Raw genomic sequence first — 57,047 nt, 5'->3', positions numbered from 1 at the left:
CCGTTCCCCGCCGGGCGGTCAGCCGATCCGGGTCAGCTTGTCGCCGAAGGCCGGTTCGGTCATGTCGCTCTGCAGCGCGACGGCCACCTTCACCTGGCTGGTGCCCTCACCCACGGTGAGCGTGCCCACGTGGGTGCCGGCCGTCGCCGAGTGCGGGATCGTCTTCCCGTCGTCGGTCAGCTCGATCTTCACGGTGAGGCCGGCCCAGCCGACCGCCGAGACGTCCTTGGTCGCGATCACGGGGACGCTGCCGCCGAGGCCGTCCGAGACGGTGCCGACGACGTCGCCCTTCTTCACGACCTTGGCGCCCTCCAGCAGGTCCTGCGTCGCGAGCATCACTTCCTTGCTCACCGCGTTCACCGTGTCGATGATGGCCGGCTTGTGCTGGCCCAGGACGGCGCCGACGATCAGCTGGTCGGTGTCGCCGACCATCTTGTGGGCGGCGAAGAGCAGGTTCCCGCCGGCCTTGCTGGTGGAGCCGGTCTTGATGCCGAGCGCACCGTTGTAAGGCACGAGGGTGTTGTAGTTCCGCCAGTTCTTGCCCGACGGGTCGGTCCACGACGGCAGCTTGGTGATCTCCATCAGCGCCGGGATCTCCACCAGCTTCTGCCCCAGCTTCACCTGGTCCTCGGCCGAGCTCACCGTGGTCGCGTTGAGTCCGGACGGGTCGGTGTAGGTGGTGTTCTTCATGCCGAGCGACTTGGCGGTCTCGTTCATCTTCTTGACGAACGCTGCCTCGGACCCCGCGTCCCAGCGCGCCAGCAGCCTCGCGATGTTGTTCGCGGACGGGATCATTATGGCCGAGAGGGCCTCCTGCTCGGTGAGCTTGTCACCGGCCTTCACGGTGTTGAGGGTCGACTCGCCCTCCGCGTCCAGCCGGCCGTCCGACTCCGCCTTGGCGTCGATCTCGATGGAAGGACCCTTCTCGCCCTTCTTCAGCGGGTGGTCCTTGAGCACGATGTACGCGGTCATCGCCTTGGCCACACTGCCGATCGGCACGGCCTTCTGCTCACCGAACGAACCCACCGGGCCCAGACCGGTCGCCGCCATGTAGCCCTGGCCCTCGTCGGGCCACGGCAGGGTCGGCTTGCTGCCCTTGAAGGTGTACGTGTCCTTCGCCGACATCTGGAGCTCGGGCTCCGGGAGCGGGCGCACCATCTGCACGATCGCAAAGACGATCAGCAGGAGCAGCACCAGCGGGGTCCAGATCTTGACCCTGCGGACGGCAGTGCGGACCGGTGTCTCCGGTGGCGGAGGCGTGTTCGTCAGCTCGGCCAGCAGGTCGAGCGGCGGCTTCGGCGGCATCGGCTGCTGCGTGGTCCGCTCGGCGGTGGACAGCGCGGCGGGAGCCGGCGCGGCGGAGGCGGCGGGCGCCTCCGGCCTACGGGGCGCGGGCGTCGAAGCCGGCCGTACGTCGTCCCCGCGCAGGGGTACGAACTTGCTGGTCCGCTCGGCGGCGGACTCGGACTTCGGCTCGGGCGGCGGGATCTTCAGCGCGGTCGTCGGCTGGTCGACCTTGGGTGCGGCGGGCGCCCTGAAGATGGCCGTCGGCTGGTCGATTCCGCCCTTGTCCTCGGCGGAGTCGTCGGCGTCCTTCTCCGCACCTTCGGCGTCTTCGTCGGCCTCGGTGCTGTCGTCGGCCTCGGTGTCGGCCTTCTTCTCCTCGGCGGAGGAAGCCTCGTCGTCGCCGGACGAGTCACCGGACTTCTCGTCGCCGTCCGCGTCGGCGGCGTCATCCGCGTCGGCGGTGGCGGCAGCGGTGTCCGCCTCGGCTTCGTCGCCATCGGCATCGGCATCGGCATCGGCATCGGCATCGGCATCGGCATCGGCCGACGCGGTCGCCGCGTCCGGAGTTACGTCGTCCCCAGCCGCGTCCTCCGACGTGGTGGCCTTCGCGTCGCTGTGGCCGTCTGCGCCCTCCGCGTCCTCCACGTCCTCGTCGCCGTCCTTCGACACCCAGGCGGCGACAGCCGCACGCAGCCGCGCGTCACCCTCCCCGGAGCCCTCAGCGGTCCTCACCGCGTCGGACTCGTCGTCGTCCGCGTCGCCGGACTCGCCACCGCCGTCACCGCCGTCACCGCCGGACTTGTCAGCGGCCCCGGCCGCGTCCGCGTTCTCCGGGGCATCCGCCGCCTCGGCCTCAGCGGCATCCACGTCCTCAGGCGCCCCAGGCGCCTCCTCCGGGCCGTCGGCGCGCTTCGCGCTCTCCTCTGCCTCTTCGGCTTTCTCGGCGCTCACAGCGCCGTCGGCGTCGTCGGAGGCCGCAGCCGCGTCCTCGTCCACGCGCTCCGCCCGCGAACCGTCACCGGCCTCGCCGCTCCCGCCGTCCTCGGACTGCATCGCGCGGAAGACGGCCGTGGCCGTGTCCGACTTGGCGTCCTCGCCGGCCCCGGCAACCGCGTCCGTACGGAAGACGGCCGTGGCCGTTTCCGTCTCTCCGGACTCTCCGCTTCCGGCGGCCGCGTCATCGGCGGGCGGTTCGCGGAAGACGGCAAGCCGCGGATCGCTTTCGCTCCGAGTCGTACCCGACGACTTCTGCTGCTTCGACTTGTCGGGGGACTCGCCCGCCACCGATGCCTCCTCCATGCGGCACGGGGGACACCCCCGCGCTGTCCGAACCATCTACCAGTGTCCCGTGTGAACCACCGGCCCGGCTGCTAGACGAGAACGACATACCTACTGGTTCCCATACAAAGCACCCAGGCGCTCTCGACAGACCAATGTGAGAGGGGTCACCCTGTCATTCATCCACGCGGGGAGGCATGGATGGGCAGGAGCCGCAGAACAATTCCGGAGGAGCTTCTGCTGCTCGCTCTGGACCCGACCACGGGTACCACAGCGCAGCCGCAGTCGCTCGACCTCGGCCTCGCCGGGGCTCAGCTAGTGGAGCTGGCTCTGGCAGGACGGATAGCCCCTGACGGGGATCGTATCGCCGTGGTGATGCCACGGCCGACAGGAGATCCGACTCTGGACTCCGCACTGGAACTGCTGCGGCGACGCGGCAGCCCGGTTCGGGCGGTCCACTGGATCGGCGGGCCCCGGCTGGGGCTGCGTCAGATCTACCTCGCTCACCTGGAGCGGTGCGGCATGGTGCATGCCGTGGCGGGCCAGATGTGCGGAGTGCTGCCGACGACTCGCTACCAGGCGACGGAGACGGCAATCAGCCGGGACATCAGAGCCAGGCTGGACAGTGCGATCCGCACCGGCGTACCGCCGGACCCGCGGACCGCGGCGCTCGCCGCGCTGGCCCACGCGGTCGGACTCGGCAAGCACCTGTATCCCGGGAACGAGGGGCGTTCATCACGCTCCAGGCTCCGGGACCTGATCAGACACGACCCCATGGGCGGACTCGTGGCGCATGCCGTGATGGACGTCCAGAACGGGGCGGTCGCACAGCCGCGCCGCAATCAGGCGGCCGTAGTTCCGTTGCAACCGCAAGTGCAGTCGCAGTCGCGCCGCGGCAGCATGGCGCACACTGCGGCCCACTAGGCGCACCACGCCCCGGGCCGCACCCTGCACCGCACGCACCGCATGCACAACACCGCATACACAGCACAGCACCGCCACACCGCCACGCGACCGCACGGCGAGCACGGCAGCACCAACCGAATACCGCCGCACCGTCGTCCCCAAGACCCGGTTCGGGAGCCGCACCAAGCGCGGGGCAGCCGGAACACCGGCTGCCCCGCGCGCTTGCGTGTGGCCATTTCCCAGCGCGGCCAGGGCCGAGGGTGGCAATCTGCTGAGCAGTAGATACGCACAGCTACATAGCCGGAGGTGCCGTTTCCGTGCCGTCCAACGTCAATCCCACCGTCAGACGACGCCGGTTGGGCCAGGAATTGCGCCGCCTGCGCGAACTCAAGGGCATGACGGCCGAGGAGGTGGCGGAGCGGCTGCTGGTCTCGCAGTCGAAGATCAGCCGCCTGGAGAACGGCCGCCGTTCCATCAGCCAGCGCGACGTCCGCGACCTCTGCGGGGTGTACGACGTCGAGGATCTCCGGATCGTCGACTCGCTCATGCAGATGGCCAAGGATTCGCGCCAGCAGGGCTGGTGGCACGCGTTCGGGGACATCCCGTACAGCGTCTACATCGGCCTGGAGACGGACGCCGAATCACTGCGGGTGTACGAACCCCAGGTGGTCCCGGGCCTGTTGCAGACGCGCAGTTACGCCGAGGCGCTGATCAACGGAGCGCTGCCGGAGGCCCCGCCGTCCGACATCGAGAAGCGCGTCAACGTCCGGGCCCGCCGCCAGGACCGGATCACCGACCGCGAGCATCCGCTGCGGCTGTGGGCGGTCATCGACGAGTCCGCGCTGCGCCGGATGGTCGGCAGCAAGCAGGTGATGATCGAGCAGTTGGAGCAACTGATCGAGCTGTCCCAACTGCCGCATGTGACCGTGCAGGTACTCCCGTTCGAGATGGGTGCGCACCCCGGGATCAACGGGCAGTACGCCATTCTGGAATTCCCGGACGCCGCCGATTCCAGCGTCGTCTACATCGAGGGCGTCACCAGCGATCTCTATCTGGAGAAAGCCAATGATGTGCAGCGGTACAGCGTCATGTACGAACACCTGCGGGCGCAGGCGCTGAATGTGGAACAGACCCGGCACTTCATCACCGAGATCGTGAAGGATTACACCGGGCACAGCATCGGCTGAGCTCCGGACATCGGACGGCCCGCAAAGTCCGGAATGCGGAAAATGAAGTGATGCCATGGGGTGGGCGGCGGCAAAGTACACCGCAACCCACCCCGGGCGGAAGATCTACCTGGTATATACCACTCGGTCGAGTGAACGCACCCTTCGGGCAAGGAGCTTGGCGAGTAGCGTCGATCACACCAACCAGAACACTGTTGGTGTCATTCACGCGACTCTTTGAACCGGAGTGAACATGGCCATTCGTCAGGGTGCTACGGACAAGTGGACGAAGTCCTCGTATTCCGGGGGCAACGGCGCCTGCGTCGAAGTCAAGTCCCCGCTCACACGGGCAATTGCCGTACGCGACTCGAAGGCCCCCGAGGGCCCCTCGATCACGTTCGTCCCCGCTGCGTGGAACGCATTCGTGCGTGATGTCGGACAGGGTGCGGTCGACGCCTGACCGATGATTTCCCGCTCGCATCGCGGCGCCGGATCCGGTGCTGCCGTCAGCCCTCTCGACTGGTCCGCCGTCCTGGCCGAGGGGGCTCGATGCCCGACCCGAGGGGAAACCCCGGTGAAGTCGCTCAGCGCAACTGATCCACGTACAGATCGGTCCCCGGCACCGTCGGAATGAACGGCGCCACCAGCTCCACCCGCCCCAGGCCGGACTCCGCGACCGCCGCGTCGAGCCCGGTGAAGTGCTCGGCCCAGCACTCCCGCGGGTCCTCCTGGAGGAACCACAGCAGGGTCAGCCGGGTGTCTACGCCCTCGACCTGCTTCACATAGCTCATCCGGTCACCGGGCAGCGGCGTGGGCCGGAAAACGGTCACCATCGCCGCGGGCGAGCCGGCCAGCCGCTTCGGCAGATGCCGCGAGCGCAACCACTCCAGCAGTTCACCCCGCGCCCCGCCCCGCACTTCATCACCCGCCCCGCGACCGCCCCCGCCCTCGCGCCCGTTCGCGTCGATCACTTCGAGGACGAGCCCCCGGTAGGGGTGGTCCAGGGCGTGGAAGTCCCGGGGCCCCGCGGCACCGTCCCGGTAGACCGTCGCCTCGTGGTCCTGGAACGCGGTGAACACATGGGTCCGGGCCTGGTGGACCCGGCCGTCCCGGTTGAGCCTCTTGTTGATGCCGACGGTCCACCTCATGTGGTCGTCGTAGCGCCCGTCCGTCACCCAGTACGTCGACAGGTAGCAGCCGGCCGTAACGGGCCGGGCGACCGCTGATGCCTCCGGGTAGCGCAGTTCCTGGAGCTCCCGGGTGGCCACCCAGCGCCGCCCGGCGAACATCCAGGGCATCGCCATGGCGCCCGCGTAGTAGTGATCGTCCTCGTACCAGCGGTTGTACGCGTACTCATGGCCCGGGTGCGGTTCCACCATGGTGATCAGCGCATGGCCGGGATGGACGCCGTACGGCCCCAGCGCGGCCAGTTCGGCGTAGGTGTCGCTCCGCGTCTCGTCACTCATGCCGTTCCCCTTCCGTACTCCGCAGCGGCGTCCTACTCTGACGCCCCGTCAGGAGATCTGCCAGAGCCGGGAGGCCGCCGATGTTGCTCGCGGGGAAGACCGTCATTGTTTCCGGGGTGGGCGCCGGGCTCGGACACCGGGTCGCGGCGGCGGTCGTGCGGGACGGCGGCGACGCGGTGCTCGGGGCGCGCACCGCCGCGAATCTCGCCAAGTCGGCCGCGGAAATCGACCCGGACGGCCTGCACACCGCCCAGCTGGCCACCGACATCACCGACGAGGCGCAGTGCGAGGCACTTGCCGCACTGGCCCTGGAACGGTTCGGGCGGATCGACGCGGTGGTCCATGTCGCCGCCTGGGACAGCTACTTCGGCGGGGTCGAGGACGCCGACTTCGCCACCTGGCAGTCGGTGATCGACGTCAATCTGCTCGGCACGCTGCGGATGACCCGCGCCTGCCTGCCCGCCCTCAAGGAGCGCGGCGGCTCGGTGGTGATCATCGGTACGCAGTCCTCGGTGGCCGCGCCGACACAGGTCCAGCAGGCGGCGTACGCGGCCTCGAAGGGGGCGCTCACCTCGGCCATGTACTCCATGGCGCAGGAGCTGGGCCCGCACCGGATCAGAGTGAACACGGTACTGCCGGGCTGGATGTGGGGACCGCCGGTGCAGGCATACGTACGGTTCACGGCGCACAGCGAGGGGGTGCCCGAGGCCGAGGTGCTGGGCAGGCTCACCGACCGCATGGCGCTCCCGGAGCCGGCCACCGACGGCGATGTCGCCGAGGCCGTCACGTTCCTGGCCTCGGACCGGGCGCGGGCGATCACCGGGCAGTCGCTCCTGGTCAACGCGGGCGAGCTGATGCGGTAGCACCGATGCCGCAGTACCGACGCAGCAGCACTGACGAGGCAGCGCCAGCACCACAACACTGACGCGACGGGCCCGACTCGGTGGGGCCGACTCGGTGGGGCCGACTCGGCGGGGCCTGATGCGATGGGCCTCCCCTTCTCCGCCGCACGGGACCCGCATCCCGTGCGGCGTTCCTCGTTGCTCTCTGCACAGCCTGACGAAGTGCCCGCCCATCGTGTGGCCGCCGTCACGTCGGCGACAACGACCGCGTAAGCCAAGAGCGAGCAAAATCGTTCGAATTGCTGATCTGTGTTCACATCCCTGACCGCGAACCTTGACCGCGGTACCGGACAGACGGTTCAATCCCCGATGTCCCCGCTCCCGCACGGGGCCCCGCTGAACGGTCGTACTGGCGAAGTGCGCACCCCGTTCACAAGGCGGACCCCAGGAGGGGGCACATGAACAGTCTCGACTGGGTCGTGCTCATCGGCTACTTCGGTGTGATGGTCGCGATCGGGCTCTGGTCCCACAAGCGCGTGGACAACGTCAGTGACTTCTTCACCGCGGGCGGCAGGATGCCGTGGTGGCTGTCCGGCATCTCCCACCACATGTCCGGCTACAGCGCGGTGATGTTCACCGGATATGCCGGCATCGCCTACCAGTACGGCGTCACGTCCTTCGTCACCTGGTCGCTGCCGATCGCCATCGGAATCGGCATCGGCGCCCAGCTCTTCGCTCCCCGGCTCAACCGGCTGCGCTCGCGGCTGCACGTCGCGTCGCCGCTCGAGTACCTGAAGAACCGCTACAACATCCCGACGCAGCAGGCGCTCGCCTGGTCCGGGCTGCTGCTGAAGATCGTGGACGTCGGCGCCAAGTGGGCGGCCATCGCCACCCTGCTCTCCGTCTTCACCGGCATCTCGATCACCCAGGGCATCTTCGTCACCGGCTGCATCACCGCCGTCTACTGCACGGTCGGCGGTCTGTGGGCGGATGCGCTCACCGAGCTGGGACAGTTCGTCATCCAGCTCCTCGCCGGCGTCGCGATGCTGGTCACCGCCATGAGCGAGCTCGACGGCGTCAGCACCCTGTGGACGGTCTGGGACAAGCTGCCCGAGGGCCATACGGACCCGACGGCCGGCCCGTACACCGTGACCTTCCTGCTGGCGTATCTCTTCATCAAGACCTTCGAGTACAACGGCGGCATGTGGAACCAGGCGCAGCGCTACATGGCCACGGAGTCCGCCGCGGCCGCGAAGCGTTCGGCCCGGCTCTCCGCCGTGCTGTGGCTGGTCTGGCCCACGGTCCTGTTCTTCCCGATGTGGTGCGCCCCGCTGCTGGTGCACGCGCAGAAGCCGGACGCCTCGGACAGCTACGCCCTCATGACCGAACAGCTGCTGCCGCACGGCCTGTTGGGGCTGGTCGTCGTCGGCTTCTTCTCCCACACGATGGCCATGTGTTCCTCGGACGCCAACGCCATCTCGGCGGTCTTCACCCGGGACATCGCCCCGGTCCTGTCCAAGTCCGCGCGCAACTGGGACACCCGGGCGGGCCTGTTGGCGGCCCGGCTGTCGACGCTCGGCTTCCTCGCCCTGTCGATGGCGCTCGCCACCCAGATCGACTCGCCGACGTTCAAGGACATCATCTCGGTCGTCATCAAGTGGGTCGCCGGTCTGATGGGCCCGATCGCGATTCCGTTCATGCTCGGCCTGTTGCGCGGCTTCCGCAGGTCCGGGCCGACGGCGGCGCTCACCAGCTGGGCGGCCGGGCTGCTGGCGTTCTACTTCACCAACTACGACTTCGACGGTTCGGTGAAGACGGATGTCGCGCTCCAGTACCAGGTGGCCCTGCCGCTGGCGATCTCGCTGGTCCTCTACATCGTGGTCGGCTTCATCAAGCCGGAGGACACCCCCGAGCGCGACGCGATCATCGAGCAGATCAACTCGGACGGCGACGGCGCGGCGGCCGGGCCGACGCTTCCGGCACAGGCCGGTCCGGGGGATGCGGCGGTGACGGAGAACGTGAAGGACTGACGCCCGCCGCGAGGGCGGCCGCATGGGCTGCGCGTGTCAGCCGCGCGGGTAGCGGGCCAGCCAGCCCGGTGCGGCGGCCGACGGGCTGTGCAGGGCCGGGCCCTGCGTCATCTCCATGGCGAAGTCGTCCGCGAGCTCCAGCACCGTCGGCCTGCCCTCCAGTTCGGCGAGCCAGGCCGGCGGCAGCGCGGTCTCGCCGTGCAGCGCGCCGAGCAGCGCCCCGCACAGGGCCCCGGTGGCCGCGGAGGGCCCGCCGTGGTTGACGGCCAGCCGCAGCCCGTGGCGTATGTCCTCGCCGACCAGCGCGCAGTACACGGCGATGGCGAGGACTTCCTCCGCCGCGTCCGTGTCCCCCAGCGACTCGATCAGGGCGGGCCCCGGGATGCCCTGGCGCACGGTGCCCAGGGCCTGCTTCAGCGCCTCGGTGACGGGTTCGTGCCCCGGGCGCTCCGCGAGCAGGGCCAGCGCGTGCTGGACGGAGCCGTCCAGGGTCTCGCCCCGGGCCAGGCCGTGCACCATGACGGCGAGGGCGCCCGCGGAGAGCAGGGCGGCGGGGTGGCCATGGGTCTGGGCGGCGCACTCGACGGCGAGCTGGAGGACGAGCTGGGGCTCCCAGCCGACGAGCAGCCCGAACGGTACGGACCGGGTGAGGGCGGCCGAGTCCCGCGCCTGGGGGTTCTTGGGCTGGTCGAGGGTGCCCATGGTGGTGTCGCCGAGCCCCGTCAGGCATTCCCGGGTCGGGCCGCGGCGGGCGTACAGCCACTCCTCCAGGGCCAGCCAGCCGTTGTCCTCTCGGCGCTCGTCGGGCCCCCAGTCGTGCTGGGTGGCCGCCCACCGCAGATGGGCCCGGTGCACATCGGTGGGCGGGTGCCAGGCCCCGGTGTCGCGGCGGACCTGGGCGCGGATCAGCCCGTCGACGGTGAAGAGGGTGAGCTGGGTGACTGCGGTGACGGTGCCGCGTCCGCCGTACGCGGGTACGAGGTCGGTGACCCCGTCGGCACCGTGCGCCGCCCGGATCTCTTCGAGCGTGAGCCCGTCGGCCCCTGCCCCGAGCGCGTCCCCGATGGCCCCGCCCAGCAGCGCGCCGCGCACCCGGCTCCGGAAGTCCTGCTGCTCGGCACGGCCCCACACAGCCGTGGTCCCTGTGCTCACCGTGCCCCTCCCCCGTCGGCCGGCAGGCCGCCCGTCTGCGACTGCGCAGCACTGTAATCGAACGGAGACGGTCGGTAGAGCGCACAAAATGAGTACGAGCCGGTATGTGAACGGACGTCCCGCAGGTCGTTTATGACCGGACGAAGACGCCTCGGGCAACAAGGCAGACCCTCTCGCCATGACAGCCCTATAGTGACTCTATGGCAACTACGACGATCCAGGTCCCCAAAGAGACGCGCGACCACCTCGCCCAGGTGGCCAAGGAGCGCGGCCTGAGCCTGGGCCAGCTGGTCGATCAGCTGGCTTCGCAGCAGCCCACCGCTGCCCAGATCGCCGAGCGCGTGGCCACCACGCGACGGGTGCTCCGGGAGCGCATGGGCTGCACCCTGACCGACGAGGAATTCGAGGGCGGTCCGGACGTGCTGGCCAATGTCTACGCCATGGCGGCCGAGAAGATGCGTGCCGGCCGAAACAGGGCAGCGTGATCATCCTCGACACGAGCGCGGTGACGGCGCTCACCCAAGGGCATCGCGCCCTGCACCTTCTCGCCGACAACGTTGCCCACACGCCGGGAGACTGGCTGCACGTCCCCGCGCTGTGCCTCATGCACGGAGAGGCGGCATCGGAGAACCTGGCGCGTGAGGCGCTGGCGCTCCCCGGGGTTCTGGTCGACCCGCTCGACCAGACGGCAGCGGCCACCGTCGGAGCCATGGTGCGCGACGGCTGGGGAGGGCCCGACACCTGCCACGCGCTGTACGTGGCGACACCCCACCAGGAGAGCGGCGGCATGTCGATCATCCTGACCGGGCGCGAGGACGACTACCCGCCCGGCATCCTCACGGTCGATATCGACTCGCCCGGGATGCTCGGCTTCCACTGAGCTGCGGCGTACCCGCCCCGCGCCGGAGCCGACCGGGCACCGATAACGTCACATCCACACCGATGAGTTTGCCCGGCGTGGGGAGTCCCACTGCTGCGGGGAGTCCCACTGTTACCGACAAGCGCAGAAGGAACACATGACTCAGTTACTGCGGGTCCAGAATTTCAACGTGTCGAGCGACGGATTCGGCGCCGGTGAGAACCAGAGCCTGGAACGGCCGTTCGGCGACGCCGATCCCGGGACGATGTTCTCCTGGGCCGGGGCCACCGCGAGCTGGCCGATGCGCACCGACCCCGGCGGCAGCCGCGGCCTGGACGACTACCTCACGCGGGACTACGCCCGCAACATCGGCGCCGAGATCATGGGCCGCGGCAAGTTCGGCCCCCAGCGCGGGCCCTGGGAGAACCTCGACTGGCGCGGCTGGTGGGGCGACAAGCCCCCGTTCCGCACCCCGGTGTTCGTGATGACCCACCACGTGCGCCCTTCGTTCACGCTCTCCGACACCACGTTCCACTTCGTCGACGCCGACCCGGCCACGGTCCTCGAACAGGCGCGGGAGGCGGCGCAGGGCAAGGACGTCCGGCTCGGCGGCGGGGCCACCACCATCCGGGAGTTCCTCGACGCCGACCTCGTCGACACCCTGCATGTGGCGGTCTCGCCGGTGGAGATCGGATCCGGGTCACGGCTGTGGAAGTCGCCCGACGAGCTGCTCGACCGGTTCCACGTGGATGTCGTGCCCAGCGCGAGCGGTGTGACGCACCACCTGTTCTGGCGGAAGTGACACGAGGGTGAGCGCCGCGGACAGCCCTTGGTGTCTGTCCGCGGACGCCGGGCCGTCCGGTCGGTCGTGTCTCCCGGACCGGACGCCCCGCCTCCTGAGCCGCCTCAGTCCGGGAGTACGGGAAGCAGCTCCGGAAGGTGTCCGTCGGACGCCGCCGCAGCCGACACCCGCTCCTGAGGGACCTCTCCGTACAGCGTCGTGCGCGGCTTCGCCGGGCGTCCCGCGAGCTCCGCGATGGCGATCAGGTCCTGGATGGAGCGGTACGAGCCGTAACTCGACCCGGCCATCCGGGAGATGGTCTCCTCCATCAGCGTGCCGCCCAGGTCGTTGGCGCCCGAGCGGAGCATCTCGGCGGCGCCCTCCGTGCCGAGCTTGACCCAGCTGGTCTGGATATTGGTGATGTGCGGGTGCAGGAGCAGCCGGGCCATGGCGGTGACGGCCCGGTTGTCGCGGTCGGTCGGGCCGGGGCGGGCGATGCCCGCCAGGTAGACCGGTGCGTTGGTGTGGATGAACGGCAGCGTCACGAACTCCGTGAAGCCCCCGGTCTCCTGCTGGAGACGGGCCAGCGTCCGCAGGTGGCCGAGCCAGTGGCGCGGCTGGTCGACGTGCCCGTACATCATCGTCGAGGACGAGCGCAGGCCCACCTCGTGGGCGGTCCTGATGACCTCCAGCCAGGTCGCGGTGGGCAGCTTGCCCTTGGTGAGGACCCAGCGGACCTCGTCGTCCAGGATCTCGGCCGCCGTGCCGGGGATCGAGCCGAGCCCGGCCTCCTTCGCCGCGATCAGCCAGTCGCGGATGGACATCCCGGTGCGGGTGGCGCCGTTGACGACCTCCATCGGCGAGAAGGCGTGCACATGCATGCCGGGCACGCGTTCCCGTACCGCCCGCGCGATGTCGAAGTACGCAGTACCCGGCAGGTCCGGGTGGATGCCGCCCTGCATGCAGACCTCGACCGCGCCGACGTCCCACGCCTGCGCGGCCCGGTCCGCGACCTGGTCCAGGGAGAGGGTGTACGCGTCGGCGTCGGTGCGCCGCTGGGCGAAGGCGCAGAACCGGCAGCCGGTGTAGCAGACGTTGGTGAAGTTGATGTTCCTGGTGACGATGTAGGTGACGTCGTCACCGACCACGTCGCGCCGCAGGGCGTCCGCGATTCGGCAGAGTTCGTCGAGCGCCGGGCCGTCCGCGTGGAGCAGGGCGAGCGCCTGCTCGTCGGTGAGCTTCGTCGGGTCGTCGGCCGCCTGGCTCAGCGCCTCGCGCACATCGCCGTCGATCCGGGACGGCACCATGCCGGGCGCGGCGGCCTCGCGCAGCGCCTCCCAGTCCCCGTACACCTCGTCGAAGTCCTCGCGGCGGTCGCCGGTGCGGCCCTCGGTGTCGATGGTGCGGTGCAGGTCGGTGCGGCCGGTGGCGCCGAACTCCTGGTCGGGCTCCTGCCAGGGCAGCCCGGCGGGGATCGCGCCCTCCCTCGCGAGCCCCGTCTCCGGGTCGGCGAGGGCGCGGACGTGCGGGAGGAGCCGGGGGTCGAGCCACGGCTCGCCGCGCCGGACGAACTCCGGGTAGATGGTGAGCCGTTCCCGGAGCGTGAAGCCCGACTCGGCGGTCTTCACGGCGAGTTCGTCGATGTGCGGCCAGGGGCGTTCGGGGTTCACATGGTCGGGCGTGAGCGGCGAGACGCCGCCCCAGTCGTCGATCCCGGCGCCGATGAGCAGCGCGTACTCCGCGTCGACGAGGTTCGGCGGGGCCTGGATGCGGGCCGACGGGCCGAGGATGTGCCGGGCCACGGCGATGGCGGCGGCCAGCTCCTCCAGCTCGGCGTCCGGCATGCCGCGCATCGCGGTGTCCGGCTTGGCGCGGAAGTTCTGGACGATGACTTCCTGGATGCCGTGGTAGGCGCGGGCGGTCTTGCGCAGCTCGAAGAGGGAGTCGGCGCGCTCCTCGTACGACTCCCCGATGCCGATCAGGATGCCGGTGGTGAACGGGACGTTGGACCGCCCCGCGTCCTCCAGCACCCGCAGCCGCACGGCCGGCTCCTTGTCCGGGGACCCGTGGTGCGGGCCGCCGTGCTCGGACCACAGGCGGGTGGCCGTCGTCTCCAGCATCATCCCCATGGACGGCGCGACGGGCTTGAGCCGCTGAAGATCGGTCCAGCTCAGCACGCCCGGGTTGAGGTGCGGCAGCAGCCCGGTCTCCTCCAGCACCCGGATCGCCATGGCGCGTACGTAGGCGAGGGTGTCGTCGTACCCCTCGGCCTCCAGCCACTCCCGCGCCTCGGGCCACCGGTCCTCGGGCCGGTCGCCGAGCGTGAACAGCGCTTCCTTGCACCCCATGGCCGCGCCCTCGCGGGCGATGTCCAGCACCTCGTCGGGCGAGAGGAACATCCCGTGTCCCTCGCGCCGCAGCTTGCCGGGCACGGTGACGAAGGTGCAGTAGTGGCACTTGTCGCGGCAGAGCCGGGTCAGCGGGATGAAGACCTTCCGGGAGTACGTGATCACCCCCGGCCGCCCTGCGGCTTCGAGGCCGGCATCGCGCACCCTGGCGGCCGAAGCGGCCAGGTCGGTCAGGTCGTCGCCCCGCGCCTGGAGCAGAACGGCTGCCTCGGCCACATCGAGAGCGACACCGTCACGGGCCCGCTTGAGGGCACGCCGCATGGAATTGGTGGTCGGACGTCCGCGCTGAGGATCGGTCATGAACCCGAGCATACGAGCGAGGCCCGCGCCCCGGACCAGGGCATCTGGCCCCGGACCTTGGGCGACTCCGGCCGACCCGAGCCGTGCGCGCGTTCCTTCAGTCCGTCGCCGCCCGGGCAAGTGCGCGCACCAGCGGGGTCGCACGGTCCGTGCGCCAGATCAGCCCCCACTGGACGGGCGGGGCATCGTGGAGTGGGAGGTAGACGACGTCGGTCTGCGCGTTGTAACGCCGTCCTTCATCGGGGACGACGCAGACCGCGTCGCCTGCCGCGACGAGGGCAAGGACCTCGTAGAAGGTGGTGACGGCCGAGCCGCGGCGGACGGGGCGTCCGGCCGGAGTGCGGGCCGGCAGGACGGCGGCCTCCCAGTAGGCGGGTATGGGGCCGTTCAGGCGCGGCACGATGTGATCGCCGAGCACCTCCATGCTCACCGACTCCTGCCGGGCGAGCGGGTGGTCCGCGGCCATCATCAGATGGAGGGGTTCCTCGCGCAGCAGCGCCCCGACGGTCAGGTCCGGCTCGCGGACCGGCAGCCAAGTGGTCACCGCGTCGACCTCGCCGGCCCGCAAGGCTCCGAACGGATCGCTGAAGAACACTTCCCGGAACCGGAGTTCGACGGACGGGTGCCGGGCCCGGAAGCGGGTCAGGACCGGGGCCATGTCGTGCATCTGCGCGCCCATGACCCCCAGCGTCAGCGTGCCGGCCGATTGGCGGGCGACGTTGATCACCTCCGCCAGGGCGTCCTGGATGCCCTCGTACGCCGGCCTCAGCCGCTGGAGCAGCAACGCCTCTCCGACGGGGGTCAGCCGCACCTGGCGACTTGTGCGCTCGAAGAGCTGGGCGCCGATGGCGCGTTCCTGCTTCTTGATCGCCTGGCTGACACGGGCCGGGGAAACACGCAGGCGCTCGGCGCTGCGGCCGAAGTGGAGCTCCTCCGCGAGCGTCAGGAAGATCTCTATGTCCCGCAGTTCCACCCTGTCCCCGATACCATTCCGGTCCCCGGAGACGTAAACTTCTGGGTTAACGACCATAACAAAATCAGCCATTGTTCCTGGGCTGCCCCGGTGTGCATGCTGGGGGGGGGCCGGGCCGGGAGGCTTCCCCCGGGTGACACGAGCCGGAGCGAGGCGGCAGGAATCGCCCGCTCAAGTCGGCCGACGGTCCGGAAGGCGCGTACGTCATCGGGCGCGATACCTCGCCGCCCTGTGCTCCGCCCGCCGCGTACGAACCGCCCCCACGGAGAGATTGCCGCGTGACACCTGATCCGAGCACCGTCCACCCCCTGCCCGCCCACGAGCGGGTCGTCTTCCTCAAGCCACTGGTCGACGGGACGAACGTCGTGGCGGGTGACTTCACCTACTACGACGACCCTGGCGGCGCGACCGACTTCGTACAGCGCAACGTGCTGTACGCGTACGGTCCGGAACGGCTGATCATCGGCAAGTACTGCGCGATCGCGACGGGCACCCGGTTCCTGATGGCGGGCGCCGCCCACCCGTCGATGGGGGTGTCCACCTTCCCTTTCACCATGTTCGGCGGGGAGTGGACCGAGCGGACGCTCGACCTCGTCACCGGCATGCCCAGCCGGGGCGACACGGTGGTCGGCAACGACGTGTGGTTCGGATACGGAGCCACCGTGATGCCGGGGGTACGGATCGGCGACGGTGCGGTGATCGCGGCCGGAGCGGTGGTCACCGCCAACGTGCCGCCGTACACCGTCGTGGGCGGCAGTCCGGCCCGGACGATCAGACAGCGCTTCGACGACGGCGACATCGAGCGGCTCGTCCGGGCCGCCTGGTGGGACTGGCCCGTCGAGCTGGTGACCGAGCACGCCCGGACCATCATGGCCGGATCCCCCGAGGACATCGCGCGCATCGCCGCCGCCGAAGGTCTGGAGCAGCAGCAGTGACACCCCGAACCGTCGAGGAGTACGCGGTGTCCGACCGCGAGAGCGGCCCGTACGCGCTCACCACCGGACCGGACGACGCGCTGTGGTTCACCCTGGTACACAGCGGCAGGATCGGCCGGCTGGTCCCGGGACAGGAGCCGACCAGTCATCGACTCGCCCCGGACAGCGGTCCGACGGTCATCTGCAACGGGCCGGACGGCGCCCTGTGGTTCACGCAGTACCGGGGGCACCGGATCGGGCGGATCACGCCCGCCGGCCAGGTGACGGAGTTCGCGCTGCCGACCGCGGAGTGCGGGCCCTTCGGCATCGCGGCGGGGCCGGACGGCGCGCTGTGGTTCACCGAGACCGCCGCCGACCGCGTCGGCCGCATCACCACCGACGGCATGGTCACCGAGTATCCACTGCCCCGCACCGGCGCGTTCCCCTCCGCGATCGCCGCGGCCGGGGACTCGATGTGGTTCACCATGAACCAGGCCAACGCCATCGGCCGGATCGGCATGGACGGCCGCATCACGGTCCACGAGCTGCCCACCGAGGCGGCCGCACCGGTGGGGATCGCCGTGGGCCCGGACGGAAGTATCTGGTTCACCGAGATCGCGGCCGGTCAGATCGGCCGGCTGACACCCGACGGCCGCATCACCGAGTACCCGCTGCCCGACCGTTCCGCCAAGCCGCACGCCGTCACGACCGACGCGGACGGAACGGCCTGGTTCACCGAATGGGGCGCGAACCGGGTCGGCTCGCTCACCTCCGACGGCACGGTCACCGTCCATGACCTGCCGACCCCGGCCTCCGAGCCGCACGGCATCACGGTGGGCCCGGACGGCGCCCTGTGGACGGCCCTGGAGACGGGCGCGCTGGCCCGCATCGACCCGGCCACCACCTGAACCACCCTCACCACCAGAACCCTCACCACCAAGAACACCGAAGAGAGGAACACCCCATGAAATACGCCCTCGTGATCTTCGAGACGGATGCGTCCCGCGCCCTGATCCAGGCCGACCGCGCCGCCTACCGAAAGGCGTACGAGACCTGGATCGGCGAGCTCGCGGCAGCGGGCAAGCTGGCGGGCGGCGACGCCCTCGAAACCGAGCACCAGGGCCCCGTCACCGTGCGCAAGACGGCGGACGGGTCCGCGGCGGTGACCGAGGGGCCCGTGCACAGCGGCGAGGAAACCCTCGGCGGCTGGTTCGTGCTGGAGGTGGCCGACCACGCCGAGGCCATCGAACTGGCCCGCGGCTTCCCCACCCCGGAGGCGCTCGAAATCCGCCCGATCCTCGAATCGGCCTGAGCGGCATGCGGCCCTCGACACCCACGGCACGGACACCCGGCCTACCCGACCAGCACGACATACCGGGCCCGGAGCGCGGTATCCCTTCACAGGAGTTGACTTGAAACCGACATCGGTGAGCTACCGGCCGCTGACCGGCCCCGAGGAGATCGATCTCTTCTGCCGGCTCTCCTACGTCCTCGACCACGAACTGACCGAGGACTTCGCCAACGGCTGCCGCCGCCCCGAGTGGGCATGGGTGGCGCTGGACGGCGACCGCCTCCTCGCCCGGCTCGCCTGGTGGACGACCCCGGGCGGTGACGTCCCGCTGCAGTTCGACTTCTTCGACATCGACGACACGCTGCCCCGGGCCGACCGCGACGAGATCGGCCTGCGGCTGTTCGAGACGGCGACGGCGGCCGTCTTCCCGGCGGGCGCGAAGCTGCCGGAGTACGGCCGCTTCGTCCCGCCCGACTGGCACGAGGACCCCGCGGCCCGCGAAGTGGTCGAATCCCGCACACGCGTGCTGGAGAGCACCGGAGCACGGCTGCTGGTCGAGCGCCTGCGGCTGCAGTGGACCCCGTCGTCCCCGCTCCCGGAGCCCAGGGGACGTCTCGTCTTCCGCCCGGTGGCCGACCGTGAGGACCTCCTCGCCCTGATGACCCCGGTCATGGAGGGCACCCTCGACGCCCACGGCCAGGCGGACCTGGCATCCGGACTGAGCCCGCGCGAAGCGGCGGAACGGCACTACGACGGAGAGTTCGCCGGGTTCAAGAGCCCGCACGAGTGGTGGCGCATCGCCGAACTCCCCGACGGGGGAGGTCCGGTGGGCTTCGTGATCCCGGCCCGCAACAGCTACCACCCGATCATCGCGTACATCGGTGTCCTGCCCGTACACCGCGGCAACGGCTACATCGACGAGATCCTCGCCGAGGGCACCCGCATCCTGGCCGCCGAGGGCGTCGACCGGATCAGGGCGTCGACGGACCTCGGCAACGTCCCCATGGCGAAGTCCTTCGCCCGCGCCGGATACGTCAACTTCGAACGCTCCCTCAACCTGGTCTGGGACTGACCCTGCCGCGGGCCTGACCCGCGATGCGGATCAGGCCCCTGCCCGAAGGCCGTCACGGACTCAGCGGCTGACCGTGGTCTCCCGCTCGATGCCACGACAGCTTCTTGGGATTGCTTGCGCCGTGGAGCCCGGTTATAAGGCCGACGTCGATGCGCATCGCCACGATCGTGGCGATCGCACCGCGATCCACCCCGTCATCGTCGGAAAGGGCAAACGCCCGTTCCCCGAAGGCATCCGCTCCACTTCGTGGACCCCCGCCAGCACCACCACCTTCAGGAGGTCGTCGGTGCGGGTGCTGTGCCCCCGGAGCTCGGGCGGCTCCGGCTGGCCCGAGCCGTCTGCGTACTGGGGGTGAGCTGCGTCAGGCGGCCGAGGAGCGCCCGCCCGCTCCGATCCCACCCGGACCACCGCCTTCGTGCGCGGCAAAGGAGAACGCCGAGGTATCACCGTCCAGATCAATGGTGAGCGAAGCGTCCAATGCCTTAGCCAGGCGCGTCAGGAGAGCCAGGGTCGGAATGGAGTCGCCGCCCTCGATATTGGAGATCTGCGGCTGCGTCATCCCTGCGCGACGGGCAAGCTCGGCCTGCGACAGCCCGAGTTCGGTCCGCCGGTCATAGACAGCCTGCCCCAGCGCGAAGGCATACCCGGCCTCGACATAGGCGGACGACTCCTCGACTCTCTCCCCCAGAAGCTTTCTGGTCTGCCGTGTCTTCCACTGGGAGTGATCCACGACTATGCCTCCTCGCTCCGGTCGTATGTGTGCGCGGCCGCACCATGATCCGCCTCGCACACCTTTTGGGCCAGCTGAGCGCGCTCGACCTCGGCAGTCTCACGTTGTCTGGTCTTCCGGAACACCGTCAGCAGCACGATTCGCTTCTCGGGGGCGAGCCAGTAGGTGATGCGCACCGCGCTGCCATCCATGATGAAACGCAACTCACGTACCTTGCCACCGAGGTGCCTGGAATAGGGCTCGCCCAGAGTTGTGGGCTTCGCCGCGAGCATGTCAGCTGCCCGTTCAGCCTTGTCGTACTGAGCATCGGCAAGCAGCGCCAGCCACTGCCGAACCTCGGGCTCGATCTCGATTCGCCGAGGTAATCCCACGGGAACAACTATACAGAAATTTATATAGGCCGGATTCGAGCCGATTCCTCGCCACGTCGGCCGATGCTCGCGGCGCCGTGGCCAGCTCGGCCCGCACCGCCTTGCCGACCACCCGGGCCGGTCGGGACTGCCCCGTGGCGCCGGCCCGGCTACGCGTCCTTCGGCCGCGCCTGAGGACGATCGGCCGCCGGGCCCTCGGCCCGGATCACGGCCGTACCAGCGTCCAGATCGACGCCCACGCGCGGCGGTGCGCCGTCCAACGTGTCGTCCTTGAGGACCTGCTCCTCCACCCGGTGTTCGATCTGCACGCGCTTGGCCGAGTTCAGGAACGCGTGCAGCTCGTCGGCAACCGAGGCACCGACGCCGAGCCCCTCGCGCGGAGTGCGGCCGGCCAGAACGCGGCCCAGCCAGGCGGGATGGCCCGTGCGAATCACCGTGTAGCGGGCCGAAGCCAGCATGAACGGCACCATCACCAGCACAGCCATCATCAGCAGGCTCGACAGCATCACCATGTCCACCCAACGCCACAGGCGAGGGGGCGAGTTCCCCCTGTTCCGCCCCGTCCGCGTGGCCCGTGTCCACTTCGGCTCTCTCGTCCGCGCTCAAGAACTGGTCGCATCGTTGAGGTAGGGATCGCGAAATTCGGCAAGAAATCGCCGGCCTGCGTCTTCAGCACCTCGGATGAACTGAAGCATGTTCGCGGGCAGCCGGATCACGGTCTCCTGATGAGACGCTCTTCGCGGCGATCACCATGTGCTGGTCAGCGGCTGTTCCCGGCAAGTACCCGGTCCTTCTTCCCCGGACTCGGCACCGCGCTCTGCTGCTACAGCCGACTCGTCCGACTCATTACGGGTGGCAGCCAGAACCGGAATGCGATTGAGTGGCGACTCCAAGTGATCTGTACACACGGGGGGTTGTAGTGAAGGCAGCGGTACGGGGAGCGGCTCTGGCAGCGGTGCTCGCGATGGCACTCACCGCATGCGGGGGCGAGGATTCCGGGGGATCAGCCACGGCCGGCGGGAAGAACGGCGGTTCTGCGGGAGGGCATGAGGACCAACCTGTCGTGCTGTCCCCGGACCAGGTGCAGTCGTCCCTTCCCAGCAACAACAGCCTTCCCAAGGGATGGCACCTGGCCCTGATGGGCAGCACCCCCACCCTGACAGAGGGCGCAGAGGCCACGGAGAACTGCGGGAGCGAGACCGGAACGAGCTGTGCCGGGCTGACGGCTGCGGGCCGCATATCGATCAACGGACCCCAGACCACGGAGGAGTTCAAGGCCGACGCGGATGAACAGTACGTCGCCATCCAGATCTTCTCGTTCGACTCCGCCGAGAACGCGACCGTGGCCATGAAGGCCCTGATGGCCACAGTGCGCAAAGACGCTGAGGGCGACACGCCCACGAAGCCGCTCAAGATCTCAGCCGGCGCGGAAGAGACCGACGCCTTCTTCGAGGAGATCTCCGGCAAATACTCGACCGACGTCAGCATGAGGACCGGCGCCGTCGTCATCAAAATGTCGGGGTACGACCTGAAGAAGACCGACATCGCTGGAGTGGTCGCGAAGCTCCAGGTGGACCGGATCACCAAGGCAGCCCACGGGAAGAACCCCGACGCCTGACGCAGTCCGGCCTCGGGGCCGTGCGTGCGCCTCACAACGCACCGATCCTCTCGCGCGGGGCACGGCCGGTCGCAGTGTTGGCCGCGGCGGGATCGATGGTCAGCCGGTGATGGCCGCGTTCCCGCACCAACCACCGGGCCAGCGTGCGCACCGTATCGGCACCGAGGCACTTCCCGTGGTGCCTCGGCGCGTCGGTTGACGTTCACCGGACCGTGGACAGCTCGGCCCACACCGTCTTGCCCACGTCCCGGTCCTTCACGCCCCACGACGTCGCCAGCCCCCCGACCAGGTGCAGACCGAACCCCGATTCCGCGCCGGGGCGGGAGGGCCTGACCTCCGGCCCCCGCTCGCCCCTCGCGTCCGACACCTCGATACGGAGCGTGCCCGCGAGAGCGACGAGCCGGAGCTCGAAGTCCCGCCCCGGCACCAGCCCGTGCAGCACCGCGTTGGCCGCCAGCTCGGACACGATCACCGCGACGTCCCCGGAGAGCTCGCTCCCATACGGCACGCCCCACGCGTCGAGTTGGTGCACGGCAAGCCGGCGGGCGAGCCGCGCGCCCCGTCGGGTGGCGCTGAAGCGTTGGACGAACTCGGCGCCCACAAGGGTGATTTCGGCGTTCATGTGACTCAGCGTGTCCGGTTGCTCGTACGCTGACCAGCAGTGACACCTCGACGCCGAGTAGTTGTACGGGCACGCCCGGTCGGCTGTACGGAGCGTCGGCCGTGACCGGGCGAGCAGAGAGCGGTGCGGGGCGAATGGCGAACGCGGAACGCGAAGAAAGGCCGGAGCGGCCGGCCGAATCGGATGGAACGGCGCACCTCTTCAAAGCGCTGGGCAAACAGATCAAGGTGCTGCGCGAACGCGCGGGCCTGAGCCAGAAGGACCTGGGCCTCGCGGCCCACTGCGGGGAAGACCTGATCTCGGCGATGGAACGGGGCGTGCGGACGCCGCAGCCGGAGTTCCTGATTCGCGTGGACCCGCTCCTCAGCGCGTGTGGGGTCCTGTGTGCCGCCGTCGACGAGGTACGGGAGGGGAGGCGTTGACGCGGGCGCGCACGCGGCATCCGGACTGGTTCCGGAACTACGCGCGGGTGGAAGCGGAGGCGCTTGCGCTTCACATCTACAGCACGCAGGCCGTGCCGGGCCTGCTGCAGACCGAGGACTACGCGCGCGCAGTCTTCACGCAGCGACGCCCTCTGCTGGACGTGCAGACGATTGAGAAGCGGGTGGCGGACCGCATGGATCGCCAGCAGATCTTCGACCGCTGGCCCGCACCAACATTCAGCTACGTGTTGGAGCAGGTCGTACTGGAGCGCCCGATCGGCGGACAGACCGTTCACAGGCAGCAGCTGCGGAGGCTCTTGGACGTTGGCCGCATGCGAACTGTGGAACTGCAGGTCATGACAACGGACCGTGAGGAACACCCAAGTCTGGATGCGGCGTTCACGCTCCTCACCCCCAAAGGCCGCCAGGAAGTGGCATATACAGAGACGTACGGCCATGCGCGGCTGATTACCGACCCGGAGGAGGTCCGCGTGTTCAGCGAGCGCTATGGGATCATCCGCTCGCGGGCTCTCACACCCACGGAGTCCCTGACGCTGATCGAGAAGATGCTGGGAGAGCGATGAATATCGAGCAACTCCACTGGTTCAAGAGCAGCTACAGCAGCGGCGAGGGTGGCGAGTGCATCGAGGTCGCCTACGACTGGCGCAAGAGCAGCTACAGCAGCGGTGGCGGCGGCGAGTGCGTCGAGGTAGCCACCTGCCCCACCACCGTCCACATCCGCGACTCCAAGAACACCCAGGGCCCCCACCTCGACGTCGCCCCCGGCGCCTGGTCCGCGTTCGTCACGTACGCGCGTCAGGGCTGATCGCCCCAGGTCAGCCCCCGCTCGCCCGGTCGCGCGCCGGGTCGCGACAGTCGCGACCCGGTGCGCCGCGACCCGGGTGACCGCGACGCGGCGGGCCCAGACGTAAAAAGGCTTTCAAAGGCTTTGGGAAGAAGAAACTTTCCCAACCCAACCCCTCCCCGGCGACGTGGAGGAGCCCGTCACTCGCACGGGTGAGGTTCGCCAACTCAGCTGGCTCTCGGGGCTATTGGCTGGCATATGCTCGCCGCGACAACCCCCAGACATGCGTCGGCCCCCGGCTAGGAATGCGACTCCCAAGCCGAGGGCCTGACCACCGAGGAAGTTCGGAGCTTCCTGATGGATACACAGCAGGTTAGCGCGCCCTCGCGCACCCCGTCCCCCGTTCGCGGAGGCACCACGCCCGCGTCCGGCGTCGTACACATCAACGCCCGGCACACCAGCCGCTTCACCGTCATCGGCAACCACCTCGCCCAGCACCGCGAGCTCTCCCTGCTCGCGATCGGGCTCTCCACGTACATCCAGTCGCTTCCCGCCGGGGCGCGGATCGGCATCAAGAGGCTCGCCGAGCGGTTTCCCGAGAGCGAGGCCCGCATCGCCGCCGCGCTGCGCGAGCTGGAGGCCCACGGCTACCTGAGCCGCACCCGCGAGCGCCTGCCCAACGGGCGTGTGGTCACGCGCACCTGCTCGTACAACCAGCCGACCGGCACCACACACCGGCACCCGACCCCGGCCCCGAAGCCACTCCCCCAGGCACCCGCACCCGTGGCCGCCACACCCCCGCCGATGCCCACGCCCACACCCGCACCCGCGCCCCCGCCGCTCCCCCAGCCCCGCAACCCGCTCCCTCAGTACCTCCGCGCCGCCACCGCGCTGCTCACCGATCTTCACCGGCACGCGGCCGAGATCTCCCTCACCGAGAAGGACGTCGTCCTCCTCGCCCCCGCCGCCGCCACCTGGTTCGAGCGCGGAGCCACAGCCGCCGTCCTCCGCAAGGCCCTCACCGACGACCTTCCTCAGCCCCTCAAGCGCCCTGCCAAACTCCTCCGGTACCGCCTCACCGCTCTCCTCCCGCCCCCGCCGACCCCGGAGCACCCCACCGCCCTGTTCCAGAACTGCGACCGCTGCGACCGGGCCTTCCGCTCACCCACCCCGGGCGACTGCCGCGACTGCCGCGAAGAAAGGGCCGACGATCCGCATGCCCAGTTCCCTATCCTGAGCGGATGATCACTGCTCCTGAACTCGTCATATTCGACTGCGACGGCGTTCTCGTCGACAGCGAACGGATCGCCGTACGCATCCAGGTCCAGGTGGGCGCCGAGCTGGGGTGGCCGCTGACGGCGGAGGAGGTCGTCGAGAAGTTCGTGGGGCGGTCGAACAAGTCCATCGGCGAGCTGGTCGACGCCCGGCTGCCCGGCGCTTCCGCCGCCTGGCAGAAGCGCTTCGAGGACCTCCACCGCGATGCCGTCGAGACCGAACTCGTCGCGGTCGAGGGCATCCACGAAGCGCTGGCCGCCCTCACGCTCCCCACTTGCGTGGCGTCCAGCGGCAGCCACGAGAAGATGCGCCACACCCTGGGCCACACCGGGCTCTACGCGCACTTCGAGGGACGCATCTTCAGCGCCACCGAGGTCGCACGCGGAAAGCCCGCCCCCGATCTCTTTCTGCATGCGGCCCGGCGGATGGGTGTCGAACCCGCCGCCTGCGTGGTCGTCGAGGACAGCAAGTACGGCGTGCAGGCCGCCCGTTCAGCCGGGATGCGGGCATTCGGCTTCGCGGGCGGACTGACTCCGGCGCACTGGCTGGAAGGTCCGGGCACCGTGGTCTTCGACGACATGCGCAAGCTGCCGTCGCTGCTGTCCGGGAGCTGATGGCTCGCGGGGCTTCAGGCCGTCACCACTCGCCGCGGCCGATCACCCGGAAGCTGCCCGCGACGCCGTTGTTGATGAACCCGCCGCCTTGGACGTCGGGGGTCACAACACCGTAGGTGCTGCCGTAGGGGCCGACCGTGGCGACCGGAGCACCGCCGTCACAGGCGAACCCCCGAAAGACCTCGACCGCGTGCCGGCTGTTGTTGGTAATGCTGAAGCTGCTCGATCCCAGCCCGCTGGCCGCGGGAACGCAGCCCCCCGGATAGGCGGAGTACTCCCGTTCGTTGAAGTAGATCCGCTCCTCCCCCTTCCGGTCGTAGCCGCGGTCGCGCCCGCCACGGCCACCACCCTCGTCGCCGTACCCGCCACGGCCGCCGCCCTCGTCGCCGCGACCGCCGCGGTCGGAGCCCTCGTCGTCGCGACCGCCGCGGTCGGAGCCGTCGCGGTCGCCGCCCTGGTCTCCCTGGTCCGCCTTGTCCCCCTCGTCCGCCTTGCCCTCCGTTCCGCTTCCGCTGTCGCTTTCGCTGCCGAGGGGGGCCGGTGCGGGGGCTGCCTGCCGGGCGGGCGGGGCGGCCTGGTGAACGGGCTGCTCGGCCCGCGCGGCGGCCGGTTCGGCCTGGGTGGATCCGTCAGTCGCATAGGTGATACCGGTGGCAAGGGCCGCTGCGCCGACTACAGCGGCCGCCACGGCGAAGGTACGCGAAGGCATGTCACTTCTCTCCGTCTCAGAGACGTCGGCCGGACGGCCAACCTGCGGCGAACGTACCGACGGGCCCCATACCTGTCATTTCGGGCAAGCCCAGGGCGTGACACCGCAGGACCGGTCGGGTACAAAGAAGGCATTCCGTGCATATCCATACCGATGCCGCTGCCCGGGATCTCAGCGTTCCGGACCCGGGCCGGGCGTCAGCAGTTGCGGACCGACCAGACGGGGCTCCAGCGCACGCACGGAGCCCCGGGCCACTGCGGCGCGACCGGCCGCAGTGGCCCGGGGCTTCCGGCCACCCCGGAATCCGCACGGCGGGACCCGGTCGGCCGGGTCCCGCCGCGTGAGACCTACCGAGGGCCTCTGCTCAGGAGCGAGCCGGCTACTCCACGAAATGCCAAGTGATGTCGATCGTCCCCTGGTCGAGGGATCCGAGCGCCTCGTACGCGGCACGCGTCAGATCGAGGCCGTGCGCGTCGGAAGTGGTCGGGCTCGCGTCAAGGACCGTCGCGGTTATGGACTTTCCGTTGTGCGTGACCACGACCTTCCTCCCGCACTGAGGAGACTTGGACGGTCCGTCTCCGAACATGCGGTAGTCGAGCGCGACAACGAAATCGCTGTCCGTGAAGACCTCGCCGCACGCCCCCGGCACCCCGCCCGAGCTGAAGTGACTCGCTGCTCCGCTGTAGCTCTGCGACGGCTGTTCCGGTGACTTGCCCTGTTCCGGGGGCGGTGTCGTCGTCTGGTCCGGCTCCGGTGGCGGTGCCGTTGTCCTGCTCTGCTCCGGGGGCGCCGTCGTGGTGCTGCCCGGCTCCGGAGGTGCCGTTGTGCTGCCCCGCTCGGGGGCGAGAGTGGAGCTCGGCGACTCGGTCAGTGTGGAGCCGGGTTCCGGTTGCCCTGAAGTGCTCGTTGCCGGGACGGGGGTGTCGGCGTCCTCCGAGGCGGAGGCGGTGGCGACGATCACGGCGGCGGAGCCGACGGCCAGTAATGCGGCCGCGGCGATTTTGGCGATCTTGGCTCTCAACGTGCCCTCTCTGAATGTCACATTCCGGACGGCGCGTATGCGAGGCAGCCATGGCGGGGGATGCCATGGAGTTTCCTCGCGACCACGCCACTGCGATCGTCGGCGCGCGTGGGCCGACGATCGCAGCGGCCCCATGATGACCAATCCCGCTGATGCTCCACTGACGTCCGGCATTGCCCACTGACGTCCGGTGTCGCCCGCTGACGTCCGCTGACGTTCGGGCGCGGGCTACTTGCCCAGCACGGCCTTCATCACGCTCTTCGCGATCGGCGCGCCCAGCCGGCCACCGGAGATGTCGGACCGGGAGATGTCCATGGCCGTCGGGTCGATGAACACCGCGACCGCCACCGACTTGTCGCCGGACTTGCCGTACGAGACGAACCAGCCGTACGGCACCTTGTCGTTCACATTGACACCGCGCTGCGCCGTGCCGGTCTTGCCGCCGACCGTGACGCCGTCGATCAGGGCGCGCTTGGCGCTGCCCTCCTTGGCCGTGAACTCCATCATTTCCTGGACCTTCTTGGCCGTCTCCTCGGACACGGCCTGGCTCATGAGCTTCGGCTCGTTCTTCTCCAGGACCGACAGGTCGGGGCCGCGCAGCTCGTCGACGATGTACGGCTGCATCAGCTTGCCGTCGTTGGCGAGGGCGGCCGTCACCATCGCCATCTGCATCGGGGTGCTGGTGAGACTGCCCTGCCCCATGCCCGTCAGCGCGGTCCCGGGCTTGTCCAGTTCGCTCGGGTAGAGGCTCTTGGTGGCGAGCATGTCGCCGAACTCCTCGGAGTAGACATCGGCGTTGAAGCCGAACTTCTCCGCGGTCTCCCGCATCTTCTCGGCGCCGACCTTGGACGCCGCGTCGAGGAAGACGTTGTTGCAGGAGTACTGCATCGCGGTCTTCATGGACGCCTTGTTGCACACCGCGTCACCGGCCTCGCTGCCGATCCTGTTCGTGGAGAGCGGCAGTGGGTACGGGGAGACGGCATCGGACCGCGCGTCGACATCGGTGACGACGCCGTTCTCCAGGGCCGCGGCCGCCGTGAGGATCTTGAACGTCGAGCCGGGCGGGAAGGTCTCCCGCAGCGGACGGTTGGCCAGTGGCTTGCTCTTGGCGTTGACGAGCGACTGGAACTTGTCGCCCTCCTTGAAGGAGTTCCCGGCGAAGACCGACGGATCGTACGAGGGCGTGGACACGAGGGCCAGGACCTTCCCCGTCTCCGGCTCCAGCGCGACGACCGCGCCCCGCGCGCCGAGGTCGGTCAGCCCCTTGTAGCCGGCCTTCTGCGCCTTCGGGTCGATCGTGGTGATCACATCACCGCCGCGCCGCTGCTCGCCGGTGATGATGTCCTTGGCGTGCCGGAACGCGAACCGGTCGTCCTGGCCGCTGAGGATGCTGTCGTACGTCTTCTCCAGGAGGGACATGCCCTGCGACTGGGAGGCGTATCCGGTGACCGGGGCGTACATCGGGCCCTGCTTGAAGGTCCGCTTGTACTTGAAGTCCGTTCCTTCGACGGCCTTGGAACCGGTGATCGCGTCGCTGCCGACGATGATGTCGCCGCGCGGGGTGGCGAACTGGGCGATCTTCACCCGGCGGTTCTTCTCATGAGTGGCCAGGGGCTCGCTCTGGAAGTACTGGAGCCAGTTGGCCCGCAGCAGCAGCGCCAACACCAGCAGCCCGCAGAATATAGCTATGCGCCGCAACGGCCTGTTCATCCTGATCCACTCCCGTACTCACAAAAACGATTCGACGCCCAGTTGCCGGTCGCTCCAACTCATAAAGATGCCGATTCCGGGCGAATGGTTGCACCCGCAACCATCCGCGCCGTGATCGTGGTCGGGGCCGTGCCGGCGGGCGCGGTGGTCGTTCAGAGGTACTGGGCGTAGCCGTCGAGCGTCCGCAGCACTTCCGGCTCGCCCGCCGGGGGCAATTGCAGGACGATCTCCTCGATGCCCAGGTCCGCGTAGTGCGCCAGCTTGCCTGCGCTCGGAAGCACCGCGTACGGGACGATCCGGAGGTGTTTCCGGTCGCGGCCCGCCGCGTCCCAGGCCACGCGGAGCTTCGGGACGGACTCGGTCAGGCCCCGGCCGCCGATGGGGAGCCAGCCGTCGGCGTACTCGGCGATGTGGGCGAACAGCTTCGGGCCCGCCGCGCCGCCGATCAGGGTGCGGGGGCCGTTCACCGGACCGCGCGGCTCCTGGACCGGCTTCGGGTACGCGTGGCTGGCCCGGACCGAGCCGAACTCGCCGCCGTACGCGGTCGGTTCGTCCGCCCACAGGGCGCGCATCTGGGCCATCCGGTCGCGGACCAGATCGCGGCGGACCGGCCAGTCGACGCCGTGGTCGGCGGCCTCCTCTACGTTCCAGCCGTAGCCGACGCCCAGCGTGAACCGGCCGCCGGAGAGGTGGTCGAGGGTGGCGATCTGCTTGGCCAGGTCGATCGGGTCGTGCTGGGCGACCAGTGTGATGCCGGTGCCCAGGGTCAGGCGTTCGGTGACGGCGGCGGCCTGGGCGAGGGCGACGAAGGGGTCGAGGGTGCGGCCGTACTCGGGCGGGAGTTCGCCGCCCGCCGGGTAGGGGGTGTCCCTGCTCACCGGGATGTGGGTGTGCTCGGGCAGGTAGAGCCCGCCGAAGCCGCGCTGTTCGAGTTCGCGGGCGAGCCGCATCGGCGTGATCGTCTCATCGGTGAGGAAGATCGTTGTGGCGATCCGCATAGGAGGACACCTCCGTCGTGATCCGGTGAGGGACGAGAACCCAACGTATGTCGTGCGGTACGGAAAGCCGAGCACGCGGGAGCCCGGGGATCGGGGAATCGAGGAGTCGGGGAATCGGGGAGTCGCGGCGTCGAGGGGGCGGCCCGTTCAGGTATCGCGGCGTTCTTCCGTAGTTCACCGCCGGCCGCCAGGGTTTCGGGTGCGCGTCATTCCTCGCCACCCACGACACCCGGGGAGCCCTCACATGTCCGGATCGCACTCCGCTCACGACCGGCCGATGGCCAGGCGCGGCCTTCTCGTCGGGACCGCCGCCACCGCTCTAACGTTGGGCACTGTGAGCTTCGCCGACGCCACCACCTCGAACGACGGCAACGAGGGCAACGACGGGACGGACCGGACCAGGACCGTGCGCGGCACCTTGCCGACCGGGTCGCCGGACTTCGTGTACCTGCCGGTCGAAGTACCGCGCGGAGTAAGGGAGATCGCCGTCTCGTACGCGTACGAGAAGACTCCCGTACCGGCCGGGACGCAGGGCAACGCCCTCGACATCGGCATCTTCGACGAACGCGGCACCGGCCTCGGCGGGCGCGGGTTCCGGGGATGGTCCGGCGGGGCGCGCGGCAGCTTCTTCATCCGGGCGGACGAGGCGACGCCCGGCTACATCGCGGGGCCGGTGCGGGCCGGTACGTGGAACATCGCGCTCGGCCCCTACACCGTGGCGCCCGAGGGGCTGCCGTACGAGGTGACGGTCACGCTGCGGTTCGGGCCCGCCGGGTCGACGCCGGAGCCGGTGTATCCGCCGGAGCGCGCGAAGGGGCGCGGGCGGGCCTGGTACCGCGGTGACTGCCACCTGCACTCCGTGCACTCGGACGGCAGGCGCACCCCCGCCGAGATCGCCGCCGCCGCACGCGCGGCCGGGCTCGACTTCATCAACAGCAGCGAGCACAACACGTACTCCGCGCACGGGGCGTGGGGCGGGCTGTGGGGCGACGACCTGCTCGTCCTCACCGGCGAGGAGATCACCACCCGCAACGGGCACGTGCTCGCGGTGGCCACCGACCCGGGCACGTTCGTGGACTGGCGCTACCGGGCCCGCGACAACCGGTTCGGGCACTACGCGAAGGCCGTGCGCCGGGCCGGCGGCCTGGTCGTGCCCGCCCACCCGCACGCCACCTGCATCGGCTGCCACTGGAAGTTCGGCTTCGGCGAGGCGGACGCGGTGGAGGTGTGGAACGGGGCGTACTCCCCGGAGGACGAGATCGCCCTCGCCGAGTGGGACAACTCCCTGGTGGCCGCCGTCCGTTGGTCGAAGCCCTGGGTGGCGGCGATGGGCAACAGCGATGCCCACCGGGAGCCGGACGTGGTGGGGCTGCCGCAGACCGTCGTGCTGGCCGACGAGCTGTCGCGCGAGGCGATCGTGGCGGGCATCCGGGCCGGGCACTCGTACATCGCGGAGTCGTCCGCCGTCACGCTCTCCTTCGGTGTCTCGGGCGGACGCGGGCAGCACGCGGGGATCGGGGAGCGGCTGCGGGTGGACGGGGACGACACCCCGGTCACCGTGCGGCTGGAGGTGACCGGGGCGCCCGGCTGCACCGCGCACATCGTCACCGACCAGGGCACGCTGTTCACGGCCGCACTGCCCGAGTCGGGCACCGGGATGGTCCAGTGGCGCACGACTCCGGCCTACGCCGCCTACGTACGGGCCGAGGTCCGGCATCCGGCGACGGTGCCGGGGCTGCCGGGAGCCCTGGCCGCACTCACCAATCCGGTGTTCCTGGAGGGACGCTGAGCATATCGTTAGTGGGACTAACGCAATGGGTAGGATGGGTGGCATGACCGGAGCCGAAGCCGCAGACATGCCCGCCGACGGTGCGTCCAGGACGCCCGACAGACTGCGCCTGCGGGCGAGCCGGCTGCTGTCGCAGCTGTCCACGCGGTCGGACCGGCTGATCACCGAGGGGCTGGCCGGGGCCGACGCCCGCAAGTGGCATTACGCGGTGCTCGCCTCGTTGCAGGACCACGGACCGGCAAGCCAGGCGACGCTGAGTCGGCGCACCGGTATCTACCGCAGCGACATGGTCGGCGTGCTCAACGAACTGACCGGGCGCCACCTCGTCGAACGGGCGCCGGACCCAGCCGACCAGCGCCGCAACATCATCACGGTCTCCCCGGAGGGGCGCCGTCAACTGCGCCGCCTCGACAAGGTCCTGGACGACCTCCACGACGAACTGCTCGCACCGCTGGACCCGGCCGAACGCGACCAGTTCGTGCGGCTGCTGACCCGCCTGCTGGACCACCACAGCCGGACCCCTGACCCGTGAGGCCGGTCAGGCCGGTCGCCGGTCAGGCGTTCATGACCGCCCTGTCGCGGCTCCCCGGCGCATCCGGATCCCGCTCCGGCTCCGGCGCTTCCGCCGTTCCCACCGCTTCTGTCTGCCGGAGGCGGCGGGAGGGGGCGGTCAGCACGCCGAGGCAGGCGATGACCAGCGCGATGCCGGTCCAGCCGAGGGCCGGCAGGTGTTCGCCCACGACCAGCACCGCGAAGACCGCCGCCACGGCGGGCTCCAGCAGGGACAGGGTCGTCGCGGTGCTGACGGGGATCCGGGACAGGCCGTAGCCGAACAGGACGTACCCGGTGAACATCGGCACCAGCGCCATGTAGATCCCGACGCCCGCGTTCGTCCAGGAGGCGACCAGCGGCGCCCCCGTGGCCAGCAGCACCGGTACGAGCAGCAGCCCACCGAGGCCGAACACCACCCCCATGGCCACCCGCGAGGTGACCGAGCGGGTGATGAGGCGGTGCGCCGCCCACGCGTACACGGCGTACGTCAGGCCCGCGACCAGCCCGAGCAGCACACCGACGACGGTCTGCCGGGCGGAGCCGGTGCCCGTTCCGGCACCGGCCTGGGCGGCCTCGGCCGCACAGAGCAGCACCGTGCCGGCCAGCCCCAGGGCCGCCCCCGCCAGCCATCTCCGGGACAGGCTCCGGCCGTCCGCGAACCGCTCGATCAGCGCCGATGCCAGCGGGGCCGAGCCGATGGACACGACCGTCCCGACCGCGACACCGGCCAGATGCATGGAGGTGTAGAAGGCGAGCGGATACAGCGCCACGCCCGCTCCCCCGACGAGCACGGTCCGCCACTGCGCCCTCAGCTCCGTGCGGGCCCGTGCGATCCGGCGCCCGGCCAGCAGGGCCTGGAGCAGGCCGCCCAGGCCCATCGCCGCCGCGCCGATCGCCAGCGGGCCCACCTGGGGTGCGAGGGTCGCGGCGGTGCCCGTGGTGCCCCAGAGCACCGAGGCCAGCAGGACCGCGAGTGCGCCGAGGCCGGGTCCGGTGGTGTGCCGGGCCGCCCCGGTCACAGGGCGCCCACCAGGGATGCCGCCAGGTCCCGGGCGCGCCGCATGCGTGTGCCGTCGCCTTCGAGCCCCGCGCGCACGATGGCTCCTTCGAGCAGGAACGCCAAGTGCTCCGCCACGGACCGGGCCTGCTCGTCGCGGCCGGGCAGCAGCTCCTGGAGGTGGGCGGCGAGCAGGCCCTCGACCTGCTCCTTGTGGTGGCGGACCACGGTCCGGCCCTCGTGCCCGGTGGGCAGTTCGGCGGCCGCGTTGAGCAGGCCGCAGCCCCGGAAGCCGTGCTCGTAGGCGAGATCGGCGTGGTCGGCGTAGGCGTCGAAGACGGCCAGCACGGCCGCCGCCGGCCCCTGCGCACCGGCCAGGCGCCGCCGGTAGAGGCCGAGCCACTCCTCGTGCCTGGCCTGGAGATAGGCGCAGACCAGATCGGCCTTGGAGTCGAAGTTGTTGTAGAGGCTCATCTTCGCGACGCCGGCCTCGGCCGTGATCGTGTCGATGCCCGTCGCCGCCACGCCGTCGGCGTAGAACCGGCGCGCGGCGGCGTCGAGAATCCGCCCGCGCGCCGCCCCGCGCCGCCGCTTCACCGGCCGCTGTTCCGGCTGCTTCTCCCCGGCCGTTGTCCCGTCCATGCCGCCCACCTCCTAATTAGGTAGGTCAGTCTACCTAACGACGAGAGCGGCGGCACCCGTCCGGGGCGAGCCGATGCCGAGCCGCCGGGCGCAGGCCCGTCGTTGCACGACTGCCAGACCCGCGACCGTCGTCCCGAGCACCAGCCAGCCCACCGGTCCGGCGGCCATCACCACACCGGTCAGCAGCGGCGGCCCGGCGGACTTCTGGATGGACTGCGACATCCCGGCCACCCCCAGATACGCGGCACGGGCGTCCTGCGGCGCGAGCAGCACCGCGAGCTCCCACGAACTCACCGACCGCATCAGCTCCGCCAGCGTGACCAGCAGCGCCGCGGCGAGCAGGGCCGCCACGGCCACCCAGGCCCCGCCCAGGGTGGCCGCGGCCAGGAAGCCGCAGCACGCGAACATCAGGACTCCGTACAGCAGCAACGCCCGGGTCGCCCCGCGCGGCCCCTCCGCCCGCTTCGACACGCTCAACTGGAGCGCCACGACCAGCACGGTGTTCATGACCAGGAAGGCCGGGACCAGGGCGTGCGGCGCGGAGGTGCTGTTCACCAGCCACAGCGGCAGGCCGACGGCGAGGACCGAGTCATCGAGGTTCATCGGGATGTCCAGGAGGGCGAACCCGAGATAGCCGCGGTCCCGCCAGGGGCCGGCCCGGCGGACGGGGGCCCGCCCGCCGGCGACCGGTGCGGCGGGCGCCGCACCCCCGCCCGCCGCACCACCCGACCGCGCCACCTCGACGGCGCTCCCCGCCGCCTCGCCCGTACGCCACACCAGCACCGCGGCGACGACGAACGAGAGCGCGTTGCCCAGGATCAGGACGCGGTAGGCGCCCGTGGTCCCCACCGCCAGGCCGATGGCCGCGAGCCCCGCGCCGACGCCGTAGCCCGCGTTGGCCGCGCTGCGCGACAGCGCCTGGTACGCGGCGCGGCGCTCGCCCGCGGCGCGGGTGGCGAAGAGCATCTCCAGCGTCTTCGCGGCCCGGTCGCCCAGGTAGGTCACGGCGACGACGGGGAGCAGCGCGTCGAAACCCGTGCACACCAGGACCAGGCCGAGCGTCACCAGCCGGAGCAGATGGCAGCCGATCAGCAGCGAGCGCACCGGGAAGCGGCCGGCCAGCCGCCCGGCCAGCGGCGATCCAACGATGCCCGCGACTCCGGCCACGCCCAGCAGCACACCGATCTGCTGGGCGCTCAGTCGCGTCACGAAGGTGAGGTACAGGACCGAGGACGCGGCCCACAGCCCCGTGCCGGTCCGGTCCACCGCCAGGGCGAGCAGCATGATCCGCGCGTTGCGGCCGCCCGGCGGATTGCGCAACTGGGCCAGCAGCCCCGGCCCGCGCCCCCGCCCGCTCCCCTTTCCTCGTTCTGCGTCTCGCCCTTCGCCTCGCCGCATCACGCGCCCCCTCGGACAAGAGATCTTGAACAGCAGGACGAAGACTGCCGGGGAAATAGTCTCGATGTCAAGATACTTGATGGCGAGATACTTGCGTACGGACCGGCTTTGGACGGGTTCCGGAGCGACGCCGCAGCAGTGCCGGACCAGCTCCGGAACCCGTCCCGGTGCGCTTCGCGACCAGGAGCGTCACAGTGGAAGGGGAGCACTGGGCGGGGCTGCCGGAGGAGGTGTCCGGATGGACAGGACCGGCGACAACGGCGAACGAACGGGGTCGGCGCCCTGCTTCGTCGTGCAGATCCATCAGGCGCGGCGCATGCACTTCGACTTCCGGCTGGAAGTCGGCGGCGTACTGAAGTCGTGGGCGGTGCCGCGCGGCCCGTCGGAGAACCCTCGCGTGCGACGGCTGGCCGTCCCCACCGAGGACCATCCGCTGGAGTACCGCACCTTCGAGGGCGTCATTGCGAAGGGCGAGTACGGCGACGACACGGTGATCGTCTGGGACCAGGGCACCTACCGGCCGCTCAGCCACGACCGGTGGGGTGCGCCCGTGCCGTTCGAGCAGTCCCTGGAGGACGGGCACGCGACGTTCTGGCTCGACGGGACCAAGCTGCAGGGCGAGTTCGCACTCACCCGCTTCAAGGGCGGCGACGGGCCGGGCGAAGAGGTGTGGCTGCTGATCAAGGCCAAGGACGGACGGGCCACCCAGGAGAGCGCCGACCTGCCGGACCCGCACCTGGCACGCTCGGCCCGCACCGGCCGCACCCTGGCCCAGGTCGCGGCCGAGGAGGGCGGCGGGCCCCCGTGACCGCCCGCGACACCGTGGACGCCCTGCTCGCCCGCTGCGGAACCACGTACGCGGCCGAAGCCGGAATCCGGCTGCGGAACACCCCGCAGCCGCTGTACCAGCTCCTCGTCCTCAGCGATCTGCTGAGCGCCCGCATCCGCGCCTCCGTGGCGGTGTCGGCGGCGCGTGCGCTGTTCGCCCACGGCATGCGGTCGCCGCAGCGGATGGCCGGGGCGACCTGGCAGCAGCGGGTGGACGCACTGGGCGAGGGCGGCTACCGGCGTTACGACGAGCGGACCGCGACCCAGCTCGGCGAGGGGGCGCAGCTCCTGCTGGACGACTACGGCGGCGATCTGCGGCGCCTGCGCGAGGCGGCCGACGGCGACCTGGACGCCCTGCGGGCCGGGCTGCGGCACACCCCGGGAATCGGCCCGGCCGGTGCGGACATCTTCGTGCGCGAGGTGCAGGCGGTGTGGCCGGAGGTGGCCCCGTTCGTGGACGGGAAGGCACTCCAGGGCGCCGAGCGGCTGGGGCTGCCCGCCTCCCCGGCGAAGCTGGTGGAGTCGGCGGAGCCGGCGGACGGGCACGGGGTCGCCGTGCTCGCGGCGGCCCTGGTGCGCGCCGCACTCGACAAGCACATCGTGGACGACGTCAGGTCTCATGCCTGAGGGCGGCTCTCACCCCTGAGAACCGCCCTCCGCCCCGGGGCGCCGGTCCTGCGCCCCCGGTCAGCCCAGCATGTCCTCGATGAGGTCGGCGGCCCGCGAAGTGCCGCCCTCCGCCCGCGCCTCGGCCCGCAGCACCGCCGAGCGCCTGGCGACCTCCGGATCCGCGACCAGATCGGTCAGTGCGGTCCGCAGCGCCTCGCCGGTGGCCTGCTCGGTGTCGATGCGGCGGGCCACGCCCAGCTCGACGAGCCGGTCGGCGTTCATGAACTGATCGGCGGCCTGGGGAACGGCGATCATCGGCGTGCCGGTGAACAGCCCTTCGCTGCTGCCGCCCATGCCCGCGTGGGTGACGAAGGCGTCGGCCTGTTCCAGGATCGCCAGCTGCGGCACCCAGGAGTGCACTTCCACATTGGCCGGGATGTCACCGAGCTCCGACGGGTCCGTGTACTTGCCGATCTGGAGCACGACGTGCCAGCCGGGCAGGTCGCCGTAGGCGGCCAGGCACTGGCGGTAGAACTCCGGCCGCCTCGTGAACGCCGAACCCAGCGAAACCAGCAGCACGTTCTCGGCATCGGCGGGACGCGTCCACTCCCCCGTGTCCGCCCGGGTGCCGAAGCAGGGGCCGACGAAAGTGACCGTGCCGGTGTCGACCCGGTCGGCGTGCGGCTGCATCGCCTTCGGGATCAGCGCAAGGGACCGCGCGGGCGGTCCGCAGAAGATCTCCACATCGGCGGTGGTCGCCCCGCAGTCGGCGAGCCAGCGGGCGAACCTGGCCAGGTAGGCGTCGGCGCCCGGCAGCTGCCACATGGCCGCGGCGACCTCCTGGTCGTACCCCTCCCAGCCCACGTAGGTCGGGGACAGCTGGAGGAGGGGGCGGCCCTGCGTCTCGCCGAGGACGCGCGCGGGGTAGGCGCCGATGTCGTAGAGATACAGGTCCGCGGGGTCACGGTCGTAGACGGCGCGCAGCTGCGGGAGCGCCTGGACCGCGTCGTCGAGGAAGACGCCCATCGCTCCGATGGGGTCCTCGGGCCAGTCGTTGTCGGCGACCGGCAGCACTGAGGAGTAGGGGACGAAATCGGCGCCGGTGGCCTCGATCAGGCCGGCCACCGCCGGGTCGTTGGCGTAGGTCACCCGGTGGCCCCGGGCCACCAGCTCCCGAACGACCTCAAGGCTGGGCAGGACGTGGCTGACGGCGGGGATACCGACCATCGCGACATGGGAACGGTGACGTGACGTGCGACGTGACATGAAGGATCACTTCTTCTCAGCTCTGCGGCGATTGGGACACAGCGATCCGGTGCGCCGGCCACGGGAGCGAAACACCGTGGGCGCACTCGGATGCGGCGGGACGGGGTACATGCCCCGCCCGCGTGTCAGCCGTAGATCTGATACATGAAGTACATGCCGGGGACCCTAACCCGTCCCCGTACCGACGCGCACGGGGTTTTCGGGACGCCCCACCGGTCCGCTCAGTCCTCCACGACCAGCGCCGGGGTCTCCTTGGTCAGCACCTCGCCGCGGAAGAACGACGGGCTGCGGCGCTGCATCACCAGCATCAGCACCACGCCGAGCAGCAGCAGCCCGACGCCGATGACGAACACCGAGCCGACCCCGAAGACCGCCGAGCCGGAGCCGTAGGCCGGGTCCCACATGTCGTAGAGGGTCTTGCCGAAGACCGCGGTGAGCAGGATGCCGCCGACGCCCGGGAACAGTCCCTTGAAGACCAGGTCGCGGAAGGAGCGGGTCAGGTCGGCGCGGAAGAACCAGACGCAGGCGAACGCCGTCAGCGCGTAGTAGAAGCAGATCATGAGGCCGAGCGCGTAGATCGTGTCGACCAGGACGTGCTCGCTGACCAGGGTCATGACCGTGTAGAAGACACCGGTCGCGACGCCCGCTGTGATCGTGGCCTTCCCCGGGGTCCGGAAGCGCGGGTGGACCCGGGCGTACGAGGCGGGCAGGGCCTCGTACGTGGACATCGCGAGCACCGTGCGGGCCACCGGGATAAAGGTGGTCTGCAGGCTCGCGGCGGCCGAGGCGAGAACGGCGACGAAGAGCAGGATGCCGAGGCCGGGGCCCATGACCGGGCCGGCCAGCGCGGCGAAGACATTGTCGGAGGTGCCGGGGTTGGCGAGGCCCAGACCGGAGGTGCCGGAACCGACGGCCATCTGGGCGGCGACGCCGGTGGCCAGGTAGGAGCCGACCAGCACGACCATCGCGATGAGGGCCGCCCGCCCGGGGGTCTTCTCGCTGCCGGTGGTCTCCTCGTTGGCCGTCAGACAGGCGTCCCAGCCCCAGAACATGAAGATCGACAGCGACAGACCGGCGGTGAACGCGGCGAAGGACTGCACGGCGAACGGATTCAGCCAGGACCAGGAGAAGTCCAGCGACGAGGCGAACTCGCCGCTGTTCGCCTTCTGCACGGCCATCGCCACGAACACCGCGAGGACGACCAGCTGGAGCCCCACCAGGGCGTACTGGAGGCCCTTGGTGGCCGTCATCCCCCGGTAGCTGATCGCCGTGGCGACCGCGATCAGGGCCAGACAGGTCACGATGTGGACGGGTTTGCTGTCGTCCAGGGCTGCGATGGAGCTGTTGCCGGTGATCTCGCCCGCCAGCAGCCAGAAGTACGAGGTGGCGACGCCCGCCAGGTTCGACAGGACGATGATCGTCGCGATGACCAGGCCCCAGCCGCACATCCAGCCGACGCGCGGGCCGAACGCCTTGACCGTCCAGGTGAAGGACGTACCGCAGTCCGGCATGGCCTTGTTGAGCTCGCGGTACGCGAAGGCGACCAGCAGCATCGGCAGGAAACCGGCCAGGAAGACGGCGGGCATCTGCACGCCGACCTCGCCCGCGGTGGAGCCGAGGGTGGAGGTGAGGCAGTAGACGGGGGCGACGGTGGAGATGCCGATGACGGCGCTGCCCATCAGGCCGACGGAGTTCCCGCCGAGGCCCTTGCCGCGCACCCCGCTGTCGGCCGGGGCGGAGCCCCTTGCCGCATCTTCGGCCCGTGGCCGCGCGTCCAGCTGAGTCATGAAAAGGACGATAAACGCTGCGATTTCCACATCCGGAGGATGAGACTCCGCCGCCTCGACCTTGAATTCCAGGCAACAATACGGAAAGACCTTGATTAATTGAAGGCCATTCGTGGACTCCACCTTCCGATGCGAGGTCGAGACTCGATCACGGCATCGTACGGGAATCGCAGCAGTGTCCGCTTTATGGTGTTTCAAATTTTCCCGTGGGTGTCCGCTCAGCGGACACCCACGGTCGCGAGACGGTTCAGCCGGGCCAGACGATCGACTGGAGCTCGCTGTACGCGTGCAGTGCGTACGAGCCGACATCGCGCCCGACACCGCTCTTCTTGAACCCGCCGAACGGGGCCTCCATGTTCCGCCCGATGGTGTTCACGCCGACCCCGCCGGCCCGCAGCCGCCGGGCCACCCGGAAGGCGCGGGCCACGTCCGAGGACCAGACGTAGTCGATCAGCCCGTAGTCGCTGTCGTTGGCCAGCGCGATGCCCTCCTCCTCGTCGTCGAAGGGGACGACCACGACGACCGGACCGAAGATCTCCTCGCGGACGACACGCATCTCGTTGGTGCAGTCGGCGAGCAGGGTCGGGGCGATATAGAAACCGCGGTCGAGTCCGGCCGGGCGTTCGCCGCCCGTGACCACCCTCGCCCCCTCCTTCCGGCCCAGCTCCACGTACGACTCGACGCGGTCGCGATGGGCGGCCGAGATGACCGGGCCGACGACCGTGCCCCTGGCCGCCGGATCACCCACCTTCAGATAACCGGCGTAAGCGGCGAGCTTCTCGATCAGCGCGTCATGGACATCGCGCTGGACCAGGACCCGGGTCGGAGCCGTACAGATCTGTCCGCTGTAGAAGGAGAACGTGGTGCCGATGCCCGCCGCCGCCGAGTCGAGGTCCGCGTCGTCGAGGACGACCGCGGCGCCCTTCCCGCCCAGCTCCATCAGCTGCCGCTTCATCCCGCGCCCGCACACCTCGGCGATGCACTGCCCGACCGCCGTGGAGCCGGTGAAGCTGACCATGTCGACGTCCGGGGAGTCGACGGCGGCCTCGCCCGCCTCCGGGCCCGATCCGGTGACGACATTGACGACGCCCGGCGGAACGCCCGCCTCTTCCAGCGCCTCGGCCATCCGGAAGACGGAGAGCGGGTCCTGCGGGGCAGGCTTCACGACGACCGTGTTGCCCATGGCCAGCGCGGGCGCCACCTTGCCCGCCGGGTTGGCCCAGGGGTTGTTGTACGAGGTGATGCAGGTGACGACGCCGACCGGCTGGCGCACGGCCAGGGCCCCGAAGACCCCCGCCCGCCCCATCGGCCCGGCCTCGTTGATCTGCGGCGTGATCGCCTCCTCGACCGGCTCCAGCGCTCCCCTGGCGTACCGGCGGAAGCGGGCGGCGCCCACGGCGACCTGCATGCCGCGGGCCGTCGCCGTGGTGGCGCCGCTCTCCGCTCGGGCGAGCGCGGCGTTGCCGTCGAGGTCGCGCAGCATCAGACCGGCCGCCCGGTCGAGGATCTCGGCCCGCTCCTCGGGGCGGGTGCGGGACCAGGTGCCGAAGGCCTCCCGGGCCGCGGCCGCCGCCGCGTACACCTGCTCGCGGCTCGCCTCCGGGGCGAGGCCGGCCACCTCCTCGGTGGCCGGGTCGATCACCTCGTAGTGGCCGTGGTCGGGTTCGGTCCACCGGCCGCCGATGAACAGGCGGCGCTTTCCGTCGTCGCTCATACCGTGCTCACCGTCCGGGTGTCGCGGCCGGAACGGAGCACCGTGCCGGGGACCGCGCCGGTCACCTTGTCGTCGCGCAGCGTCTCCACCCCGTTGACCCGGACCGACACGATGCCGATGGCCCTGGAGTCGAGCCGGGGGCTGTCGCCGGGCAGATCGTGGACGAGGGTGGCGGGCCCGGCGTCGATGCGTTCCGGGTCGAAGAGGACGAGGTCGGCGTGGAAGCCCTCCTCGATCCGGCCCCGCTCGCGGAGGCCGAAGAGCCGGGCGGGGTCGTCGGTCAGCATCTTCACGGCCCGCTCCAGGGGGACGAGCCCCCGCCCGCGCAGACAGTCGCCGAGGAACCGGGTGGTGTACGGGGCACCGCACATCCGGTCCAGGTGCGCGCCCGCGTCGGAGCCGCCGAGCATGACGTCCTCGTGCTCCCAGGTCTCGCGGCGCAGCGCCCAGGAGGCGGGGTCGTTGTCGGTGGGCATCGGCCACAGCACGGTGCGCAGCTCGTCGGCGGCGCAGATCTCGACCAGGCAGTGGAAGGGGTCCAGGCCCCGCTCGGCGGCGATGTCGCGCACGACGCGGCCGGTCAGTCCTTCGTTGGCCGCGCTGTAGGTGTCGCCGATGACGTACCGGCCGAAGTCGGCGAGGCGACGGAAGACTCCGGCCTCCTTGCTGTCGGCGCGGCGGAGCATCTCGGCGCGGGTGGCGGCGTCGCGGAGCCGTTCGATGCGCTCGGGGACGGGGAGGGCGAGGATCTCGCCCCAGCCGGGTATGAGGTTGAGGGCGCAGAAGGTGCCGAGCGACATGTTCATCGGGGTGAGGATCGGCATGGTCAGCGCGACGATCCGGCCGCCGGCCCGGCGGGCCCGTTCGCTGGGCACCAGCTGACGCGGTACGCGTTCGGGGACGGCGGCGTCGATGGTGAGGACGTTCCAGTTCAGCGGGCGTCCGGCGGTGGCGCTCATGTCGACGAGCAGCTCGATCTCCTCGTCGGCGAACTGGTCGAGGCAGCCGGCCACGATCGCTTCGAGCTGGGTGCCCTCGTGTTCGCCGACGGCCCGGGAGAGGGCGAGGAGCTCCTCGGGGAGGGCATGCCGGGAGGCGACGGGCTGCCCGTCGCCGTCGGAGTGGGTGGCGGACTGGGTGGTGGACAGCCCCCAGGCCCCGGCGTCCATCGCGTCGTGGAACAGCGCGAGCATGGCGTCGAGCTGCTCGGGGGTGGGCTGCCCGCCGACCGCGTCGGCGCCCATGACGTGCCTGCGCAGGGCGCAGTGCCCGACCATGAACCCGGCGTTGACGGCGATCCGCCCTTCGAGGGCGTCGAGGTACTCGCGGAAACTGGACCAGGTCCAGTCGACGCCCTCCTCCAGCGCCTTGAGGGCCATGCCCTCCACCCGCGACATCATCCGGCGGGTGTAGTCGGCGTCCTCGGGGCGCTCGGGGTGCAGCGGGGCGAGGGTGAACCCGCAGTTGCCCCCGGCGACGGTGGTGACGCCGTGGTTCATGGACGGGGTGGCGTACGGGTCCCAGAAGAGCTGGGCGTCGTAGTGGGTGTGCGGGTCGACGAACCCGGGTGCGAGGACGAGACCGGTGGCGTCCTCGGTGGTGACGGCCTCCTCGGTGAGCGTGCCCGGTTCGGCGACGACGGCGATGCGGCCGTCGCGGATGCCGATGTCGGCGGGGTACGAGGGCCCGCCGGTGCCGTCCACGACGGTCGCTCCGCGGATGAGGTGGTCGAGCATGACGGGGTTCCCTTCTGCGGTGGGTGGGTGTGCGGCCGGGGTGCGCACGGCCGCGGTACGCACCCCGGCCGCACGGAGCGGCGGTCCGGGAAGACGCCGCTGCTTCGAGGATCAAGCCCCTCCGGCGCCTGAGGAGCGGGTTTTGGGGCTGAGCCCCGGAACCACTACGCCGCGTTCCGGAACCGCGAGGTCCGGTGCACCGGGTCCGTGTCGATCTTCGGGATCACGTGCTCACCGATCAGCTTGATCGAGTTCAGCGTGTCCTCACGGCTCACCCCGATCGGCAGCCCGAAGCTCAGCTGGTCCGCCCCCGCCTGCTCCCACCGCTTGCACTGCGCCAGCACCTCGTCCGGGTCGCCGCAGATCATCAGCTCCTCGGCGATCAGCAGCTCGATGATCTCCTCGGTGTACTCCGGGAGCAGCTCGGGCCACTCCGGTATCCCCTCCGGCCGGGGGAAGGTGTCGTGGTAGCGGAAGAGCAGCGACTGGAGGTAGTTCAGCCCGCCGCCCACCGCGATCTCGACGGCCTTGGCGTGCGTCTCGGCGCAGATGGCCGTGGAGGTGACCATGACGTTGTCGTTGACGAAATCCCCGACGGGCTCGGCCTCCTTGACGGCCGTCTTGTAGGACTCGACGACCCACTCCATGTCGGAGACCTTCTGCACGCTGAAGCCCAGCACGCCGAGCCCCTTCTTGCCCGCCATCGCGTACGAGGACGGCGACCCGGCCGCGTACCACATCGCCGGGTGCGACTTCCCGTACGGCTTGGGCAGGATCTTGCGCGGCGGCAGCGACCAGTGCTTGCCCTGGAAGCCGACGTACTCGTCCTGGAGCCACATCTTGGGGAACTCGGCGATGGTCTCTTCCCAGAGTTCCTTGGTGTGGTTCATGTCGGTGATGCCCGGCATGAACCCCAGGATCTCGTGGCTGCCGGCGCCGCGCCCCGAGCCGAACTCGAAGCGCCCCTCCGACAGGTGGTCGAGCATGGCGACCTTCTCGGCCACCTTCACCGGGTGGTTGACCGGGGCCAGCGGGTTGAAGATGCCGGACCCGAGGTGGATGCGGTCGGTGGCGTGCGCGAGGTAGCCCAGGTACACGTCGTTGGCCGAGATGTGCGAGTACTCCTCCAGGAAGTGGTGCTCGGAGGCCCAGGCGTACTTGAAGCCGGACTTGTCCGCCTGGATGACGTACTCGGTCTCCTCGATCAGCGCCTTGTGCTCTGCCTCGGGGTCGACCTTGGCCCGCGCGGCGGGCACGTACCCCTGTACAAAGAGCCCGAATTCCAAGGGGGTTCACCGTCCTCAATCGTTTCTGACACTCCGTCAGATCGTGATGTGTCCGACTGTTCCACCGGCACCCGCACCCGTCAATAGCTGACGCATCGTCAGATCATCCGGGAGCGGGCCCCGGCCAGGAGCGGGCCTCAGAACAGGCTGACGCCCGCCAGCCATCCCCCGTCGATGACGAACGGCTGCCCGGTGATGTACGAGGAGTCCTCCGACGTCAGGAAGAGCGCCAGCGTCGCCACCTCCTCCGGCTGCCCGATCCGCCCCAGCGGCACGAGCTTGCGGTACAGCTCGGCCACCGCGGCCTTGGACTCCTCCGGGTCCGCGGCCGGGTCCAGCGCCGCCGGATTGGTCATCGCGGTGTCCACGGCCCCGGGACAGACGGCGTTGACCCGTATCCCCTTCGCGGCCAGCTCCACCGCGGCCACCCGGGTCAGCCCGAGCACCGCGTGCTTGGTGGCGGCGTACGCGCCCACGAACGCCATGCCCGTGAGCCCGGTGTACGAGGCGGTGTTGACGATGGTCCCGCCACCCGCCGCCTCGATCTCCGGCGCGACGTTCTTGATCCCGAGGAACGCGCCCACCTGATTGACCTGCACCACCTGCTGGAACTCCTCCAGCGGCGTGCTCACCAGCTCGTTGAAGCGGAGGATCCCCGCGTTGTTGACCAGCCCGTCGATCTTCCCGTGGGCGTCCTTCGCGGCGGCGACCGCGGCCTGCCAGTCCTCCTCCCGGCTCACGTCCAGGTGAACGAACCTGGCGGCGTCCTTCCCCAGCTCGCCCCGCAGTTCCTCGGCCAGCGCCTCGCCCTGCTCGTCGAGCACATCGGCGATCACCACCCGCGCGCCCTCCGCGGCGAAGAGCCGCGCCTCCTGCTCGCCCTGCCCGCGCGCCGCACCGCTGATGAGTACGACCCGCCCGTCCAGCTTGCCCATGGCCTGACTCCTACCTGTCGAGATGGGGTGCGACCTCGGCGGCGAACGCCGCCATCTGGTCGGTCAGTTCGCTGCGGCTCCGGCTGCGGAACCGCACCTGGATCTGGTGGACGCCCATGGCCCCGTACGCGCGCAGCGACTCCGCGAGGGCCTCCGGCTTTCCGGTGAGGGTGCGCCGCCCGACGGACCAGTCCGGCTCACCGACGTACAGCGGCTCGGTGATCGCACCGATGACGATCGGGTCCTCGACCCCGGCCGCCTCCCGCAGCTCCTTCAGCCGGGCGATCTGCGCGGGCAGCTTCTCCCGGGGATCGCCCTGCGGCAGCCAGCCGTCACCCCGCACGGCCGCCCGGCGCACCGCGGCCGGCGAGGAGCCGCCCACCCAGACAGGCACCCGCTCCTGGGCCGGTCGGGGCAGCTGCCCGAGGCCGCCGAAGGAGATCCGCTCCCCCGCGAACTCCGGGTACTCCTCCGGGCCGAGCGCCGCCTTCAGCGCGTCGATGGTCTCGTCGAGCACCCGGCCCCGCCCGTCGAAGTCGGCGCCGAGCGCCTCGAACTCCTCCGCCACGTGCCCGGCGCCGACGCCGAGGATCAGCCGGCCGCCGCAGAGGTGGTCGAGGGTGGCGTACTGCTTGGCCGTGACCAGCGGGTGCCGCAGGCCGACGACGGCGACATGGCTCATCAGCAGAACCCGCTCGGTGATCCCGGCGAGATAGGCGAGGGTGGCGACCGGGTCGTACCAGACGGTGCTCATGACCCCGGCGAGCCGCCTCGGGATCGCGACGTGGTCGCAGCTCGCCAGATAGGCGAAGCCGGAGCGGTCGGCGGTCCGGGCTATCGCGGCGAGGTCGTCCGGACCGGCCTCCGCCTCCCACCCCTCGGCGTAGATGGTGCTCTGCGACTGGATCGGCAGCTGCATCCCGTACGACAGCGGCCCGGTGGTCGATATAGGCACCGAACGGCCTCCTCCCCGGCGGCATCTGACACACCGTCACTTGACGGGGCGCGGGGGCCATCGTGATACCTGACGCCTCATCAGGCAAGGGGCGGGGAAGGAGCGGTTACGGGGCCGGGGACCCGCCGTCGGCGTCCCGGAACAGGAACTCGCCCTCGATCTCCAGCCGGGTCGGGGCCTTGCTCCCGTCGTAGAAGTTCACGTCGTCGCACTCCCCGGTCCAGCGCAGCCGGAGCAGCCCGCCCTCGCGCGAGACCACCGTGATCCGGTTGTCCCGCAGCGACTCGTGCTCGAAGTAGTACAGCAGCGACATGGCCGAGTCCTCGCCCTCGGCCGCCCCGGGCATCAGGAACGTACGCCCGACCAGCCGGTCGATGTCCGCCTCGGCCTCCGTCATGGCGACGCCCACCTCGGCGGACGGGGCCGCGCCCGCGTCCGCCGTGTCCTCGCAGCGGCGCGCGGCGTCCGGGTCCGCCAGGGCCTCGAACCAGACGGTCACCCCCGTGTCCGTGCCGCCTTCGTACGAGCGGATCACCCGCACCACCGCCGTGTCGAGGCGGTACTCCTCGTCCCCGTTGAACCGGTGCAGCACCAGGCGCCCGCCGGGGACCCTTCCCTCGCCTCGCGACCCTCCCACGGTCACCACCTCCGGGCCCAGCCTCGCACGGCGGAGCGGGCGTCTCCGCGGAGGTCAGAGCAGGGGCGGAGCGGTGGCGGGATCCGGCGCCGCGTCCGGCGCCGCGTCCGACGGGCGGCCCGCCTCGGCATCGGCGTCGCCCTCGTAGTCGTCCCCGCCGGTCGCCGCGCTCTCGGGAGCCGCATCGCTCCCCGGCGCCGCGCCCTCGCTCTCGTCCTCGTCGCCCTCGTCCTCGTTCTCGTCCGGCGCGGCCTGGACGCCCACGCCCTGCGAGGAGGACACGTTCTGGTCGATGGCGCCCCCGCCGCCGTCGTGGTCGCTGCCCGCCGTGCCCTTGCTCAGGGGGCCCAGCACATTGAGCGTCCGGTCCACCTCCAGCCAGGAGTCGGCGTTGGAGTTGTCGATGGTGACCAGGGACGGACCGTGGTGCGTCTCCATGCCGCCGTCGGGGGCGTCGGCCCAGGCCGCTCCGGCGGCCAACTGGCCCTGGCAGAGCGCCCCGAGGGCGATCACCAGGACCGCACGCGCCTTCGACGAGGTGAATCCCATGTTCCTGCTCTTCCTTCTTGCCTGTGGTGCACATGGCGCCGAGGCCCCGCGGTGCACGGTGACGCACCACCGGGGGCCCGGCATTCGGACGGTTCGGTGACCAGCCGGGCCGACCGCACCCGGCGCGACATCCGGATCAGACGGTCGCGGGCTCGCGGACGGGGTGGTGCCTGCTGATGTTCTTCTCCAGCAGCTCCGTCGAGCGCTGCACCCCGATGCCCTCTGAGGGCACGAACTCGGGAAGCCGCCCGTCGGACCGCTTGAGGTCCGTCAGCGCGCTGTCGATGGCCGCGTGCGCGGCGAAGAGGCAGGGGGTGCTGTAGATGGCCACCTGGCACTCCAGGTCGGTCAGTTCGGAGAGCGAGAGCCTGGGGGACTTCCCGCCCGCGATCTGGTTGAAGAGCAGCGGCTTGTCGCCGACCACGTTCCGGATGCGCTTGATCCACTCGACGCTGCGCACCCCGTCGACCAGGACGACATCGGCGTCCGTCTTGGCCAGCGCCTCCGCGCGGCGCAGGATGTCGTCCTCCTCCGTGGCGTCCGTGCGGGCCACGACCACCAGGTCCCGCCTGCTCTCCAGCACGAGGTTGAGCTTCTCCAGGTACTCCTCCAGCGGCAGCACCTGCTTGCCGTCCGCGTGGCCGCACCTGCGCGGGCGCTTCTGGTCCTCCAGGATGACGCCGGAGGCGCCGATCCTCTCCAGTCGCTGCACCACGTGGCAGGCCACCTCGGGGTCGACGTAGCCGTCGTCGATGTCCACCAGCAGGTGGTGGGAGGGGAAGGCCAGCCGCAGCCGCTCCACGAAGGCCACCATGTCCGGCCAGGCGATGAAGCCGATGTCGGGCAGCCCGTAGTGGGAGGCGGCGAAGCCGAAGCCGGACACGAAGAATCCGTCGTAGTGGCGGGCCACGACGGAGGCCGAGTACATGTCGTAAATACCGATGAGCGGAGTCGTTCCCGGGGACCGGACTTCGTCCCTCAGCGCAGTTCCGTAACTCACAGCGTCTCTCCTTGACCAATGGATGAACGGGTGTTGAGCGATGCCGTCCCGGGCGCTGCGGGCTCCGTCGACGCCGGGCCCCGGAGCCACTGATGCCGCGGGTGCGGAAACACCACGCGCGGACTCGCCCGCCAAAAAGGCAGCGGCGTTCCGACCGCACGGGACGTAAGAAAACTGCCGTCTTGCGACGGCTCGTATATCTATACAGTCGTGACCGAGTCTTTACTCCGGGACTCGCCGCTTTTTACCCTGCGTGCGAGGCCTCTCGGGTGTACGCCGGGGGCCTGTTGCAGGCGCGCGGAATCCGGTGGACGCTTCCTTTCGGATCATCCGAAACAACAACTCGGGAAAGCACTGAATGCCTGGTGCATGCACCATGTTGACGTTCTACGGGACCGCTGGAGCGGCGGCACCGAAGGGCACCGTCCGGCATCTCACCGGACCGCTTGAGAAGTAACGTTCCACCCCTTGAAGGAACGACGATGACAGATCCATCGGTCGAACTGTTCGAACGGAAAACTCCACATAGTTTTCCAGCCGTCCCGTGATCGCCTCGGGCTCCGGTCACCCGTCTCGACGAACACAAAATGAAGCTGCCACAACAGAAGACCTTCTCTGCTGTGGCAGCGACCGGGGCTGTCCCGAACTCTGGGCGGCTTCCTGTCCGTCCCCCTCAGAACCTGTCAGATCACGGAGTGGCGGGAATGCAGACCGCGTACGACTGAACGGTCTGCGGGGTGGCGCCACTGTTGTACGCGGAGACGTGCCAGCTGTTGGTCGTGGTGTCCGGAGCGCTCGCGGTCCAGTGGATGTCGTCGTTCTGCAGCTGGTTCACGGCACCTCCGCCGGTCAGCACGGTGTTGGCAGGGCATGTGGCCGTGATGTCCTGGATGCTGCCCCCGGCGGGGATGGGCGTGGCGGCGCTGGTGGCAGTCTGGGACGGGCCGACAGGCCCGGTCGGACCGGTCGGACCGGCAGGACCGGTGGCACCCGTAGCCCCGTCGGCACCGTTGGTGCCGTTGGTGCCGTTGGCACCGGTCGGACCCGTCGGACCGGTGGGACCAGTCGCACCATCAGCACCGTTGGCACCGGTCGCACCCGTCAGGCCCTGCAAACCCGTCGCACCCGTCGCACCAGTCGCACCCGTCGCACCATCAGCACCGTTGGCACCGGTCGCACCCGTCAGGCCCTGCAAACCCGTCGCACCAGTCGCACCAGTCGCACCCGTCGCACCATCAGCACCGTTGGCACCGGTCGGACCCGTCAGGCCCTGCAAACCCGTCGCACCCGTCGCACCAGTCGCACCCGTCAGGCCCTGCAGACCCGTCGCACCCGTCGCACCAGTCGCACCCGTCGCACCATCAGCACCGGTCGGACCCGTCAGGCCCTGCAAACCCGTCGCACCCGTCGCACCAGTCGCACCCGTCAGGCCCTGCAGACCCGTCGCACCCGTCGCACCGGTCGCACCCGTCGCACCATCAGCACCGTTGGCACCGGTCGGACCCGTCAGGCCCTGCAGACCCGTCGCACCAGTCGCACCAGTCGCACCAGTCGCACCCGTCGCACCATCAGCACCGTTGGCACCGGTCGGACCCGTCAGGCCCTGCAAACCCGTCGCACCCGTCGCACCAGTCGGACCCGTCAGGCCCTGCAGACCCGTCGCACCCGTCGCACCGGTCGCACCCTGCAAACCCGTCGCACCCGTCGGACCCGTCACACCCTGCAGACCCGTCGCACCCGTCGCACCGGTCGCACCCTGCAAACCCGTCGCACCCGTCGCACCCGTCACACCCTGCAAACCCGTCGCACCCGTCGCACCCGTCGCACCCGTCGGACCCGTCAGGCCCTGCAAACCCGTCGCACCCGTCGCACCGGTCGCACCCGTCACACCCTGCAGACCCGTCGCACCCGTCGCACCCGTCAGGCCCTGCAAACCCGTCGCACCCGTCGGACCCGTCACACCCTGCAGACCCGTCGCACCCGTCGGACCCGACGGCCCCATCGGGCCGGTAGGGCCGGTGGGCCCCGTCGGACCGGTGTCGCCCGTCCCCGGGTAGTCGTCACAGAACGGCACGGTGGTCTGCGTCGAGATGTATCGGGCGCTCATCCACCCACTGCCGTTGGACAGCAGGTACCACAGGTTGTTGCCACCGACATTCTGACCGGTCACCTGGCAGGCGATGGACACCTGGCCGCCGGACGGCACGCTGCCCACGATCGCCGACTGAGTGGTGGGACCGCTGCGGATGTTCTGAGAGGTGTTGGAGATGACCGTCCCGGACACGCTTGCCAGCACCCGGCTGGCCATCACTCGGTCGGCCGCCTGCGTACCCGTGGGGTTCGGCGCCGCGTGAGCGACGTTGATGGGGCACAGCGCCAGAGTCATACCCAGCGACATGGCACCCAGAGTCGAGCGGGACAGAATGTCCCAGCTTCGCGATTTGTGCATCTCGGTTCCTTACCAGTTCCGCGTGGAGTTGGAGCCGTGAATGTGACAGGTGCGGAGGGGTATCGGCATATGCGCCACGCGCTGATCCGCCGTCCGAACACAGGCGACACCCCTTGCGAGTGAGGAGAACGCGGCCATCTGCCCCTGTTTTCAGCCTAATTGAGGCTATTGGTAATTTCGGCCGTTCCATCTGTGCGCCTCCGCACATTCTGCGCCGTGACGCGGTCAGCTGTTTCCGGCGCATTGGCGCCGCTTTCCTCCGGTGGCCGCAATGGCCGGGCTCGCATGCCGCACCAATTCAATGGGGCATTGTCCCGTAAAAGCAAGATTGGAAGATCTAATGAAAGATCTGATCGACCACCCTGCCGAAAAGCGGCCGGCCACTCCGCACGGCAGGCCGTCGTTCTGTCTGTGCATGATCGTCAAGGACGAGGCGAAGGTCATCGAGCGATGCCTGAACTCCGTACGCGACCTGGTGGATACCTGGGTCATCTCCGACACCGGCTCGCGTGACGGCACCCAGGACCTGATCCGCGCCACGTTCAAGGAGATTCCGGGGGAACTCCACGAGGATCCCTGGACCAACTTCGGCCACAACCGCACCCTGAACATCCAGCGCGCACGCGGCAAGGCCGACTATCTCCTCCTCATCGACGCCGATATGGCCGTCCGGCGCGAGGGAAAACTGTCCGCGCTTTCCGAACTGAGCGCCGATTCCTATATGTTGCGCCATCTCGGTGCTCTCCAATACCGCATTCCCCGGCTGGTCAAGGGGGACATCCTGTGGCGGTACGAGGGCGCGACCCACGAATACCTGACCACCGACCAGCAGCACAGCGTCGCCGATCTCCAGGTTCTCAGCATCGATCACTTCGCCGACGGCGGTTCACGCGGGGACAAGTTCACCCGGGACGTCCGCCTGCTGCGCGAGGACCTCAAGCGCGATCCGGACAATCCCCGCACCGTCTTCTACCTCGCGCAAACCCTCCGCGACATGGGTGAGACCCGGGACGCGATCGCGGCGTACGAACGCCGGGCCGGCATGGGCGGATGGGACGAGGAGGTGTACTACGCCCTGCTCCAGGTGGGGGTGCTCAAGGCCGACAGCGGCGACTGGCCCGGCGCCCTGGAGGCTCTCACCCATGCGTGGGAAAGCCGGCCGCAGCGGCTGGAGGCCTGCTACGAACTGGTCTTCCGGCTGAGGAAGAAGGGGCGCCATCAAGCCGCCAATGCCTTCGCCGTCGCCGGCCTCAACCGCCCCGCGCCCCGGGACTGGCTGTTCGTGGAACCCTGGGTCTACAGCTGGGGTCTGCTCTTCGAGCACTCCATCACGTCCTACTGGACCGGAGACGCGCACGGATCACTGGCTTCCTGCGATCGTCTCCTCGCCCTGCCCGACCTTCCGCCCGGCTACCGTGAGCAGACCATCAGCAACCGCAGATTCGCGGCCGATCGCGTTGCGGCGGGAACCGGCCGGTCGACGCCTGCCGCCTTTGCCCGCCCGCGCACCACATGACGGGCGCGCGGGACGACTGAGGGGAATCCGGGCGCGGAGGCGGAAGAGGCCGCCTCCGCGACGCCGCGTCGCGGCCGGTGCGCTCACTTCCGGTACAGCGCCTCGATCTCGGCCTCGAAGTCCCGCGCGATGGCGTCCCGCTTCAGTTTCAGCGAGGGCGTCAGATGGCCGCCCTCCTCGGTGAAGTCCACCGGCAGGACGGCGAATTTGCGGATCGACTCCGCGCGGGAGACCAGCCGGTTGGCCTCGTCGACGGCGCGTTGCAGCGCCGTGCGCAGTTCTTCGTCGTCGACGAGTTCCCGCATCGGCACGTGCTGCTTCTTCTTCATCTGCCGCCAGTGGGCGAGCCCGTCCGGCTCCAGGGTGATCAGGGCGGTGATGAAGGAGCGGTTGTCGCCGACCACCATGCACTGGCTGACCAGGGGGTGGGCGCGCAGCCAGTCCTCCAGGGGCGCGGGGGTGACGTTCTTGCCGCCGGAGGTGATGATGATGTCCTTCTTGCGGCCGGTGATCGTGAGGTAGCCGTCCTCGTCGAGCGCGCCCAGGTCCCCGGTGGCGAACCAGCCGCCCTCCTGCACGGGTACCGGCCGGCCCCGTTCGGCGTCCCAGTAGCCCTGGCACACCTGACCACCGCTGAGCAGCACCTCTCCGTCGTCCGCGATCCGCACGGCGGTGCCGGGCAGCGGCCAGCCGACGGTGCCCAGGCGCGGCTTGAGCGGCGGGGTGACGGTGGCGGCGGCGGTGGTCTCGGTCAGGCCGTAGCCCTCGAAGATCTCGATGCCCGCGCCCGCGTAGAACGCCGCGAGCCGGTGGCCGAGCGGGGAGCCGCCGCAGATCGCGTACCGGACATGGCCGCCGAGCGCGGCCCGGATCCGGCGGTAGACCAGCGGGTCGTACAGGGCACGAGCGGCCCGCAGCCCCAGCCCGGGGCCGGTGCCGGTGCCGTGTTCGGCGGCCTCGACGGCTTCCCCGTACCGCTGGGCGATCCGGGCGGCGCGGTCGAACGACGAGGCGCGGCCCATCTTCTCGGCGGTGGCCCGGCCGGTGTTGTAGACCTTCTCCAGCACGTACGGGATGGCCAGCAGGAACGACGGCTTGAACCCCGCCAGGCCGGCGAGGAGGTCCTCGGTCTGGATGGACGGGGCATGGCCGAGGCGGACCCGGGCGCGCAGGCAGCCGATCGCGACCATCCGCCCGAAGACATGGGAGAGCGGGAGGAAGAGCAGGGTGGAGGCGGGGTCCTTGCTGACCGACTTGAAGACCGGGTGGAGGAGCTCGATCGCGTTGTCGACCTCGGCGAAGAAGTTGCCGTGGCTGAGCACGCAGCCCTTGGGGCGGCCGGTGGTGCCGGAGGTGTAGATGAGGGTGGCGGGGGTCTCCGGTTCCGGGGTGGCGCGGCGGGCGGCGACGGCGTCGTCGGGGACGTCCCGGCCGAGGGTCTTCAGCCGGCCGAGCACGCCCGTGTCGAACTGCCACAGGTGGTCCAGGTCGCCGAGCTGCTTGCGCTCCTGGCTGATCAGCCGGCCCTGGTCCGCGGTCTCGACGGCGCATGCGACGGCGCCGGAGTCCTGGAGTATCCAGCGGGCCTGGAAGGCGGAGGAGGTCGGGTAGATGGGGACGGTGACGAGCCCGGCGGCCCAGGCCGCGAAGTCGAGCAGGGTCCACTCGTAGGTGGTCCGGGCCATGATCGCGATCCGGTCGCCGGCCCCGAGGCCCTCCGCGATCAGGCCCTTGGCGACGGCGAGCACCTCTTCGGCGAAGGCCGCCGCCGTCACGTCCCGCCAGCTGCCGTCCGGCTGCTGGCGGCTGAGCACGGCGTCGGCGGGGGCCTCGCGGGCGTTGTCGAACGGGATCTCGGCGAGCGAGCCGCGGCGGACGGGCGGCGCGGCCGGCGGTACGGAGACCTGCCGCACCGAGCCGTCCGCGGCCCTGACCTTGGTCGGCTCGACGAGGGTGGGGACGGCGGCGGGGGCGGTGGGTGACGTGGACACGTGCGGCTCCTCAACGTGGGGTCGGGTGATCTCGCCGGGTCCCGTCCGGCGGCCGGTTCGTCCGAGGCTGCCGAGGCGTCGGGGGCGTGCCGGACGCCTCGGGACGGGGGTCAGGGGCGTTCGAGGATGGCCGTGACGCCCTGGCCGCCCGCCGCGCAGATCGAGATCAGGCCCCGGGACGGTCCGTCGCGCTCCGCCAGGAGCTCGGCGAGGGTGGCGACGATCCGGGCGCCGGTCGCGGCGAACGGGTGGCCGGTGGCGAGCGACGATCCCGCCACGTTGAGCCGGTCCCGGTCGACGGGGGCCAGTCCCTGCTTCTCCCAGGCCGCGAGGGTGGCCAGCACCTGGGAGGCGAACGCCTCGTGGATCTCGAACAGGTCGAAGTCCTCGATGGTGAGCCCGGCGCGCTCCAGCAGGCGCGGTACGGCGTACGCGGGCGCCATCAGGAGCCCGTCGTCGCCGTTCACGTGGTCGACGGCGGTGGTCTCGTACAGGGAGAGATGGGCGAGCGGCTCCAGGTCGTGCGCGCGGGCCCACTCCTCGCTCGCCAGCAGTACGGTCGCGGCGCCGTCGGTGAGCGGGGTGGAGTTGCCCGCGGTCATCGTCGCGCCTGGGTGGTCGGTGCCGAACACCGGCTTCAGCGTGGCGAGTTTCCCGGCCGTGGAGCCGGGGCGCAGGTTCTGGTCACGGGCCAGGCCCTGGAACGGGACGACGAGGTCGTCCAGGAAGCCGCGCTCGTACGCCGCCGCGAGCCGCTGGTGGCTGGTGGCCGCGAGGAGGTCCTGGTCCTCGCGGGTGATCCCCCACCGGCGGGCGGTGACCGCCGCGTGCTCGCCCATCGAGAGGCCGGTGCGGGGTTCCGCGTTGCGCGGGATGTCCGGGACGAGGTGGCGGGGACGTATGCCCGCGAGCGCCTTGATCCTGCCGCCCGCCGACTTCGCCCGCCGGGCGGCGAGGAGCAGCCTGCGCAGCTCGTCGTTGACGCCGAGGGGCGCGTCGCTCGTGGTGTCGGTGCCGCCCGCGATCGCCGAGTCGACCGCCCCGAGCATGATCTTGTTCGCGGCGGCAACGACCGCCTGGAGGCCGGTGCCGCACGCCTGCTGGATGTCGTACGCGGGGGTGCGCGGGTCGAGTGCCGAGCCGAGCACGGTCTCCCGGGCCAGGTTGAAGTCGCTGCTGTGCTTGAGCACGGCGCCCGCGACGAACTCGCCGACCCGCTCCCCCTGGAGCCCGAACCGCTCGACCAGGCCGCCCAGCGCGGCCGTGAGCAGCTGCTGGTTGGAAGAGTTCGCGTACGGGCCGTCGGAGCGCGCGAACGGTACGCGGCTGCCACCGATGACCGCGACCCTGCGAGGCTGCGGGAGTTCGAGGGGGATCATCTCGACCAGCTCCTGACTCTTGAGTAACCTTACTCCGGAGTAAATCTACGACCGAGCAGGGAGTCTGGACAATGGCCGACCGCTATCTGCACTTCACCGGCACAGCACCCGGCCGTTTCCTGACCCGGCGGCTCGGGCTCCCGCAGCCCGCCCCGCTGCGCCGCTGGTCACCCGGGGCCCCGACGCTGGACGGCCCGCTGCTGCACCTCACCGCCGGGGACTCCGCGGCCACCGAGGAGCTCGGCGCGCTCCTCGCGGCCACCGGCCTCGAAGTCACCGGGAGCGCCGAACGCCCCGCCGGGATCGTGCTGGACGCGACGGCCGTCAACACCCCCGGCAAGCTGGCCGGTGTCCACGCGGCACTGCACCCGGTGGTCCGCTCCCTCGCCCCGGGCGGGCGCGTCGTGGTGCTGGGGGTACGGCCGTCGGCCGACGACCACCACCAGGCCGCCGCCCAGCAGGCGCTGGAAGGGTTCGTACGCTCGCTGGGCAAGGAGATCGGCAGGGGCGCCACCGTACAGCTGCTCCGTATCGCGCCGGAAGCCGTCGACGCGGCCGAATCCACCCTGCGGTTCCTGCTCTCGCCCCGCTCCGCGTACGTCAGCGGCCAGGTGATCGAGCTGACCTCGGCCGCCCCCGGCCCCGTCGCCGACTGGGCGGCCCCGCTCGCCGGGCGCACCGCGCTGGTCACCGGTGCGGCGCGCGGCATCGGCGCCTCGGTCGCCTCGGTGCTGGCCCGGGACGGCGCCCGGGTCGTCTGCCTGGACATCCCGCAGGTGCGCGAGGAGCTGGCCCGTACCGCCGAGGAGCTCGGCGCCACCGCACTGCCGCTGGACATCACCGCGGACGACGCCGCGGAACGGATCGCCGCAGCGGCCCCCGACGGCCTGGACGTCCTCGTCCACAACGCGGGCATCACCCGCGACCGCCGCCTCGCCAACATGCCGGCCGAACGGTGGGCCTCGGTCGTCGACGTGAACCTGGACAGCGTGCTGCGCACCACCGACGCCCTGCTGAAGGCGGACACCCTCAACCGCGGCGGCCGGATCGTCGCCACCGCTTCCATCGCCGGCATCGCGGGCAACAACGGCCAGACGAACTACGCGGCGAGCAAGGCGGGCATCATCGGGCTGGTCAGCTCACTGGCCCCGCGCGCCGCCGCCGACCACGACGTCACGGTCAACGCGGTGGCCCCCGGCTTCATCGAGACGAAGATGACCGCGGCCGTCCCCCTCTTCATCCGCGAGGCGGGCCGCCGGATGAACTCCCTCGCGCAGGGCGGCCTCCCGGTCGATGTCGCCGAGACCACCGCCTGGTTCGCCCAGCCCGCCTCGACCGCCGTCAACGGCCAGGTCGTACGAGTCTGCGGCCAGAGCCTGCTGGGGGCGTGACGCCCATGCCGAATCCGAACG

The 57,047-nt window shown here is 70.5% G+C and carries 51 protein-coding genes and 2 pseudogenes; 23 read left to right on the top strand and 30 right to left on the bottom strand.

The window, feature by feature from the left end; translation table 11 throughout:
• Positions 1–18: 18 nt before the first annotated feature.
• The gene (locus OHA19_RS23435; protein WP_405751420.1) at positions 19–2,586 is read right to left on the bottom strand and encodes a D-alanyl-D-alanine carboxypeptidase; all 2,568 of its coding nucleotides are present in this window, start codon (positions 2,584–2,586) and stop codon (positions 19–21) included.
• 180 nt (positions 2,587–2,766) lie between these two features.
• Between OHA19_RS23435 and OHA19_RS23430 the strand changes: the two genes are divergently transcribed.
• The 3 genes from OHA19_RS23430 (at position 2,767) to OHA19_RS23420 (ending at position 5,097) form a co-directional block, all read left to right on the top strand.
• Positions 2,767–3,489: a GPP34 family phosphoprotein gene (locus OHA19_RS23430; protein ID WP_405713641.1), complete on the top strand. Its 723-nt coding sequence runs from the start codon at positions 2,767–2,769 to the stop codon at positions 3,487–3,489.
• Positions 3,490–3,788: 299 nt separating this feature from the next.
• Positions 3,789–4,658 (top strand): helix-turn-helix domain-containing protein, encoded by an 870-nt coding sequence (locus tag OHA19_RS23425; RefSeq protein ID WP_405713643.1) that lies wholly within the window; start codon positions 3,789–3,791, stop codon positions 4,656–4,658.
• A 232-nt stretch (positions 4,659–4,890) separates the two neighbouring features.
• Positions 4,891–5,097 carry a DUF397 domain-containing protein gene (locus OHA19_RS23420; RefSeq protein ID WP_405713645.1) on the top strand — a complete coding sequence of 69 codons (207 nt, stop codon included), beginning with the start codon at positions 4,891–4,893 and terminating at the stop codon, positions 5,095–5,097.
• 124 nt (positions 5,098–5,221) lie between these two features.
• Here the strand turns inward: OHA19_RS23420 and OHA19_RS23415 are convergent, their stop codons facing one another.
• The gene (locus OHA19_RS23415; protein WP_405713646.1) at positions 5,222–6,103 is read right to left on the bottom strand and encodes a hypothetical protein; all 882 of its coding nucleotides are present in this window, start codon (positions 6,101–6,103) and stop codon (positions 5,222–5,224) included.
• A gap of 80 nt (positions 6,104–6,183) precedes the next feature.
• Between OHA19_RS23415 and OHA19_RS23410 the strand changes: the two genes are divergently transcribed.
• Positions 6,184–6,966: an SDR family oxidoreductase gene (locus OHA19_RS23410; RefSeq protein WP_405713648.1), complete on the top strand. Its 783-nt coding sequence runs from the start codon at positions 6,184–6,186 to the stop codon at positions 6,964–6,966.
• 437 nt (positions 6,967–7,403) lie between these two features.
• The gene (locus OHA19_RS23405) at positions 7,404–8,975 is read left to right on the top strand and encodes a sodium:solute symporter family protein (protein WP_405713650.1); all 1,572 of its coding nucleotides are present in this window, start codon (positions 7,404–7,406) and stop codon (positions 8,973–8,975) included.
• Between the two features lie 36 nt (positions 8,976–9,011).
• Here OHA19_RS23405 and OHA19_RS23400 read toward each other — a convergent pair whose 3' ends face one another.
• Complete coding sequence (locus OHA19_RS23400; RefSeq protein WP_405713652.1) at positions 9,012–10,127, bottom strand: ADP-ribosylglycohydrolase family protein; 1,116 nt, start codon at positions 10,125–10,127, stop codon at positions 9,012–9,014.
• A 200-nt stretch (positions 10,128–10,327) separates the two neighbouring features.
• Between OHA19_RS23400 and OHA19_RS23395 the strand changes: the two genes are divergently transcribed.
• From OHA19_RS23395 to OHA19_RS23385, 3 genes are all read left to right on the top strand, one after another.
• The gene (locus OHA19_RS23395) at positions 10,328–10,612 is read left to right on the top strand and encodes a hypothetical protein (RefSeq protein ID WP_405713654.1); all 285 of its coding nucleotides are present in this window, start codon (positions 10,328–10,330) and stop codon (positions 10,610–10,612) included.
• Complete coding sequence (locus OHA19_RS23390) at positions 10,609–11,007, top strand: hypothetical protein (protein ID WP_405713656.1); 399 nt, start codon at positions 10,609–10,611, stop codon at positions 11,005–11,007. The genes OHA19_RS23395 and OHA19_RS23390 overlap by 4 nt, the downstream gene beginning before the upstream one ends.
• A 136-nt stretch (positions 11,008–11,143) precedes the next feature.
• The gene (locus OHA19_RS23385) at positions 11,144–11,788 is read left to right on the top strand and encodes a dihydrofolate reductase family protein (RefSeq protein ID WP_405713658.1); all 645 of its coding nucleotides are present in this window, start codon (positions 11,144–11,146) and stop codon (positions 11,786–11,788) included.
• Positions 11,789–11,892: 104 nt separating this feature from the next.
• On the opposite strand, the gene OHA19_RS23380 is transcribed toward OHA19_RS23385, so the two are convergent.
• Together OHA19_RS23380 and OHA19_RS23375 are read right to left on the bottom strand one after the other, a co-directional pair.
• Positions 11,893–14,475: a bifunctional FO biosynthesis protein CofGH gene (locus OHA19_RS23380; protein WP_405713660.1), complete on the bottom strand. Its 2,583-nt coding sequence runs from the start codon at positions 14,473–14,475 to the stop codon at positions 11,893–11,895.
• 97 nt (positions 14,476–14,572) lie between these two features.
• Complete coding sequence (locus OHA19_RS23375; RefSeq protein WP_405713662.1) at positions 14,573–15,448, bottom strand: LysR family transcriptional regulator; 876 nt, start codon at positions 15,446–15,448, stop codon at positions 14,573–14,575.
• 278 nt (positions 15,449–15,726) lie between these two features.
• On the opposite strand from OHA19_RS23375, the gene OHA19_RS23370 reads away from it, so the two are divergent.
• The 4 genes from OHA19_RS23370 (at position 15,727) to OHA19_RS23355 (ending at position 18,725) form a co-directional block, all read left to right on the top strand.
• Positions 15,727–16,383, top strand: coding sequence for a CatB-related O-acetyltransferase (locus OHA19_RS23370; protein ID WP_405713664.1), 657 nt, complete (start codon positions 15,727–15,729; stop codon positions 16,381–16,383).
• Entirely contained in the window at positions 16,380–17,270 is an 891-nt protein-coding gene (locus OHA19_RS23365) for a virginiamycin B lyase (RefSeq protein ID WP_405713666.1), read from the top strand. Before OHA19_RS23370 ends, OHA19_RS23365 begins: the two co-directional genes overlap by 4 nt.
• Positions 17,271–17,326: 56 nt before the next feature.
• Positions 17,327–17,674 (top strand): YciI family protein, encoded by a 348-nt coding sequence (locus OHA19_RS23360; protein ID WP_405713668.1) that lies wholly within the window; start codon positions 17,327–17,329, stop codon positions 17,672–17,674.
• A 115-nt stretch (positions 17,675–17,789) separates the two neighbouring features.
• Positions 17,790–18,725 (top strand): GNAT family N-acetyltransferase, encoded by a 936-nt coding sequence (locus OHA19_RS23355; RefSeq protein WP_405721571.1) that lies wholly within the window; start codon positions 17,790–17,792, stop codon positions 18,723–18,725.
• 361 nt (positions 18,726–19,086) lie between these two features.
• On the opposite strand, the gene OHA19_RS23350 is transcribed toward OHA19_RS23355, so the two are convergent.
• The 3 genes from OHA19_RS23350 to OHA19_RS23340 form a co-directional block, all read right to left on the bottom strand.
• Positions 19,087–19,455, bottom strand: coding sequence for a helix-turn-helix domain-containing protein (locus OHA19_RS23350; RefSeq protein WP_405713670.1), 369 nt, complete (start codon positions 19,453–19,455; stop codon positions 19,087–19,089).
• A 2-nt stretch (positions 19,456–19,457) separates the two neighbouring features.
• A complete protein-coding gene (locus OHA19_RS23345) occupies positions 19,458–19,826 on the bottom strand; it encodes a type II toxin-antitoxin system RelE/ParE family toxin (RefSeq protein WP_405713672.1) in 369 nt (122 codons plus the stop codon).
• 149 nt (positions 19,827–19,975) lie between these two features.
• Positions 19,976–20,338, bottom strand: coding sequence for a DUF6191 domain-containing protein (locus tag OHA19_RS23340; RefSeq protein WP_405713674.1), 363 nt, complete (start codon positions 20,336–20,338; stop codon positions 19,976–19,978).
• 551 nt (positions 20,339–20,889) lie between these two features.
• Here OHA19_RS23340 and OHA19_RS23335 point away from each other — a divergent pair.
• Entirely contained in the window at positions 20,890–21,444 is a 555-nt protein-coding gene (locus OHA19_RS23335; RefSeq protein ID WP_405713676.1) for a hypothetical protein, read from the top strand.
• A gap of 49 nt (positions 21,445–21,493) precedes the next feature.
• On the opposite strand, the pseudogene OHA19_RS23330 reads toward OHA19_RS23335, so the two are convergent.
• Together OHA19_RS23330 and OHA19_RS23325 are read right to left on the bottom strand one after the other, a co-directional pair.
• Positions 21,494–21,628 (bottom strand): annotated as a pseudogene (locus OHA19_RS23330) (aminoglycoside 6'-N-acetyltransferase); the annotation flags it as partial.
• 18 nt (positions 21,629–21,646) lie between these two features.
• A complete protein-coding gene (locus tag OHA19_RS23325; RefSeq protein WP_405713678.1) occupies positions 21,647–22,066 on the bottom strand; it encodes an ATP-binding protein in 420 nt (139 codons plus the stop codon).
• Positions 22,067–22,200: 134 nt separating this feature from the next.
• On the opposite strand from OHA19_RS23325, the pseudogene OHA19_RS23320 reads away from it, so the two are divergent.
• The 4 genes and pseudogenes from OHA19_RS23320 (at position 22,201) to OHA19_RS23305 (ending at position 25,182) form a co-directional block, all read left to right on the top strand.
• Positions 22,201–23,072 (top strand): annotated as a pseudogene (locus tag OHA19_RS23320) (helix-turn-helix domain-containing protein).
• A complete protein-coding gene (locus OHA19_RS23315) occupies positions 23,069–23,314 on the top strand; it encodes a DUF397 domain-containing protein (protein WP_405713680.1) in 246 nt (81 codons plus the stop codon). Before OHA19_RS23320 ends, OHA19_RS23315 begins: the two are co-directional and overlap by 4 nt.
• 336 nt (positions 23,315–23,650) lie before the next feature.
• Entirely contained in the window at positions 23,651–24,538 is an 888-nt protein-coding gene (locus OHA19_RS23310; protein ID WP_405713681.1) for a helix-turn-helix domain-containing protein, read from the top strand.
• On the top strand, positions 24,535–25,182 hold the full coding sequence (locus OHA19_RS23305) for an HAD family hydrolase (protein ID WP_405713683.1): 648 nt from the start codon (positions 24,535–24,537) through the stop codon (positions 25,180–25,182). Before OHA19_RS23310 ends, OHA19_RS23305 begins: the two co-directional genes overlap by 4 nt.
• Positions 25,183–25,204: 22 nt before the next feature.
• Here the strand turns inward: OHA19_RS23305 and OHA19_RS23300 are convergent, their stop codons facing one another.
• The 4 genes from OHA19_RS23300 to OHA19_RS23285 form a co-directional block, all read right to left on the bottom strand.
• Entirely contained in the window at positions 25,205–25,891 is a 687-nt protein-coding gene (locus OHA19_RS23300) for a hypothetical protein (RefSeq protein WP_405713685.1), read from the bottom strand.
• Between the two features lie 379 nt (positions 25,892–26,270).
• Positions 26,271–26,912, bottom strand: a complete 642-nt coding sequence (locus OHA19_RS23295) for a hypothetical protein (protein ID WP_405713687.1) — start codon at positions 26,910–26,912, stop codon at positions 26,271–26,273.
• 228 nt (positions 26,913–27,140) lie between these two features.
• Positions 27,141–28,622: a peptidoglycan D,D-transpeptidase FtsI family protein gene (locus OHA19_RS23290; protein WP_405713688.1), complete on the bottom strand. Its 1,482-nt coding sequence runs from the start codon at positions 28,620–28,622 to the stop codon at positions 27,141–27,143.
• Between the two features lie 152 nt (positions 28,623–28,774).
• Entirely contained in the window at positions 28,775–29,620 is an 846-nt protein-coding gene (locus OHA19_RS23285; RefSeq protein ID WP_405713690.1) for an LLM class F420-dependent oxidoreductase, read from the bottom strand.
• A 277-nt stretch (positions 29,621–29,897) separates the two neighbouring features.
• On the opposite strand from OHA19_RS23285, the gene OHA19_RS23280 reads away from it, so the two are divergent.
• Together OHA19_RS23280 and OHA19_RS23275 are read left to right on the top strand one after the other, a co-directional pair.
• Positions 29,898–31,409 carry a CehA/McbA family metallohydrolase gene (locus OHA19_RS23280; protein WP_405721574.1) on the top strand — a complete coding sequence of 504 codons (1,512 nt, stop codon included), beginning with the start codon at positions 29,898–29,900 and terminating at the stop codon, positions 31,407–31,409.
• 43 nt (positions 31,410–31,452) lie between these two features.
• On the top strand, positions 31,453–31,941 hold the full coding sequence (locus OHA19_RS23275; protein ID WP_405713692.1) for a MarR family winged helix-turn-helix transcriptional regulator: 489 nt from the start codon (positions 31,453–31,455) through the stop codon (positions 31,939–31,941).
• Positions 31,942–31,963: 22 nt separating this feature from the next.
• Here OHA19_RS23275 and OHA19_RS23270 read toward each other — a convergent pair whose 3' ends face one another.
• The 3 genes from OHA19_RS23270 to OHA19_RS23260 are packed head-to-tail and all read right to left on the bottom strand — an operon-like array spanning position 31,964 to position 34,920.
• Positions 31,964–32,980, bottom strand: coding sequence for a DMT family transporter (locus OHA19_RS23270; RefSeq protein ID WP_405713694.1), 1,017 nt, complete (start codon positions 32,978–32,980; stop codon positions 31,964–31,966).
• A complete protein-coding gene (locus OHA19_RS23265) occupies positions 32,977–33,600 on the bottom strand; it encodes a TetR/AcrR family transcriptional regulator (protein WP_405713696.1) in 624 nt (207 codons plus the stop codon). Before OHA19_RS23265 ends, OHA19_RS23270 begins: the two co-directional genes overlap by 4 nt.
• A 30-nt stretch (positions 33,601–33,630) precedes the next feature.
• On the bottom strand, positions 33,631–34,920 hold the full coding sequence (locus OHA19_RS23260) for an MFS transporter (RefSeq protein ID WP_405713698.1): 1,290 nt from the start codon (positions 34,918–34,920) through the stop codon (positions 33,631–33,633).
• Between the two features lie 316 nt (positions 34,921–35,236).
• On the opposite strand from OHA19_RS23260, the gene OHA19_RS23255 reads away from it, so the two are divergent.
• Together OHA19_RS23255 and OHA19_RS23250 are read left to right on the top strand one after the other, a co-directional pair.
• Positions 35,237–35,806: a DNA polymerase ligase N-terminal domain-containing protein gene (locus OHA19_RS23255; RefSeq protein WP_405713700.1), complete on the top strand. Its 570-nt coding sequence runs from the start codon at positions 35,237–35,239 to the stop codon at positions 35,804–35,806.
• Entirely contained in the window at positions 35,803–36,453 is a 651-nt protein-coding gene (locus tag OHA19_RS23250; protein ID WP_405713702.1) for an endonuclease, read from the top strand. The genes OHA19_RS23255 and OHA19_RS23250 overlap by 4 nt, the downstream gene beginning before the upstream one ends.
• A 60-nt stretch (positions 36,454–36,513) precedes the next feature.
• Here the strand turns inward: OHA19_RS23250 and OHA19_RS23245 are convergent, their stop codons facing one another.
• The 11 genes from OHA19_RS23245 to OHA19_RS23195 form a co-directional block, all read right to left on the bottom strand.
• Positions 36,514–37,701: a macrolide family glycosyltransferase gene (locus tag OHA19_RS23245; RefSeq protein WP_405751417.1), complete on the bottom strand. Its 1,188-nt coding sequence runs from the start codon at positions 37,699–37,701 to the stop codon at positions 36,514–36,516.
• A gap of 221 nt (positions 37,702–37,922) precedes the next feature.
• Positions 37,923–39,488, bottom strand: coding sequence for an APC family permease (locus OHA19_RS23240; RefSeq protein WP_405713706.1), 1,566 nt, complete (start codon positions 39,486–39,488; stop codon positions 37,923–37,925).
• Positions 39,489–39,735: 247 nt separating this feature from the next.
• Positions 39,736–41,202, bottom strand: coding sequence for an aldehyde dehydrogenase family protein (locus tag OHA19_RS23235; RefSeq protein ID WP_405713708.1), 1,467 nt, complete (start codon positions 41,200–41,202; stop codon positions 39,736–39,738).
• Entirely contained in the window at positions 41,199–42,938 is a 1,740-nt protein-coding gene (locus OHA19_RS23230) for an amidohydrolase family protein (protein ID WP_405713710.1), read from the bottom strand. Before OHA19_RS23230 ends, OHA19_RS23235 begins: the two co-directional genes overlap by 4 nt.
• Positions 42,939–43,102: 164 nt before the next feature.
• On the bottom strand, positions 43,103–44,224 hold the full coding sequence (locus OHA19_RS23225; RefSeq protein WP_405713712.1) for an LLM class flavin-dependent oxidoreductase: 1,122 nt from the start codon (positions 44,222–44,224) through the stop codon (positions 43,103–43,105).
• A 137-nt stretch (positions 44,225–44,361) separates the two neighbouring features.
• Positions 44,362–45,159 (bottom strand): SDR family NAD(P)-dependent oxidoreductase, encoded by a 798-nt coding sequence (locus OHA19_RS23220; protein WP_405713714.1) that lies wholly within the window; start codon positions 45,157–45,159, stop codon positions 44,362–44,364.
• A 10-nt stretch (positions 45,160–45,169) separates the two neighbouring features.
• Positions 45,170–46,114 carry an LLM class F420-dependent oxidoreductase gene (locus tag OHA19_RS23215; protein WP_405713716.1) on the bottom strand — a complete coding sequence of 315 codons (945 nt, stop codon included), beginning with the start codon at positions 46,112–46,114 and terminating at the stop codon, positions 45,170–45,172.
• Between the two features lie 106 nt (positions 46,115–46,220).
• Positions 46,221–46,751: a hypothetical protein gene (locus OHA19_RS23210; RefSeq protein WP_405713718.1), complete on the bottom strand. Its 531-nt coding sequence runs from the start codon at positions 46,749–46,751 to the stop codon at positions 46,221–46,223.
• A 54-nt stretch (positions 46,752–46,805) separates the two neighbouring features.
• A complete protein-coding gene (locus tag OHA19_RS23205) occupies positions 46,806–47,300 on the bottom strand; it encodes a hypothetical protein (protein WP_405713720.1) in 495 nt (164 codons plus the stop codon).
• Between the two features lie 136 nt (positions 47,301–47,436).
• Complete coding sequence (locus OHA19_RS23200; RefSeq protein ID WP_405751415.1) at positions 47,437–48,300, bottom strand: oxaloacetate decarboxylase; 864 nt, start codon at positions 48,298–48,300, stop codon at positions 47,437–47,439.
• Positions 48,301–48,988: 688 nt separating this feature from the next.
• A complete protein-coding gene (locus OHA19_RS23195; RefSeq protein ID WP_405751412.1) occupies positions 48,989–50,698 on the bottom strand; it encodes an SH3 domain-containing protein in 1,710 nt (569 codons plus the stop codon).
• Between the two features lie 391 nt (positions 50,699–51,089).
• Between OHA19_RS23195 and OHA19_RS23190 the strand changes: the two genes are divergently transcribed.
• Positions 51,090–52,265: a glycosyltransferase gene (locus OHA19_RS23190; RefSeq protein WP_405751409.1), complete on the top strand. Its 1,176-nt coding sequence runs from the start codon at positions 51,090–51,092 to the stop codon at positions 52,263–52,265.
• 83 nt (positions 52,266–52,348) lie between these two features.
• Here the strand turns inward: OHA19_RS23190 and OHA19_RS23185 are convergent, their stop codons facing one another.
• Both OHA19_RS23185 and OHA19_RS23180 read right to left on the bottom strand, forming a co-directional pair.
• Complete coding sequence (locus OHA19_RS23185) at positions 52,349–54,256, bottom strand: AMP-dependent synthetase/ligase (RefSeq protein ID WP_405751406.1); 1,908 nt, start codon at positions 54,254–54,256, stop codon at positions 52,349–52,351.
• A gap of 110 nt (positions 54,257–54,366) precedes the next feature.
• Positions 54,367–55,635 carry an acetyl-CoA C-acetyltransferase gene (locus OHA19_RS23180; RefSeq protein ID WP_405751404.1) on the bottom strand — a complete coding sequence of 423 codons (1,269 nt, stop codon included), beginning with the start codon at positions 55,633–55,635 and terminating at the stop codon, positions 54,367–54,369.
• Positions 55,636–55,706: 71 nt separating this feature from the next.
• On the opposite strand from OHA19_RS23180, the gene OHA19_RS23175 reads away from it, so the two are divergent.
• Positions 55,707–57,026, top strand: coding sequence for a 3-oxoacyl-ACP reductase (locus OHA19_RS23175; RefSeq protein WP_405713731.1), 1,320 nt, complete (start codon positions 55,707–55,709; stop codon positions 57,024–57,026).
• The last annotated feature ends 21 nt before the right edge of the window (positions 57,027–57,047 follow it).

Source organism: Streptomyces sp. NBC_00012 (assembly GCF_045040875.1).
Taxonomy (GTDB): domain Bacteria; phylum Actinomycetota; class Actinomycetes; order Streptomycetales; family Streptomycetaceae; genus Streptomyces.
Note: the sequence above shows the minus strand (reverse complement) of the source record. Positions and strands in the feature narration are given on the sequence as shown.

Excerpts from the sequence above, each read along its gene's own strand:
- OHA19_RS23315 (WP_405713680.1), top strand. The coding sequence starts at position 23,069 with ATGAATATCGAGCAACTCCACTGGTTCAAGAGCAGCTACAGCAGCGGC.
- OHA19_RS23285 (WP_405713690.1), bottom strand. The coding sequence starts at position 29,620 with ATGCGGATCGCCACAACGATCTTCCTCACCGATGAGACGATCACGCCG.
- OHA19_RS23230 (WP_405713710.1), bottom strand. The coding sequence starts at position 42,938 with ATGCTCGACCACCTCATCCGCGGAGCGACCGTCGTGGACGGCACCGGC.
- OHA19_RS23245 (WP_405751417.1), bottom strand. The coding sequence starts at position 37,701 with ATGTCACGTCGCACGTCACGTCACCGTTCCCATGTCGCGATGGTCGGT.
- OHA19_RS23275 (WP_405713692.1), top strand. The coding sequence starts at position 31,453 with ATGACCGGAGCCGAAGCCGCAGACATGCCCGCCGACGGTGCGTCCAGG.
- OHA19_RS23265 (WP_405713696.1), bottom strand. The coding sequence starts at position 33,600 with ATGGACGGGACAACGGCCGGGGAGAAGCAGCCGGAACAGCGGCCGGTG.
- OHA19_RS23175 (WP_405713731.1), top strand. The coding sequence starts at position 55,707 with ATGGCCGACCGCTATCTGCACTTCACCGGCACAGCACCCGGCCGTTTC.
- OHA19_RS23385 (WP_405713658.1), top strand. The coding sequence starts at position 11,144 with ATGACTCAGTTACTGCGGGTCCAGAATTTCAACGTGTCGAGCGACGGA.
- OHA19_RS23435 (WP_405751420.1), bottom strand. The coding sequence starts at position 2,586 with ATGGAGGAGGCATCGGTGGCGGGCGAGTCCCCCGACAAGTCGAAGCAG.
- OHA19_RS23255 (WP_405713700.1), top strand. The coding sequence starts at position 35,237 with ATGGACAGGACCGGCGACAACGGCGAACGAACGGGGTCGGCGCCCTGC.
- OHA19_RS23305 (WP_405713683.1), top strand. The coding sequence starts at position 24,535 with ATGATCACTGCTCCTGAACTCGTCATATTCGACTGCGACGGCGTTCTC.
- OHA19_RS23430 (WP_405713641.1), top strand. The coding sequence starts at position 2,767 with ATGGGCAGGAGCCGCAGAACAATTCCGGAGGAGCTTCTGCTGCTCGCT.
- OHA19_RS23195 (WP_405751412.1), bottom strand. The coding sequence starts at position 50,698 with ATGTCGCTGGGTATGACTCTGGCGCTGTGCCCCATCAACGTCGCTCAC.
- OHA19_RS23280 (WP_405721574.1), top strand. The coding sequence starts at position 29,898 with ATGGCCAGGCGCGGCCTTCTCGTCGGGACCGCCGCCACCGCTCTAACG.
- OHA19_RS23235 (WP_405713708.1), bottom strand. The coding sequence starts at position 41,202 with ATGAGCGACGACGGAAAGCGCCGCCTGTTCATCGGCGGCCGGTGGACC.
- OHA19_RS23395 (WP_405713654.1), top strand. The coding sequence starts at position 10,328 with ATGGCAACTACGACGATCCAGGTCCCCAAAGAGACGCGCGACCACCTC.
- OHA19_RS23420 (WP_405713645.1), top strand. The coding sequence starts at position 4,891 with ATGGCCATTCGTCAGGGTGCTACGGACAAGTGGACGAAGTCCTCGTAT.
- OHA19_RS23415 (WP_405713646.1), bottom strand. The coding sequence starts at position 6,103 with ATGAGTGACGAGACGCGGAGCGACACCTACGCCGAACTGGCCGCGCTG.
- OHA19_RS23205 (WP_405713720.1), bottom strand. The coding sequence starts at position 47,300 with ATGGGATTCACCTCGTCGAAGGCGCGTGCGGTCCTGGTGATCGCCCTC.
- OHA19_RS23300 (WP_405713685.1), bottom strand. The coding sequence starts at position 25,891 with ATGCCTTCGCGTACCTTCGCCGTGGCGGCCGCTGTAGTCGGCGCAGCG.
- OHA19_RS23240 (WP_405713706.1), bottom strand. The coding sequence starts at position 39,488 with ATGACTCAGCTGGACGCGCGGCCACGGGCCGAAGATGCGGCAAGGGGC.
- OHA19_RS23360 (WP_405713668.1), top strand. The coding sequence starts at position 17,327 with ATGAAATACGCCCTCGTGATCTTCGAGACGGATGCGTCCCGCGCCCTG.
- OHA19_RS23410 (WP_405713648.1), top strand. The coding sequence starts at position 6,184 with ATGTTGCTCGCGGGGAAGACCGTCATTGTTTCCGGGGTGGGCGCCGGG.
- OHA19_RS23220 (WP_405713714.1), bottom strand. The coding sequence starts at position 45,159 with ATGGGCAAGCTGGACGGGCGGGTCGTACTCATCAGCGGTGCGGCGCGC.
- OHA19_RS23325 (WP_405713678.1), bottom strand. The coding sequence starts at position 22,066 with ATGAACGCCGAAATCACCCTTGTGGGCGCCGAGTTCGTCCAACGCTTC.
- OHA19_RS23310 (WP_405713681.1), top strand. The coding sequence starts at position 23,651 with ATGGATACACAGCAGGTTAGCGCGCCCTCGCGCACCCCGTCCCCCGTT.
- OHA19_RS23405 (WP_405713650.1), top strand. The coding sequence starts at position 7,404 with ATGAACAGTCTCGACTGGGTCGTGCTCATCGGCTACTTCGGTGTGATG.
- OHA19_RS23190 (WP_405751409.1), top strand. The coding sequence starts at position 51,090 with ATGAAAGATCTGATCGACCACCCTGCCGAAAAGCGGCCGGCCACTCCG.
- OHA19_RS23180 (WP_405751404.1), bottom strand. The coding sequence starts at position 55,635 with ATGATCCCCCTCGAACTCCCGCAGCCTCGCAGGGTCGCGGTCATCGGT.
- OHA19_RS23380 (WP_405713660.1), bottom strand. The coding sequence starts at position 14,475 with ATGACCGATCCTCAGCGCGGACGTCCGACCACCAATTCCATGCGGCGT.
- OHA19_RS23340 (WP_405713674.1), bottom strand. The coding sequence starts at position 20,338 with ATGGTGATGCTGTCGAGCCTGCTGATGATGGCTGTGCTGGTGATGGTG.
- OHA19_RS23290 (WP_405713688.1), bottom strand. The coding sequence starts at position 28,622 with ATGAACAGGCCGTTGCGGCGCATAGCTATATTCTGCGGGCTGCTGGTG.